Source organism: Streptomyces sp. NPDC041068 (assembly GCF_040647455.1).
In the GTDB taxonomy this organism is placed as follows: Bacteria; Actinomycetota; Actinomycetes; order Streptomycetales; family Streptomycetaceae; genus Streptomyces.
In genome coordinates, this window is record NZ_JBEZCG010000025.1 from 1 (window position 1) to 55,780 (window position 55,780).

A 55,780-nucleotide genomic window follows, 5' to 3' on the forward strand; every position below is an offset into this window, starting at 1 on the left:
CGCATCCACAAGCTCACGGGCGCCAACCCGGCCGATCCCGTGCACCGTTACACGCTCCAGACCGCGGTGATCGGCGCCCGCCTGCTGGACTGGCCGAACCGGCAGTTCTGAGCGCGGGACCACGGGCCGTCACAAAGGCCTGCCGGGCCAGTCGAGCAGCCGCGCCCCGATCACCGCGGTCTGCAAGGTGTAGCGGTGCGCCGGATCGGTGGGGTCCGTGCCGGTCAGGGTGTGGACGCGTTCCAGACGGTACGTCAGGGCGCGCACGCTCAGGGCGAGTCGGCGTGCGGTCTCCGATGCCACGCAGCCGGAGTCGAAGTACGTGGCGAGCGTGTCGATGAGCGGCTGCGCGCCTCCGCGTGCCTGCTCCAGCGGGCTGAGCGTGCCGCGCACGAGGTCGACCAGGGCCTGCCGGTCGCGGGCGAGGACGGGGAAGACCAGCAGGTCGGCGGCGCGCAGCACCGGGTCGTCGAAGCCCATGCGTCGGCCGACGTCGAGGGTGTTGAGGGCCTCTTCGTAGCTGTGGCCGATGCCGACGGCGCCGGTGCGGGGGCGGCCGATGGCGACCTGCCCGCCGTCGGTCGCCGCGTGGGCCTGCTTGGCGAAGTGGACGAGGACGTCGTCCTGGTCGCCCGGGGCGATGCACACCATCCGCCCGTCCTTGGTGGTGAACAGGATGCGCCGGTTCTCGAAGCGGCCGAACAGGGCGGCTTCCACCCGGTAGGGGATCGGGTCGGTCTCGTCGAACTTGGCGGGGCCCTCCGCCACGGCGACGGCGTGGGCGCGGGAGAGTCGCAGCCCGAAGCGCTCCGCGCGCGCCGAGAGGTGGCCCGGGTCGCCGCCCCCGTGCAGGAGGTCGTCGATGAACTCCCGCCGGGCGGCCTCCTCTTGGCGTACGACGAGACGCTGGGCCCGTTCGTAGCCGTCCGCGAAGGCGTCCATGGCCTGCTCGAAGACGGTGAGGACGCTGTCGGGCGCGGCCGCGCGGGGCCAGCAGGACCGGGTGGCGGTGATGTGTTCCCTGACCAGGACGCGCCACCCGTGGCCCTTGGCGGCGGCCTGGGCTCCGAGCGTGCGGCGGGAGAGCAGCTCCTCGCGGCTGAGACGGCGGCCGGTCGCGGAGGCTTCGGCGAGGATCTGCGGGTAGCCGTCGACGAACGTGGCGGGTGCGTCGTGCACGATCACGTACCCCTTTTCTGGGAGGTAGGGCGCGGGCGCTCAGGTTTTCGGGGAGGGAGGCGCAGGCGCTCAGGCGTCCACGGTGACGGTTTCGGTCCGCTCGGTCTCGGTCTCGTCCCGTTCGGTCTCGTTCCGCTCGGTCTCGGTCCGCTCGGCCTCGACGGGGACGGGCGCCGTAACGGAGGGCTTCGGGGCCGCGCGGCGGCGTATGAGGAGCCGGACGAACGGCTCGGCGAAGCGGGCGGTCAGCGGTCCGACGACGACCAGGATCAGGACGTACGCGGTGGCCAGAGGGCCGATGCGGGGTTCGACGCCGACCGCGAGCCCGGCGATGACGATGGAGAACTCGCCGCGGGCGACCAGCGTGCCCCCGGCCCGCCAGCGGCCGCCGCCGTGGATCCCCGCACGGCGTGCGGCGTACCAGCCGGTGGCGACCTTGGTCAGCGCCGTGACGACGGCCAGGAGCAGGGCGGGGACGAGGACGGGCGGGATGGCGGCCGGGTCGGTGGACAGGCCGAAGAAGACGAAGAAGACGGCCGCGAAGAGGTCCTGCAGTGGGGAGAGCAGGGTGGTCGCGCCCTCGGCGGTCTCTCCCGACAGGGCGATGCCGACGAGGAACGCGCCGACGGCGGCGGAGACTTGGAGTTCCTGCGCGATGCCCGCGACGAGCAGGGTGAGGCCGAGCACGACGAGCAGGAGCATCTCGGCGCTGTCGGAGGAGACGGCCCGGCTGATCAGACGCCCGTGCCGCAGCGCCACGAACAGGACGGCGCCGACCGTGCCGAGCGCGATCACCAGCGTGAGGGCGCCGCCCGCCAGGCTCACCCCGGCGAGCAGGGCGGTGAGGATGGGCAGGTAGACGGCCATGGCGAGGTCCTCGATGACCAGGACGCCGAGGACGACGGGCGTTTCGCGGTTGCCGAGGCGGCCGAGGTCGCCGAGGACCTTGGCGATGACGCCGGAGGAGGAGATCCAGGTGACGCCGGCGAGGGCGACCGCGGCGACGGGGCCCCAGCCCAGGAGCAGCGCGGCGGCGGCACCCGGGGCGGCGTTGAGGACGAAGTCGACGGCGCCGGAGGGATATTGGGCCTTGAGGTTGGTGACGAGCTCGGAGGCGCTGTACTCCAGGCCGAGCAGGAGCAGCAGCAGGATGACGCCGATCTCGGCGCCGGTGGCGACGAACTCCTCGCTGGCACGCAGCGGGACGATGCCGCCGTGGCCGAAGGCGAGTCCGGCGAGCAGATAGAGGGGTATGGGCGAGAAGCCCACGCGTCCCGCGATGCGCCCGAGCAGGCCCAGGGCGAGGATGATGGCTCCGAGTTCGATGAGCAGGGCGGTCGTGTCGTGCACGGGCGTCGGTCCTCCGGGTAGGTGACGGCGTCAGTGCCTTCTCGGGCGGCTGCGGCGGGGCGCGCGACGGCATGGCGGCGCGGCGGTACGGCCTGCGACGGCATGGTGGTGCCCCTGCCGGGCGTGAGGGCAGTGGGGAAGTCAGGAGAGGCTGGCGATGCCGCTGATATCAGGCACGCTGTCGCGAGCGGTGTTGTGGATCGCCCCGCTGGAGGGCAGGCTCAGGACGTGGACCATCCGAACCATGTCACCCCCCGTTGCCGTGGCGGCCGGTCAAATGGCCCACCACTCCCCAGAGTTGAGCGCCTTTCTGCTCAGGCGAGCGTAAGCGCTTGGTAAAGAAGTTTACCGCACGGCATAGTTCGCAAAAGGGGTGAAGGGTTGGATAGCGGTCGGTCGGCTCGTACGCGGGTTCGGCGTGACGACTGATCGCAACGACTGATCACAACGGCTGATCACAACGGCTGATCACAAGGGTCGACGCGGCAAGGATCCGCAGGCCACACTTGATCTCCTCGGTGCGGCTCGCCGCGCCCACGGCGTATGCGAAGGACCGCGAGGAGGCTTCCGGTGAGTGAACTGTCCTATGCCCACGGGACCAGTGGCACGCCGCTGCTCGGCGACACCATCGGCCAGAACCTCGACCGCGCCGTGGCGGCCTGGCCCGAGCGGGACGCGCTGGTGGACGTCGCCGCGGGCACCCGCTGGACGTATGCCGAATTCGGCGCTGCCGTGGCCCAGTTGGCGCGCGGCTTCCTCGGGGCGGGCGTCGCCAAGGGGGACCGCGTCGGCATCTGGGCGGTCAACTGCGCCGAGTGGGTGCTCGTGCAGTACGCCACCGCCCGCATCGGCGCGATCATGGTGAACATCAACCCGGCCTACCGCGCGCACGAGTTGGAGTTCGTCCTGAACCAGGCGGGCATCTCCGTGCTGGTCGCCTCGCAGTCCCACAAGAGCAGCGACTACCGCGCCCTCGTGAACGAGGTGCGGCCCCGCTGCCCCGAGCTGCGCGCCGTCCACTACATCGAGGACGGCTCCTGGGACGCGCTCCTGAACGCCGCCGCCTCCGTGACCGACGACGAACTCGCCGCCCGCGAGGCGCAGTTGAGCTGCGACGACCCGGTGAACATCCAGTACACCTCGGGCACCACGGGATTCCCCAAGGGTGCCACGCTCTCCCACCACAACATCCTCAACAACGGCTACTGGGTGGGGCGCACGGTCGGTTACACCGAACAGGACAGGATCTGCCTGCCCGTGCCCTTTTACCACTGCTTCGGCATGGTGATGGGCAACCTCGGAGCCACCTCGCACGGCGCGTGCATCGTCATCCCCGCGCCGTCCTTCGACCCCGCCGCCACGCTGCACGCCGTCGAGCGCGAGCGCTGCACCTCGCTGTACGGCGTACCGACGATGTTCATCGCGGAGCTGGGCCTCGCCGACTTCGCGACGTACGACCTGAGTTCGCTGCGCACCGGCATCATGGCGGGCTCGCCCTGCCCGGTCGAGGTCATGAAGCGGGTCGTCGCCGAGATGAACATGCGGGAGGTCTCCATCTGTTACGGCATGACCGAGACCTCGCCCGTCTCCACGCAGACGCGCCGCGACGACGACCTGGAGCGCCGCACCGGGACGGTCGGCCGGGTCCTGCCGCACGTCGAGGTGAAGATCGTCGACGCGGTGAGCGGCGTGACGCTGCCGCGCGGCGCCTCCGGCGAGCTGCGCACCCGCGGCTACGGCGTGATGCTCGGCTACTGGGACGAGCCCGAGCGCACCTCCGAGGTCATCGACGCCGGGCGCTGGATGCACACGGGCGACCTGGCGGTCATGCGCGAGGACGGGTACGTCCAGATCGTCGGCCGCATCAAGGACATGATCATCAGGGGTGGCGAGAACATCTACCCCCGGGAGATCGAGGAGTTCCTGTACGGCCACCCGAAGATCGCGGACGTCCAGGTGGTGGGCGTCCCCCACGAGCGGTACGGAGAGGTGCCGCTCGCCTGCGTGATCCTGCGGGAGCCCGGCGACGCCCTGACGCTGGAGGAGCTCCAGGCCTACTGCAAGGGGCGGTTGGCCCACTACAAGGTGCCGGCCGCGCTGCGGATCCTGGAGTCCTTTCCGATGACGGTCTCGGGGAAGGTGCGGAAGATCGAGCTCAGGGAGCGGTTCAGCGCGTGACGTCCGCCGTGAGGGGTGTGACGTCCGCCGTGAGGGGTGTGACGCCCGTCATGAGGGGTGTGACGTCCGCCGTGAGAGGGCGGCGCATGCAGAGGCGGGGCCACCGGTCGAGGCCGAGCTCCGCCTCATGCGCGCGGATCTTCTTCAGCTCCGGGGTGAGTTCGTCCTCCGACAGCGGGCGGAAGCCGATGCGGGCGTAGTACGGGGCGTTCCAGGGGACCTCGGCGAACGTGGTCAGGGTGAGCGCGGTCCTGCCATCGGCGCGGGCGAACGCGGCGAGGTGCTCGATCAGGGCGCGGCCGACGCCGCGGCGGGCGGCGCGGGGATGCACGGTGACCTGCTCGATGTGTGCGGCGTCGGCATCCTCGACGGGCTCACCGATGAGGTACGCGATGGGCGCGTCGTCCGCGTCCACGGCGACCCAGGCCCGGCCCGCCCGGCGGAACCGGTCCAGTTCGTCGACCGCGGGCGGCTCGTCGTCCGCGATCGCGGCCATGCCGAGGGGACGGAAGGCCTCGCCCGCGGCGCGCTCGATGTCCTGGAGCGCGGTGAGCTCGGACGCGGCGGCGGGGCGGATGCGGGGCGGGGTCGGCTGCGCGGGGTGCGGGGTCGGGTGCATGGGGCGAGTATGCCCGGGCCGAAATCTGTTGTGCGGGGCCCCGGGGTGCGGTATCCGCGAGGCGTCACGCCCCGGTGGCGACCAGCTCGTCGGCCGCGCCGTTGACCGGCTGGGGCGTGCCTGTGAGGTCCATGGTGAACAGTGGCATGGCCAGCGTGTCCGCGCAGGCGCGGGCCTCGGCTGTGTAGCCGGAGAGGGAGAAGAAGGCGCAGGTGACGGGGGTGTCGCCGGCCTCGTTCATGGCGGTCAGCCACAGGCACTCGATGTCGCGCAGCGTGGTGGGCCGCAGGGCGGGCTCCACCTGGGCGAGCAGGCCGCGCGCGGCGATGCGCGTACCGGAGGGCGGCCGTCCTGCGGCGCTCCTCGTATTCAGATATCCGAGCCACCGCAGATAGAGCGCGGCGACGGTCACGGCGTCGCGGGCGTCCCGGATGGTGACGGGCCGGAAGGCGGGCCGGGGGCGCGGGGCGGTGCGGGGGAGGGGGATGTGGGAGGGGCCTGCGGGTGGGGTGTCGGGCGGGGCGTCGGGACCCTTGTCATGGGGCCCCTCGGGTGCCCCGGCCACCGGTATCCGTAAGACCGCCCCGCACGGGCAGTCCAGCTCCGGGTGGGGCCACTGGCCCTGGTGGCCGCAGGACCAGCAGCGGAGGGTGACCCACTGGTCGGTCCAGGTCTGGTCGGTGACCGGAACCGGGGGTGCGTCCCGGGCCACCGGTGGGGCCACCTGGGCGCCGCAGCAACAGGGGGTGGACGGAGGAGCGTACAGATGCTCGCGTCGGCAGTCCGGGCACCGAATCGGCACAACCCTGTCCGCCACCGTCACCACCGCCTGCCCTGAGCCGTCCCGTCGCGCCTCGCTCACCGGGGTGCCGTCACCCCCTCGCGCCGTCTCCTCCCATCCTCCACCCAAGGTGTGCCCGGCGGCGGCAAGTTGCCGTAAAGGGCCGACGACCGCCCCCACCTCGCCCGGATCCCGGATGTCTCTTGACGGTCTCTGCGGGGCGCCTCTACATTGCTTCCATATAGCAGAACATAATTTCCACAATGCGGAAACTGAAGCTCACCGCGGGGCGCGACGGGAGCCGAAACCGCCAGCCGTACTCGTCGGCCGCAGGGCCGCCGAAGCTGTCGAAGCCGTTGTCGAAGCAGGAGAACCCCATGGCTCGTATGACCGCTGCCCGCGCGGCAGTTGAGATCCTCAAGCGCGAAGGCGTCGTCAACGCGTTCGGAGTTCCGGGCGCCGCGATCAACCCCTTCTACAAGGCGCTCAAGGAGGGCGGTGGCATCGACCACACCCTCGCCCGCCATGTCGAGGGCGCCTCGCACATGGCCGAGGGCTACACCCGGGCCAACCCGGGCAACATCGGTGTCTGCATCGGTACGTCGGGCCCGGCGGGCACCGACATGATCACGGGTCTGTACTCGGCGACCGGTGACTCGATCCCGATCCTGTGCATCACGGGCCAGGCGCCGACGCACCTGCTCCACAAGGAGGACTTCCAGGCCGTCGACATCGCGACGATCGCCAAGCCGGTCACGAAGATGGCGGTCACGGTCCTGGAGGCCGCGCAGGTCCCCGGCATCTTCCAGCAGGCGTTCCACCTGATGCGCTCGGGCCGCCCGGGTCCCGTCCTCATCGACCTGCCGATCGACGTCCAGCAGACCGAGATCGAGTTCGACCCGGAGACGTACGAGCCGCTGCCCGTCTACAAGCCGACCGCGACCCGCGCCCAGATCGAGAAGGCGATCGGCTTCCTGCTCGAGTCCGAGCGGCCGCTGATCATCGCGGGCGGCGGCATCATCAACGCCGACGCGTCCGACCTCCTGGTCGAGTTCGCCGAGATCACCGACACCCCGGTCGTGCCGACCCTGATGGGCTGGGGCACCATCCCCGACGACCACGACCTGAACGCGGGCATGGTCGGCCAGCAGACCGGCCACCGCTACGGCAACGCGACGTTCCTGGAGTCGGACTTCGTCCTCGGCATCGGCAACCGCTGGGCCAACCGTCACACCGGCTACAACCTGGACGTGTACACCAAGGGCCGCAAGTTCGTGCACGTCGACATCGAGCCGACCCAGCTCGGCAAGATCTTCGCGCCCGACTACGGCATCGCGTCGGACGCCAAGGCCGCGCTCGAGCTGTTCGTCGAGGTGGCCAAGGAGCTGAAGGCCGCGGGCAAGCTGCCGGACCGCGCGGAGTGGGTCGCGTCCCACCTCAAGCGCAAGGAGACGCTGCAGCGCCGCACGCACTTCGACAACGTCCCGATGAAGCCGCAGCGCGTGTACGAGGAGATGAACAAGGCCTTCGGCCCCGAGACGCGCTACGTCACCACCATCGGCCTCTCGCAGATCGCGGGCGCGCAGATGCTGCATGTCTACAAGCCGCGGCACTGGATCAACTGCGGCCAGGCGGGCCCGCTCGGCTGGACCATCCCGGCCGCGCTCGGCGTCTCCAAGGCCGACCCGGAGACCCCGGTGGTCGCCCTCTCCGGCGACTACGACTTCCAGTTCATGATCGAGGAGCTGGCGGTCGGCGCGCAGCACCGCATCCCGTACGTCCACGTCCTGGTGAACAACGCCTACCTGGGCCTGATCCGCCAGGCGCAGATCGGCCTGGACATCAACTTCCAGGTCAACCTGGAGTTCGAGAACCAGAACTCCCCGGAGCTGGGCGTCTACGGCGTCGACCACGTCAAGGTCGCCGAGGGCCTCGGCTGCAAGGCGATCCGCGTCACCGAGCCCGACGAGCTCCTGCCCGCCTTCGAACAGGCCAAGAAGCTCGCGGCCGAGCACCGCGTCCCGGTGGTCGTCGAGGCGATCCTGGAGCGCGTCACGAACATCTCGATGAGCCCCACGGCCGACATCAGCGCGGTCAAGGAGTTCGAGGAGATCGCGACGGAGCCGGGCCACGCGCCGACGGCGATCCGTCCGCTGAAGGTCTGACCGAGGCCTGCGGGGCCTGAACACCGCACCGAACAGGGGCGGTCCACCTGAGGGGGGTGGACCGCCCCTTCGGCGTGCGTACGGACGCCGTCGCCCACGCGCTAGAAGATCACCTGCGCCAGTGCGGGCACCGTCGCGCCCATGAGGGCCAGGATCACCGAAGCCACCGTCTGGCCCGTGATCGTGGAACTCGGACTGCTCGCGACCATGGCGAGCAACTCGATGTTGCGGGCGGTCTGTTCGTCGACCGGCACCTGATGCGTCGGTACGTCGTCGGGGAGCAGCGCCGAGATCTTGCGCAGGCTCTCGGACTTGGCCTCGCCGATCGCCATGGACAGATGCAACTGGGGCAGCAGCGAGAACACGGCCGCCATGACGAGGGTCGAGGCGATGACGGACCACTTGACCACCGAGACGCTGGTGTCCTGCGGTCCCGAATAGGCCCAGCTGAGCACCGGGACGAGTCCGGCGGCCGTGCCCAGGGAGACCATCAGCGAGGCCAGACGGTACGCCGACGACATCTTCTCCATGCCGGGCGTCCTGGCGGGCGCGGACCACAGCAGCTTCACGTTCCCCCGGCGGGACACGACGGTGGCCATGCGGCCCCCGTTGAGCAGCCAGTAGCCGCTGGAGCCGTACAGGACGCCGCTCCAGGTGACCGTGGCGTACGACGTGACCGCCACGAAGAGGGAGTCGCCGTCGCCGCCCCTGACGCCGTCGGCGGCGAGCGTATCGGCGGTGAGCAGGCCGCCCGCGAGCAGTACCCCGCCGATCACCATGGCCCGCACCTGCCGCCCCCGGGACGTCTTGGCGTCGATCCAGGAGTGAACGGCCGTTCGCCCGGGGGGAGTCAGTATGGCGTCCAGGTCCTCGGACACGGCGAGGAAGAGGCGGCACACCCACCAGTGCACGGCGACGGCGATGACGTCGAGGCCGACGAAGAACGCGGTCCAGCCGAAGTGCGAGAGGACGTCACGCTTGTGGGTGAGGCCCGTGGCGATCGCCACCGCGGCGAGCAGGGCCGGACCGAGGCAGGCGAGGGCGAAGACGAGGGTTTGACGGCGGACCCAACGGCGGCCCCCGGAAGGGGACATGCGCAGTCCGGCGATCCGCAGTATGACGATGTTCGGGACGTCACGGGTGGGCCAGCGTCGGTACAGGTCGCCTGGGCGGTGGTGGTTCATGGACGACTTCCGTACCCAAGCGAGCCGCCACGCACAAGCGAGCCGCCACGCACAAGAGAGCGGCGAGTACGGAGACCGTTCCGTACTCGCCGCTCTGGCTCAACCGGCCCTGAGGCCTGTGAAGTTGTTGCCGCCCGACGGCGCGCGACTGGCGGAACATGCATACGCGCGGCCGGACGGAGCCTGTGGGACCCCCGTGGCGAGCGGAGGGTTTCGGCTGGGGCCGCGGCGGTCGCGATGGGTCGGGGGTTCTCCTCCCTCAGGTCGAGAGGAGAGCCGTCCGTACCTTTGACCACCGCACTGGCTCGCGGAACCGCCGCGGACCCGTGCCTGTCCGCCTCGGCGGACTGCCCGCGTGCGTCACGTACCACCCCTCATCCGGGTCCGTGACAGCGGTGCGGGCTCAGCACCGGCGGGTCGACCTCCCGTCAATCCACCGGCGCAGCCTGGGAGTTACGACTCGCTCAGTCCTCGCGCAGGGCGCGGACGGCCTCCTCGACGCGCTTGCCGTAGTCGGCGTCGGCGGCGTGGAAGTGGGCGAGGTTCTTCTCGATGACGTCGTCGCGGGAGACCTGGGACAGGCCGCCGGCGATGTTCGCCACCAGACGCGACTTCTCGTCCTCCGACATCAGGCGGTACAGCTCGCCCGCCTGGAAGAAGTCGTCGTCCTTGGTGTGGGCGGGAGCCGCGTGCGTACCCGTGTGGCCGTTGACGGCGAGCGGGGCGGACAGGGCCTTGCCGGTCTCGGCGGGGCCGTCGTACGAGTTGGGCTCGTAGTTCTTGCGGTCCCGGCCGTACGCGTTGGACGCCATCAGGCCGTCGCGGCCGTAGTTGTCGGCCTTCGTCGCCTTGGGGGCGTTCACCGCGAGCTGGGTGTGGTTGACGCCCAGGCGGTAGCGGTGCGCGTCCGCGTAGGCGAACAGGCGGCCCTGGAGCATCTTGTCGGGGGACGGACCGATGCCGGGGACGAAGTTGTTCGGGGAGAAGGCTGCCTGCTCCACCTCCGCGAACACGTTGTCGGGGTTGCGGTCCAGGACCAGGCGGCCCACGCGCTGCAGCGGGTAGTCCTTGTGCGGCCACACCTTGGTGAGGTCGAACGGGTTGAAGCGGTACTCCGCCGCGTCCGCCGCCGGCATGATCTGCACGTGCAGCGTCCAGGACGGGTTGACGCCCCGCTCGATGGCCTGCAGCAGGTCCGTCTGGTGCGAGTTGGGGTCCTTGCCCGCGAGCTCGGCGCCCTGCTCGGCGGAGAGGGAGCGGATGCCCTGGTTCGTCTTGAAGTGGTACTTGACGAAGAAGGCCTCGCCCTGCGCGTTCGTCCACTGGTAGGTGTGCGAGCCGTAGCCGTTCATGTGGCGGTACGAGGCGGGGATGCCGCGGTCACCCATCAGCCAGGTGATCTGGTGCGTCGCCTCGGGGGCGTGCGCCCAGAAGTCCCAGACGTTGTCCGGCTCCTGCTTGCCCGTGAAGGGGTCGCGCTTCTGGGAGTGGATGAAGTCGGGGAACTTCAGCGGGTCCTTGATGAAGAAGACCGGGGTGTTGTTGCCGACGAGGTCGTAGTTGCCCTCTTCGGTGTAGAACTTCAGGGCGAAACCGCGCGGGTCGCGGACCGCGTCCGCGCCGCCGAGGTTGTCCGCCACGGTCGAGAAGCGCAGGAAGACCTCGGTGCGCTTGCCGATCTCGCTGAGGAAGTCGGCGTGGGTGAAGCCGGTGACGTCGTCGGTCACCTCGAAGTAGCCGTACGCGCCGGAACCGCGGGCGTGCACCACGCGCTCCGGGATGCGCTCACGGTTGAAGCGGGCGAGCTTCTCCAGGAGGTGCTGGTCCTGGAGCAGGAGCGGGCCACCGACGCCGGCGGTGGCGGAGTTCTGGTTGTCGGCGACGGGGGCGCCGGACTCGGTCGTAAGCACGCGCTTCGACATCGTGACCTTCCGTGCTGTGACTGCTGAGATGTTCGCTGAGGTGTTCGGAGACTAAGGACCCCTGAACAGCTACGTCAACAGTTTGTTGAAGTTGATGATGCGGTTCCGGGCCGCGGCGACGCCTGGGCGCGACAGGACAGGTGTCAGCGCCGCCACGGCCCGGAAGTCTGGGGTGCGCCCGGCGCGAGGCCGGGCGCGAAGGGCCCCTGGGTGAAGGGTCCTTCAGAGCTGGGCGCCGGAGAGCCGCTCGACGGCACGGAGCAGCGCCGAGTGGTCGAGACCGCCGTCACCCTGGGTGCGCAGCGAGGCGACCAGCTGGGCGACCACGGCGCCGACGGGCAGCGCGGCGCCGACGTTGCGGGCGGCGTCGGTGACGATGCCCATGTCCTTGTGGTGCAGGTCGATCCGGAAGCCGGGCTTGAAGTCCCGGTTCAGGAAGTTGTCCTTCTTGCGGGTCAGCACGGTCGAGCCCGCGAGTCCACCGTTCAGGACGTCGAGCGCGGCCTGCAGGTCCACACCGGACTTCTCCAGGAAGACCACGGCCTCGGCGCACGCCTGGATGTTGACGGCGACGATCAGCTGGTTGGCGGCCTTCACGGTCTGGCCCGAGCCGTGCGGACCGCACAGCACGATGGTCTTGCCCAGAGCGTCGAAGAGCGGCTTGGCCTCGTCGAAGTCGGCCTGCTCGCCGCCGACCATGATGGAGAGCACGGCCTCGATGGCACCGGCCTCGCCACCGGACACCGGGGCGTCCAGGACACGCAGGCCCTTCTCCTTGGCGGCCTTGGCCAGGTCCACCGAGGTCTGCGGGGTGATCGAGGACATGTCGACGATCAGCGCGCCGGACTTGGCGTTCTCCAGGATGCCGTCGGCACCGTACGCGATGGCCTCGACCTGCGGAGAGGCGGGCACCATCGTGACGACGACGTCGGCGTCCTCGACGGCCTCGGCGATGGACTTCGCCGCGGTGCCGCCGGCGGCGGAGAGCCGGTCCAGCTTGTCCTGCTCCAAGGTGAAGCCGGTGACGGAGTAACCCGCCTTGATCAGGTTCTCGGACATGGGGGAGCCCATGATGCCGAGGCCGATCCACGCGATCTTGGGGAGGTTGCTCATGAGGGTGCCTCTCTAACTGCTTTCGTACGACGGTGAGTTGGCGCTCAGCGCGCGGCGCGGGCCTCGGCGGGCAGCCAGCCGAAGGAGGCGGCGGCGTCGGCGGCCTTGTACTCCAGGCCGACCCACCCCTCGTAGCCGGCCTTCTTGAGCTGGTCGAGCAGGGCCTCCAGCGGGAGGGATCCCGTCCCGGGGGCGCCGCGGCCGGGGTTGTCCGCGATCTGCACGTGGCCGGTCTTGGCGGCGTACTGCTCGATGACCGACGGCAGGTCCTCGCCGTTCATGGACAGGTGGTAGAGGTCCATGAGGAACTTGGCGTTGCCGAGCCCCGTGGCCGCGTTCACCTTGTCGACGATCTCGATCGCCTTGGGCGCGCTCACGATCGGGCAGAGCGGCGACTCCGGCTTGTTCAGCGCCTCGATCAGCAGGACCGCGCCGACGCGGTCGGCCTCGCGGGCCGCCAACACCAGGTTCTCCAGGGCGAGTTCGTCCTGGACCGCCGGGTCCACACCCTCGACGCGGTTGCCGTACAGGGCGTTCAGCGCCGTGCAGCCGAGCGACTGCGCGAAGTCCGCCGCCACCGAGAGGTTCGCACGGAACTTCTCGCTCTCCTCGCCGGGGACCGACAGGGCGCCGCGGTCGGGGCCCGGCAGCTGTCCGGCGTAGAAGTTCAGGCCCACGAGCTGGACGCCAGCGTCCTCGATCGCCTTCTTCAGGGCGTCGAGCTCGGACTGCTCGGGGGTGGGGGCGTCGACCCAGGGCCACCACAGCTCGACCGCGGTGAAGCCCGCCTTCGCGGCGGCCGCGGGGCGCTCCAGGAGCGGGAGCTCGGTGAAGAGGATCGACAGGTTCACATCGAAGCGCTGGTCGGAGTATCCCATGGGGCTTCCGCGCTCCTTCCGTATTGCGGAAGTTCATTTCTGTCTGGTGGAAGACTGCCTTCGATCTGCGGAAGCTGTCAAGAGGGGGCTGCCGAAATTTCGACGGGCGGCGTTAGGTTGGCCGCGTGCGATTGAGAGTGGAGTTCACGACCGAACCCTTCGACCTCGACGAGGCCCCCGCGCATGCGCTGGCGGCCCGTGAGGTCATTGAGGGGGCACCGCTGGACGCGGTGGACGTAGGTCCGTTCGGCAATACGGCGGAGGGTGATGTCGACGCGGTGCTGACCGCGGTCGACGCGATGCTGCGCCGGTCCCTGGGTGCGGGGGCCACCCGGGTCTCGCTGCAGGTCAACGTGATCGGCGAACCGGGGGAAGTGCGAAAGCCGGGGGAGGGGGATAAGTGACCGGTTTCGGGGACGACCCGTTCGTCACCGCGGTCAAGCCGCTGGTGGACGCCATGGGCGGCGAGATGGTGCCGCCGGACCAGGCGGGGGTCGACGACGTGGTCCTGGCCTGGGAGGGCGAGGACGTGGTGGCCGTGCGCCTGCCGCAGCTCGCCGACTCGCTGGACCACATCCTGCTCGCCCTGGAGCGCAAGCGGGGGTGTCCGCTCTCGGAGCTGGACCGCAAGGCGAAGCAGGAGGTTGTGCGGATATTGGAGGCGCGGGGTGCGTTCTCCGTGCGGCATGGCGTGGAGACGGTGGCGAGCGCGTTGGGCGTCAGCCGTTTCACCGTTTACAACTACCTGAACAGGGAGAATGCGGCGAAGGGGGACTAGTTCCGCACCCGGAAGTCGACCCCGAATCACTCAGCGCAGCCGAGCCGTCACCCGTATTGCCGGGTGGCGGCTTCTTTGTTCAAGTTATTTCAACAAACTGTTGACGCGGTGTTGTTGAAGGTCTTAGCTGTTCCGCAGCCCGTCCAGCACAAGGCCACGGAGGCTCCCGTGACTTCGAGTACGACACCGGGTCTGACCCGGTTCAACGCCTTGGAGGAGGCCGCGGCCACCACCGCGCTCCACGAGGCCTGTGCCTCTTCGGTCTGGGGGAGCAAGCTGCTCTCCCAGCGCCCCTACGCCACCGCCGAAGCCCTCTTCGCCGCGAGCGACGCCGCCATGGCCGAGCTCACCGCGGAGGACCTCGCCGAAGCGATGGCGGGGCACCCGCCGATCGGCCGCCCGAAGCCGGGGGACCCGACCTCCGCCCGCGAACAGCGCGGCATGGCCGGGGCCTCCGAGGAGCTCAAGGCCGAACTGCTCGAACTGAACCTGGCCTACCAGGAGAAGTTCGGACACGTCTTCCTGATCTGCGCGACCGGCGCCACCGCCGAGTTCATGCTCGGCCAGCTCAAGATCCGGATCGAGAACGGGGCGGAGGAGGAGCGGGAGATCGTCCGTGCCGAACTGGGCAAGATCAACCGCATCCGGCTGACCCGTCTCGTGGAAGAAGGAAACGACGCATGAGCACCGCCCCCGCAGGAAGCACGGCATCGGTGTCCACCCACATCCTGGACACCAGTGTCGGACGCCCCGCCGAGGGCGTCGCCATCTCGCTGTCGGCCCGCAGCGGCGCCGGCGCCGAGTGGAAGGCGCTCGGCGGCAGCGCGACCGACGCGGACGGGCGCTGCAAGGACCTCCCGGCCCTGCCGGAGGGGACCACGCACGTACGTCTCGACTTCGAGACCGAGGCGTACTTCCTGACCAAGCAGAACCAGCAGAACCAGCAGAACAAGCAAGCCGAGGCGCAGCAGGACGCCCCCGCGAATCGGGACAGTGGTCCGGCCGGAGCGTTCTTCCCGGAGGTGGCGATCACGTTCGCCGTCACGCCGGGCGAGCACTACCACGTACCGCTGCTGCTCAACCCGTTCGGCTACTCCGTTTACCGAGGGAGCTAGCAGACATGCCCACCATTCTGGGACAGAACCAGTACGGCAAGGCTGAGAACCGGGTCGTAAAGATCACGCGGGACGGCGACACCCACCACATCAAGGACCTGAACGTCTCGGTCGCCCTCTCCGGCGACCTGGACGACGTCCACTACAACGGCTCGAACGCCAACTGCCTTCCGACGGACACGACGAAGAACACCTGCTTCGCGTTCGCCAAGGAGTACGGCATCGAGTCCGCCGAGCAGTACGGCATCCACCTCGCCCGGCACTTCGTGGACAGCCAGCCCTCGATCCACCGCGCGCGCATCCGCATCGAGGAGTACGCCTGGGAGCGCATCGGCGGCTCCGACAGCAACTCCAAGTTCATCGGTGCCGACGAGGTCAAGCACTCCTTCGTCCGCAAGGGCCAGGAGACGCGGCTCGCCCAGATCACCTACGACGGCGAGAACTTCGAGGTCCTCTCGGGTCTGAAGGACCTGACCGTGATGAACTCCACGAACTCCGAGTTCTGGGGCTACATCAAGGACAAGTACACGACCCTGCAAGAGGACTACGACCGCATCCTCGCCACCTCGCTCTCCACCTGGTGGCGGCACAACTGGACCAACGACGAGCAGCGCATGCCGAGTTGGGAGCGGTCGTACGAGCAGGCCAAGAAGCATATCCTGCACGCCTTCGTGGAGACCTACTCGCTGTCGCTCCAGCAGACGCTGTACCAAATGGGTTCGCGGGTCATCAACAACCGCAGCGAGATCGACGAGATCCGCTTCTCCGCGCCCAACAAGCACCACTTCCGTCAGGACCTCTCCGCCTTCGGCCTCGACAACGAAGCCAAGGACGGAGCCGTCTACTACGCCGCCGACCGCCCCTACGGCCTCATCGAGGCCACCATCCTGCGGGACGGCGTCGAGCCGAAGATCCCGGTCGACATGACCAACCTCTGACGCGGGATGCGCGCCCCCGCCTCGCCGCAGTGGGCGGGGGCGCGCCACACCGGAGGGAACATCCGCAATGGCACAGCCTGCAAAGGGCCCTGCAGAAGGTCCATGTTCCACCCCATCGGACATAGCCGACGGTGAGTCAACTCCCGTCTGTCACCCGGTGGATGAGAAGCTCCACCCCTCGCGGCTCGTCCCCGCCGCACTCCAGCACATCGCCGCCATGTACGCGGGTGTGGTTACCCCTCCGCTCATCATCGGCCAGGCCTGCGGTCTCGACACCGTGGCCCAGACCCGGCTCATCGCCGCCGGACTGCTCATCGCCGGTCTCGCCACCATCCTGCAGACCCTCGGCGTCAAGGGCTTCGTCGGCAACCGTCTGCCGTTCGTGAACGCGGCCTCCTCGGCGGGCATCGCGCCCATCCTCGCCATCGCCGAGACCAACGCCAAGGGCGAGCAACTCCCCGCCATCTACGGCGCGGTGATGGTCGCGGGCGTCTTCTGTCTCGTGATCGGACCCTTCTTCGGCAAGCTGCTCCGCTTCTTCCCGCCGCTGGTCACCGGGGTCGTCATCACGCTCATCGGCGTCACGCTGATGCCCGTGCCCGTGAAGTGGGCGCAGGGCGGCGACGACACCGACCCCACGTTCGGCGACATGAAGTACCTCGCGCTCGCCGCCTTCACGCTCGTCGTGATCCTGCTCTTCCAGCGCTTCGGCCGCGGCTTCCTCAAGCAAGTCGCCCTGCTGGCAGGCATGTTCATCGGAACGCTCGCCGCGATCCCGTTCGGGATGGCCGACTTCACCTCGGTGCAGTCCGCGCCGCTCGCCGCGCTGCCCACCCCGTTCGCCGCGGGCGCGCCCACCTTCCAGCCCGCCGCGATCCTCTCGCTCTGCATCGTGATGCTGGTCCTGATGACCGAGTCGGCGGCCGGCATGCTCGCCCTCGGCGAGATCTGCGACCGCAAGACCGACGGGAAGACCATCACCCGCGGCCTGCGCACCGACGGCATCGCCACCCTGGTGGGCCCCGTCTTCGGCGGCTTCCCGACCTCGGCCTTCGCGCAGAACGTCGGCGTGGTCTCGCTGACCCGCGTACGCAGCCGCTATGTCGTCGCCGTCGCGGGCGGAGCGCTCATCGTGCTCGGCGCCTTCCCGGTGCTCGGCGCGGTCGTCAACGTGGTCCCCATGCCGGTCCTCGGCGGCGCGGGCATCGTCCTCTTCGGCTCCATCGCCGTCAGCGGCATCCGCACCCTCTCCGAGGCGGGCCTGGACGACAGCTCCAACATCATCCTGGTGGCCGTGTCGCTCGGGGCGGGCATCATCCCGCTCGCCGCGCCCACCTTCTACGCGGAGTTTCCCGCGTGGGCACAGACCGTGCTCGGCTCCGGGATCAGCGCCGGCGCGCTCGTCGCGGTCCTGCTCAACCTGTTCTTCCACCATCTCGGCACCCGTAGCAGCGTCGACGCGGCTGCGGCACTCAAATCCTCCTAGGGTCCTGCCGTGCCCAATCGCCACTCACGAAATGAAGGAAGCACCATGGCACCTTCTTCGGCAGACCGCATCGTCATCGAGAACGTCGCCATCGCGACGGTCGACGCCAACGACACCGAGTACGCATCGGGGTACATCGTCGTCGCCGGCAACAAGATCGAGTCCATCGGCGCGGGCAAGGCGCCCGAGGGCCTGGAGGACGTCGTACGCCGCGTCGACGGCACCGGCCACCTCGCCACGCCCGGCCTGGTCAACACGCACCACCACTTCTACCAGTGGATCACCCGTGGCCTGGCCACCGACCACAACCTGTTCAACTGGCTGGTGGCGCTGTACCCGACGTGGGCGCGCATCGACGAGCAGATGACGTACGCGGCGGCGCAGGGCTCCCTCGCGATGATGGCCCGCGGCGGTGTCACCACCGCCATGGACCACCACTACGTCTTCCCGCAGGGCTCCGGCGACCTCTCCGGGTCGATCATCCGCGCCGCCTCCGAGATGGGCGTCCGCTTCACCCTGGCCCGCGGCTCCATGGACCGCAGCGAGAAGGACGGTGGTCTGCCGCCGGACTTCGCGGTGGAGACCCTGGAGGGCGCGCTCGCCGCGACCGAGGAGACCGTCAAGAAGCACCACGACGCGTCCTTCGACGCGATGACGCAGGTCGCCGTCGCGCCCTGCTCGCCGTTCTCCGTGTCGACCGAACTCATGCAGCAGGGCGCCGAGTTGGCCCGTCGCCTGGGTGTACGTCTGCACACCCACGGCAGCGAGACGGTCGAGGAGGAGAAGTTCTGCCACGAGCTCTTCGGCAAGGGCCCGACCGAGTACTTCGAGTCGACCGGCTGGCTCGGTGAGGACGTGTGGATGGCGCACTGCGTCCACATGAACGACTCCGACATCGCGGCGTTCGCCCGCACCGGTACGGGAGTTGCCCACTGCCCGTCCTCCAACGCGCGTCTCGCAGCCGGCATCGCCCGCGTCCCCGACATGCTCAAGGCGGGCGTCCCCGTCGGTCTCGGCGTCGACGGCACCGCGTCGAACGAGTCCGGCGAGCTCCACACCGAGCTGCGCAACGCCCTGCTGATCAACCGCCTCGGCGCGCACCGCGAGGCCGCCCTGAACGCCCGTCAGGCGCTGCGCCTGGGGACGTACGGAGGCGCCCAAGTCCTGGGCCGTGCCACGCAGATCGGCTCCCTCGAGGCCGGCAAGCTCGCCGACCTCGTGCTCTGGAAGATCGACGGCATCGGGCACGCCTCGATCGCCGACCCGGTGACCGCGATCGTCTTCGGCGCAGCGGCCCCGGTCACCCTCTCCCTCGTCAACGGCAAGCCGGTCGTCGAGGGCGGCCGCCTGCTGCACGCCGACGAGGACGCCATCGCCCGCTCCACGCGGGATCAGGCGCAGCGTCTCGCGCGGATCGCCGCCGAGGGCTGAACCCAAGAACTCCGGTCGGGGGGGACGGCCCTCGACCGGACTTGAGCAGCCGAGCGGGCTGCTCAAGTGCCGCCCCGGAACGCGGCCCAAAGCTTCGCGTTCCCGGGGCGGTCAGTACTACCTGGGCGCAGTACCCACAACTTCACATCGAGCAAGCCCTTGCACCACGCACCACCTCCCAGAAGCGAAAAGTGCCGGCCGCGGGCCGGGACTGGAAAACAACCGGAGGAGCCACAGTGGCCACCAAGCCCAGGTTCACCAAGCAAGGCACCACCCCGGAACCCGACTCCGAAGAGGGCTCCATACAGGCCGTACACCCGGTCGACGAGAAACTCCCACCCCTGAAGATGGCCACCACCGGCCTTCAGCACGTGGCCGCCATGTACGCGGGCGTCGTCGCCCCGCCCCTGATCGTCGGCGCGTCCATCGGCCTCTCCGCCAAGGACCTCACGTTCCTGACCGGCGCCTGTCTGTTCACCGCGGGTCTCGCGACGTTCCTGCAGACGCTCGGCATCTGGAAGATCGGCGCCCGGCTGCCCTTCGTCAACGGCGTCACCTTCGCCGGTGTCGCGCCCATGCTCGCGGTCGTCGACTCGACCAAGGACAAGGACGACGCGCTGCCGATCATCTTCGGCGCGGTGATCGTCGCGGGCATCCTCGGCTTCATCGCTGCCCCGTTCTTCTCGAAGATGGTGCGGTTCTTCCCGCCGGTGGTCACCGGCACCGTCATCACCCTCATCGGCATCTCGCTGATGCCGGTCGCCTTCGGCTGGGCCCAGGGGCCCGCCCCCGACGCCGACGACTACGGCTCGACGAAGAACCTCGCCCTGGCCGGCATCACGCTCGTCATCGTGCTGCTGCTTCGCCGGTTCACCACCGGCTTCGTGAAGCAGATCGCGGTCCTGCTCGGTCTGGTCATCGGCACGCTCGTCGCGATCCCGTTCGGCGTCACGGACTTCAGCCCGGTCGGCGACGCGGACGTCGTCGGCTTCCCGACGCCGTTCCACTTCGGCGCCCCGCAGTTCGCGGCCGCCGCGATCGTCTCGCTCTGTGTCGTCATGGTCGTCTCCATGACGGAGTCGACGGCCGACATGCTCGCCCTCGGCGAGATCGTGGACCGTCCGGCCGACGAGAAGACCATCGCCGCGGGCCTGCGCGCCGACACCCTCGGCTCGGCGATCAGCCCGCTCTTCAACGGCTTCATGTGCAGCGCGTTCGCGCAGAACATCGGCCTGGTCGCGATGACGAAGATCCGCAGCCGGTACGTCGTCGCGGCGGGTGGCGGCTTCCTGGTCCTGATGGGCCTGTGCCCGATGGCCGCCTCGCTGATCGCCGTCGTGCCGCGTCCGGTGCTCGGCGGCGCGGGCGTGGTGCTCTTCGGCTCGGTCGCGGCCAGCGGCATCCAGACGCTGGTCAAGGCGAACCTGGAGCGTGACAACAACGTTCTGATCGTGGCCGTTTCGCTGGCCGTCGGCCTGATCCCGATCGCGGCGCCGGAGTTTTACCACGCCTTCCCGGAGACCGCGAAGATCATCCTCGACTCGGGCATCTCGACGGGCTGCGTGGCGGCCGTGCTCCTGAACCTGGTCTTCAACCACATCGGCAAGGGCCGCGACGACGACGACGTCACGGCGCCGATGGAAGGCGGTACGGCCATCGCCGAACAGCGCACGAGCTCCTCACGTGCGGGGTCTTCCGCAGCCGGGGTGCACTGACGTAACGTCGTGGCGCCGCCAACCGTATGGCGGAAGTTACTTTCCAGTCGGTTTACTGTCGGCCTCCTCCCGTGTCTCTTGAACTCCCACCGGACGAGGCCGACTTCCGGCGTCACGCAACGGAAGAAGCGCCACCCATGAGTTCTGAAGTGAAGCCCTCCGGCGACGGAGCGAGCGCCCCCGACGGTGACGGAGCAGGCGCCCCCGACGGTGACGGAGCAGGCGCCCCCGACGGTGACGGAGCGAGCGCCCCCGAGGTCCAGGTCCACCCCGTCGACGAGGTCCTGCCGCCCGGCCGCATGCTCGTCGCGAGCCTCCAGCACGTCGCCTCCATGTACGCGGGCGCGGTCTCCGTCCCGCTCGTCGTGGCGGTCGCGGCGAAGATGTCGCCGGGCGACACCGCCGTACTCATGGGCGGCAGCCTCCTGATGGCGGGCATCGCGACCCTGCTGCAGACCCTCGGGATCGGCAACTTCATCGGCTCACGGCTGCCGTTCGTCAACGGCGTCTCGTTCGCGGGCGTCGGCGTGATGCTGACGATCATCGCGACGCAGGGCGGCGTCGAGGCGGGCATGCCGATCGTCTTCGGCGCGATCATCGTCTCAAGTCTCTTCGGATTCCTGGTCAGTTCGTACTTCTCGCGTCTGGTCCGCTTCTTCCCGCCGGTGGTCACCGGCTCGGTCATCACGCTGATCGGCGTCTCGCTCATCCCCGTCGCGTACGACTGGATCGTCGACGACTCCACGACCGGTACGCCCGAGCCGAAGAGCATCGGCCTCGCGGGCGCCACCGTCCTCGTGATGCTCCTGCTCCAGCGGTTCACCCGCGGCTTCCTGAAGCAGATCAGCATGCTCTTCGCGATGATCTTCGGCACGCTGCTCGCGATACCGATGGGCCTCGCCGACTTCTCGAAGCTCGACGGCGCGGACCCGGTCGGCATCCCGTCCCCGCTGCACTTCGGTGCACCGGAGTTCAACCTTCCGGCCATCATCTCCATGTGCGTCGTGATGCTGGTGATCCTCACCGAGTCGACCGCCGACATGATCGCCCTCGGCAGGATCGTCGAGAAGGACGTCGACGAGAAGACCATCGCCCGCGGACTGCGCGCCGACGCCCTCGGCTCCGCGCTCGGCCCGCTCTTCAACGCCTTCCACGCCAGCGCGTTCGCGCAGAACATCGGCCTGGTCGTCATCTCCAAGGTGCGCAGCCGCTTCGTCGTCGCGCTCAGCGGCGCGATCCTCGTCCTGATCGGGCTCAGCCCGGCCGCGGCGGCGCTGATCTCCGTGGTCCCCATGCCGGTGCTCGCCGCCGTCAGCCTCTTCCTCTTCGGCTCCATCGCGGTCAGCGGCATCCAGACGCTGCTCCAGGCCGACCTGCACCGCGGCGACAACGCGCTGATCGTGGTCGTCACCCTCGGCGCGGGCCTCGCCCCCGCCCTCTCGGACGGCTTCTACGACGCGTTTCCCGACTGGGCGCAGATCGTCCTCGGCTCCGGGATCTCCACCGGCTGCATCCTCGCGGTGGCCCTGAACCTGGTCTTCAAGCACCTGGGCGCCAAGGCGGGTTCGGTCCCGGGGGCGACGACCGCGGAGTCCGAGCCGGCCGCCGTCACCCATTGACGTCCGGGCCCGTGAGCCCCCGCCCTGCGCACTCCGCTCAGGGCGGCGTACCAGGCGATCGACGGCTGAGGCTCTGCCCCTTCGCGCCCGTCACGCGCGCTCTTCACTCCCCTCACGCGAGCACCTGACGTAATTACTCTGTTACGGAGAGTGCTCGACGGGTGGCGGGCGGACCGGATGCCGCCCGGACGACGGGAGGATCCACAGGTGACGTTCATCAGGACGCGGCGGGCGGCGGGGGCGGTGGCTCTGGCCGTCTGTGCCGTACTCGGGAGTTCGGGAGCCGCGAGCGGCGCGCCGCCCGTGCGGGACTCCATCCAGTGCAACCCGCCGTCGGTGACCGAGGACGGGCATCGGTTCACGATCCGCTGCTACCGCGGCCCCGGAAGCAGCTTCTACGCGAGCGTGGTCGTCTGCGGGCCGGGGAGCTGCACCCGGCAGGGCACCAACATCGTTCCCTACGGCGAGTACTCGACGGCATGGTCCCCCGGCTTCTTCGACGTCCGCAACTTCCAGCTGTTCTCCGTGTAGTTCGTGGCCCCCGCAGAAGGAGAGACCGACATGACCCGCAAGAAGACGCTCACCCTGAGTGCCGCGGCGGCCGCGGCCCTGCTGGCGTTCACCAGCGGCACCGCGCACGCCGAGGGCGCCTTCATCGCGAAGGCTTACAACCAGCACATGGTGAACGTCCACTGGGGCGACAGCTGCGACAACGAAGAACTGGCCATCGACATCCCGAACGACGCGCTCCAGGCGACCTTCGAGGGGAACTGGGACGGGCCGCGGGCCCACGTCGACCGCGTCACGTTCATCAACAACACGGACTTCCTGCACGGCTTCACCCGCGGCGAGTTCTCCATCGAGGACAACGGCCAGACCCCGACCTGGCGCGTCGCGGACATGCCGGCGCACTCCACCCAGACCATCGAGCTCAACTACACGTCCGCGGGCACCAAGACGCTGGGGTTCACCTACCCGTACCTCGGGGCCATGGGCGAGATCGGCAGCTGCAACCTCACCTACGTAGGGGTGGAGCAGTGAGTCAGCGCACCGGGAAGCCGAAGGTGTAGCCCTGCTCCTTGAACCAGGGCAGGAGTTGACGCAGGGCCTCGACCGTCTGGGTGCGGTCGCCGCCCGCGTCGTGGAAGAGGATGGTCGGGCCGTTGGACAGCTCCCGCTTGACAGTGGCGACCATCGTCTCCGTGCCGGGGCGCTCGAAGTCCTTGCTGTCCACGTTCCAGCCCAGCGGGCGCATGCCCCGATCCGCGGCGAGCCCCCGGCTGTACGGGGTGAAGGCACCGCCGGGCGCGCGGTAGTACATCGGCCGCACGCCACCGGAAGCCTTGGTGATCATGCGCTCGGCATCGAGTATCTGCTTCGACTGGTAGGCCTGGGTGTCCTTGTCCATGGCGGTGTTGTGCGACACCGAGTGGTCGCACAGCCGGTGCCCGGCAGCGACGACCTTCTTCACGAGGTCCGGGTGGGCCTGCGCCTGCGTCCCCACCATGCAGAACGTGGCCTTCACCTCGTACTGCCGCAGCAGGTCGAGCACTTGAGGGGTCCACTTGGGGTCGGGGCCGTCGTCGATGGTGATGTTGATGCCGCGCTCGCCGGCGTCCGAGGCGTGCGCAATGGTCTTCGAGACCGGCTTGACGGCACTGGTCGGAGCCTTTGCCGCCGGCGCGGCCTCGTCCTCGGTACCGGCCTGCGCTGTCCACACCGAGGCGCCGGTGGCGAGCATCGTCACCCCGAGCGCCGCCCCGAGCATCTTGCCGTACCAACCCCGCCCGCCACTGTGCCGCGCCATGTCCGCCCCATTCCCTCAGTGCCTCACCGATCTCCGGCCGCCCTGCGGCCACCTGGCAGGACGGGGCAATGGGGCCAGAGGATCCCTCTGTTACGGATCACGGACAATTCCGGGAGGATTCGCGGACATCCGGCCCGGCCCAGGTCCGGTCGGGAGTCGGCTCAGGCCGGGTCGACCCGCAGCGCGCGGACCGCGTCCGGGCCCGTGTAGGCCGTGCGGCCCTCGGCGATCCGCTTCTCCAGTTCCGCCACCGACCGCTCGAAGAAGTCGGCGCGTACGCCCGCGTCCCGCGTGGCACCGAGCATGTTGCGGGTCCCGGCGAGCACGACGTCGAGGCCCTGCGCCAGGGCCGGTTCGGCGCCCGACGCGCGGTCCGCGTCCACATCGGCGGCGAACGCGGGCATCACCTGCGCCATGTTCGTCAGCCAGGGCACGAGCAACTCGGTGAAGCCCGTCGCGCTGCCCTCCTTGTGAGAGGTGGCCATGGCGACCGAGTGGAAGAAACCGGCGAACATCATGTCCATCGCGCTCAGCAGCGCCAGGTCGTACAGCGAGGCGATCCCCACGTCCCTGCCCAGATACGTGGCCGCGCCCAGTGCCTCAAGCGTCTCCCGGTGCGCCGCGAAGTGCCGCTCCTCGCCGCTGTAGAGGACGAACGCCTGCGGGGTCGCGACGGTCGAGGGAATCGCCATGATCCCGCCGTCCAGATAGTCGGCCCCGAGCCCGGTGGCCCAGACCTCCGTCTCGCGGGCCTGGTCCGGCGTGCCGTTGGTGAGGTTGACCAGCGTGCGGCCCCGCAGCGCGTCGGCGGCGGGCGACATGAGGGTGCGTACGACGTCGTAGTCGAGCAGGCAGACCACGGTCAACGGGCTTGCGAGGACCGCCTCCTCGACACTCGCGGCCCGCACGGCACCGCGCTCCACCAGGGCATCGTCCTTCCCTGCGCTGCGGTTCCAGACGGTCGTGGGATGCCCGGCGTCGAGAAGGGCGGTGGCCAGCGCGTGGCCCATCTCGCCGAGGCCGATGACGGTGACGGGGGCAGGGGTGCTCACGGATACTCCTGTTCAAGGGGGAGGGAGTCCCCGGTCGGAGCGCCGGGGGAGTGGGGGCCTCTTCAGCCTTGATCAGTGAGCGGTGGGCCACAAGTACGCACTGAAAGGTGCGTACCTCGTCGGCGGTGCGGTCAGTCGTGGTCGTACCAGGAGAACGCCGCGATCCGCCAGCCCTCCGGGGTACGGACGAACTGGAAGGTCTGGGCGCCACGCCCCTCGAAGGGCTCGCCGTTCGCGATCCCCGACTTGCCGTACTCGCCGAACCGCGTCGCGATGTCGCCCACGATCTCGGTCCGTTCGGAGATCTCCCACTCGTGGAACTCGACGACCCTTCCGCTGGAGAGCAGTTCCTCGCGGGGCCCGATGAACTCCTCCACCGTGTACGCCGTGTACTTCGGGCCCGTCACGACGAGAAGGCCGCCCGGCACCATCAGGCGGCGGATACGGCCCACGTCGGCGGCCCTGCCGCCCCGGTTGTCGAGGGAGCCGAGGAACTCGGCGGTCAGCGTGTCGATCTCGGCCTTGGACATGGCGAGACGGTAGCACCGGCACCGCATGCGCACCGGGAGCGGCGGTCGGGCGACGGCGCTGCTTTCCGCACACCGCCGCGCTGCTTTCCGCACACCGCCGCGGAGTTGACGGACCCGCCTGCGTTCTCGTCGTCCGTGCCGAGCAGGGCCGTGCGCGTGCCCGGCACGCACTCGACCGCCTCGATCTTGTGGCCCTTGAACTTCCGCAGGACGTCGGGGGACTTGGCGACCGAGAGACGCACCTTGCCCGAGCGCGTCACCGACAGCGTGCCCGCGTCCACGACCGCCGAGTCGAAGGGGCCGTCATCGCCCGCGTCCGATGCCGCGCCGATCAGCAGGCGGCCCGAGTCCGTGACCGATATGTCGGAGGCGTGCCGGACGGCCCCGGTCGGGTAGGGCGTGCGGAAGCGGGCGGTCCGTACCGGGCCGAAGTCGGCCTCGCCGTACTTGTTGAAGGAGAACGGCGCCGCGCGCAGCGTCGCAGGGCGGTCCTTGCCCGCGCCCCGGTCCGCCCAGACGGCGGCCATCCTGCCGTGCCGCGAGGTCAGCGCGAGGCTCTCGTAGTCGTCGCCGTCCGCGATGGCGGGCAGCGGCGAGGTGTCGAGGACCTCGGCCTCGGAGCCCGTCACCTTGAGGCGGTAGACGAGGCCGCGGCCGGCGAGCGCCACGTACTCGTCGGTGGTTCCGGGCACCGCCTCGATAGCCTCCAGGTCGATCGGCTCGGCGCCGCCGGACCAGGCGAGCGGCTCGACGACCGCGGAACGGCCCGGCCGGTAGGTGAGGTCGGCGACGCGGTTCTGTCCCGGCTTCTTGTTGTCGCGTACGACGAGGGCGTGGGTGGCGCCGCCCGCGCGGCCGGTGAGGGCGAGACCGCTGATGCCGGTGGTCATGCCCGCACCCGCCTGCTGCCAGCCGTCGTCCGCGGCGGGGACCATCGCGTCGCCTGCCGCGGGGGCCGTGGCAGCCCCCGCGGTGACGAGCGTGGTGGTGACAGCGGTCAGCAGGGTCATACGGAGGAACATCGGTCTCTCACCTCGGTGCAGGTTGACGCGCGTAGACGGGGAGTTGGCCGGGACCGTATCCACTTCAACCTGTGAGTGGCAAGAGGTTGCGCGGGTGTGCGGGACGCCGAGAGCGCCCCGCACACCCGCGCGGAGGTACGGCTACCCGATGTGGTACGGGTCGCCGTACACCTTCCAGTCCAGCGGTGTGTCCAGGTTGAGGTTCCGCTTCTTCAGGAAGACCCGCTGCGCGGTGTCGACCCGGCTGGTGTCCTCGTGGGCCTCCTCCTGCTTCATCGCCCAGACGCGCGCGTCGAGGAAGGCGTTCAGGTACGTCACCTCGTCGCCGCCCTGCGCCGGCGGCTTGGCCGAACGCAGCGCGCGCTTACGGATGTTGCGGAAGCTGGTCGCGTCGCTCCCGTCGCCGTGCATGACGATCGCGTCGTAGTAGCAGAACTGGCCGAGGACGCCGATGCCGTCCGCCTTGCCCTGCTTGACCGCCGGGTTGAAGTAGACGCGGTCGCGCTCGTCGTTCTGCGCCTTCTGGAACTCCCGGTCCTCGGCCGCCCGCTCCCAGTCGGGCTTGAACGTCGGGTCGAGGCCGTCGTGCGAGTCGGTGCCGTCGACCTCGCGCAGCGCGGGGAGGTACTTGGCGAGGATGTTGTTCGGCTTGCGCTGGGTGTACAGCTCGACCAGGTCGAGCATGTCGCCGGTGCCGGAACAGAAGCCGATGATGCCCGCGGTGTAGCCGCGGCCGTCGCCGATGTCCTCGCAGTATCGATACTGCTCCTTCCACTCCAGCGAGGAGTTCTCCGCGCTGCAGACGATCTGCATCGCGATCTCCTTCTTCGCGGGGTCGTCGAGTCCACCGGCCGTGACCCCGGGCGAGGCCTGGGTCGCGGTTGCTGTCTGCGTGGCGATCAGGGGGCCCGCCACGGCCGCCGCGCCGATGAAGGCGAGGAGGGTGCGGCGGGAGGTGTCAGTGGTGCGCGGGCGTATGTGGGGGGTCTCCACGAGGGCCTCCAGAAGGGGGAGTTCATGGTTCCGCGTACTGTTAGGAAGGTTTCCTACCAGAGATTGAGCGTGACGTATACCCGTCAAGACGCGGTGATTCGGAGGCGGTGGGGGCAGCCGGGGGGAGGGGGGAACCGTGAGGCGGTGAATGGCCGGACATCGCTCTGGCCCGGGGCCTCATTGGTCCATACGATCCGCATCGCTCACGCAATCCGCTCCAGGCACCCGCACTGTGCTCCACGCACCACAGGCACTTCTCCAACCCCCCTCCTCAGCAATGGAACGGAGAATCATGGCTGGTGCACTGCTGCTGAGCGGCGCCGTCGCGGCGCTGTTCGGATCGACCATCCCCGCTCAGAACACCACCGGGATCCTCGAACCACCCCCGGACAAGATCGTGATCGAGGTCGCCACGGTGAACGGCTCGGGCTGCCCCCTCGGCACCGCGGCCGTCGCCGTCTCCGAGGACAACACGGCCTTCACGGTCACCTACAGCGACTACCTCGCCAAGGCGGGCGGCGGCGCGGACCCCACCGCGTTCCGCAGGAACTGTCAGCTCAACCTCGTCGTGCACGTCCCGCAGGGCTTCACCTACGCCATCGCCAGCGCGGACTACCGCGGCTACGCCTCGCTCCAACCCGGCGCCAAGGGAACGGAGAAGGCCTCGTACTACTTCCAGGGCTCGCCCCAGACGGCGGCCATCAGCCACGAGTTCAAGGGGGCGTACAACGACAACTGGCAGGCCACCGATACGACGGACTGGGCTCAGCTGGTGTGGGCGCCGTGCGGTGTGAAGCGGAACTTCAACATCAACACGGAGCTGCGGGTGGATGCGGGGACGTCGGACCCCGCGAAGTCCAGCTTCATGACGATGGACTCCACGGACGGTGACATCAGCACGGTGTATCACATCGCGTGGAAGGAGTGTCCGCGGCGGTGAGTTGTGGGGCTGCGCCCCCCTGGCCTGTGGTTTGTTGGGTCGGGGGGCGCAGCTTTGTGTCGGGGTGCGGGTTGGATGGGGCTTGTCGCGCAGTTCCCCGCGCCCCTTACGGGGCGGTCAGTCGCTCATGTATCGACGTGGCGATTCGGTACGTGTCGCCCTTCGGGCGCGTCGCAAGGCGCCCCGGGTCGCGGATCCAGGCGTCCTCCAGCGCGAACCAGTCGATCTTCGCGGGGGCTCGGCCTTCCGCGAGCGCGGCCCGGAGCTCCTTGAAATACCGGTTCCACCGCAACCGGTAGAGCCCTCCGACCAGCCCCGCCCACTCACGGTTCGCGTAGTCACGGAGACCCGCATCCGCGCCGGAGCGCGTGCCCCACACCGTCAGCAGTGACAGTTGGTCGTACGCGAGCCGGTCCCGTTCCGCCTCGTCCGCGCCCCAGGCCCGCGCGTCCGCGACCCAACGGCCCAGCAGATGACGGGAGTCGGTGGCCACCAGGCGGTCGAGCAGGTCCATCAGGTCCAGCCACTCGCGGGCGAGCCGGTCGAAACGGTCGGCGCCCTTGGCGTCGTACGCCTCCTTGATGCGCGGCAGCAGGACGCGGCTGCGGTTGGAGAGGGCCTGGCGGGCGACGTCGAGCAGGTCGCGGCGGTACGCGGAGGAGGTCCGCAAGTCGCGTCGTACGGAGAGGAGTTCGCCGAGGGCGGGCTCGAATTCGGCGGGGTCGTACCGCGTCTTCTTCGGGGACCAGGCCGCCGCCGACTTCGCCGCGAGGTCGGGCCGCGCGCCGAACAGGCCGTCGGCGCCCTCGGCCCACTCGTCGGCGCGGGTCGTGCCGTAGGCGGTGCGGCGCAGGATGTCCCAGGCGGCTTCGGCGTGCGGATCGGCGGCGCCGTACCGGGACGTCGACCACTCACTGAACCAGGATGGAAGGTCCAAGTCGCCTGTGCGCCACGCCAGTTCGGAGAAGAGCTCGAAGGCGCCCGGGTTGTTGTCGGCGGCTTCGGGAATCAGGGAGATCCCGCTGAGCGTGCTGCCTTCCTTGGTGCGCCACTTCTCGTACAGGGATGCCCAGTCGGGGGTGTTGGCGCCGAGCGCGGTGTGGCCGCCGAAGTTCCAGATCGAGCCGAAGGTGTAGGGCGTCGAGCCCCAGTCGGACTCGCGGTCGGTGATGCTCGGGAAGCGGTCGGAGAGGCCGTCGACGACGAGCATCCGCCGCTTGTCCACGGCGTCGGTGATGGCTTTCGGCGGATTGTGCTGCCAGCCGAGGATCACCCAGGTGGCGTCCGGGTGCGCGGTCCGCAGGGCCTTCTCGACGCCCTTTGCGGCGTCGCCCACCGGCACGTCGCCGGGCTTTCCGCCCTCGTGCAGGAGGTCCATCTTGTACATCGTCGACGGGCCGTACAGCTCGTCCTGCGCGCGGTAGAACGCGGCGGCCACGCGCGCGAAATGCCCGGTGCGCGGATCCAGCCAGTCCGGACGCGCGAAGCCGACCCAGTCGCCCTGCGGGACGGTCCTCGCGCCCGGGTTCTTCTTCTCGAACTCGGGCGGGACGGTGCCGAAATAGCCGGGCAGGACCGGTGTCATGCCGAGTTCGCGCAGCCGGTCGCAGATGCGGCGGCCGAGGCGGGCGCGGGCGTCGAGCAGCTGCCGGGAGACGGGGTGCGGGAAGGCCGACATGTTCTGCAGGAGCCACCACGGCTGGTGGGCGGGGGCGGGTATCCAGGCCCTCAGCTCCTCGTCGCCGTACCCGAACTCCTGGAAGGCGCGGTGGTAGACGGCGTCCGCGCCCGCGTGGACGAGGACTTCGTTGTAGCCGTGGAGTGCGAGTACGTCGATCTCGCGCTCCCAGTAGTCCCAGTCGGCGTAGGCCCCGGTGTAGCCGTCGTTCGTGTCGTTGAGGACGAAGCGGTGCGGGGTGTTGGCCTCGCCGGTCAAGGGTGCGGTGGGGGCCGGGAGCCGGGCCGGGAGGTGGTCGGTGCGGCTGCCGGCCCAGGTGATGTTGGCGTGCGTGACCTTCTTCAAGTAGTGACGTAGGGCGGTGAGTTGGGTGGCGGGGTTCGTGGCGGTGATGGTGATGCGGCCGCGGTGGCCCGTGACCCGGAAGGAGTCTTCGGCGCCGGGGCCCTTCGGGGTGGTTCTGAAGGTGATCTGGTCCCCGTGGCGGGGGAGGAGGCGGCGGGTCGCCTCGGCGGCGGCGGTGCGGTTGGCGGTGGCGGTGCGCTGGGCCGTGGGGGTGCCGGTTGCGGGGGTGCCGGAACAGGCCACGGCGGCGATGCCTGCCGTGGTGGCGGCGGCGGTGAGGAAGGTTCTGCGGGGGAGGGGCATGGTGACTCCGTCGGGCGGGGATTGGTGGCTGCCGGGTGTGTCTTGCCCTGGGGGTGGTCTGTCTGTAACCAAGCGCGGGTCTCATGTGGCTGGTCGCGCAGTTCCCCGCGCCCCTTAACGGGGCGCTTCAGTCATCGGAGCGATAGGGTCAGCGTGGGACAACTGAACGCCAGCAGGCGGCAGTTGTGCCGTAACGCAACTCATTGACATCCGATGTATTCCTCCCTACGTTCCCGAGCGACCCCCCAATCCAGGGAACCCCGGGAGCCGCCCCATGCGCCACAGAGCCACTGGAATCGCCCTGCTCCTCGCCGCGACCCTCGCGGGCACCGCCATGCCGTCCGCCATCGCCGCCCCCGACGAAGCCCCGAAGCCCCCGCAGCGGCCGGAGGCGGGCCCCGGCACCGATCACGCCGCCGACGACCCCTTCACCGCCGACCGGACCAACTGGTTCCGCCAGGACCGCTTCGGGATGTTCATCCACTTCGGCGCGTACTCGAACCTGGAGGGCGAGTACAAGCGGCCCGACGGCACCGTCTGCCGCGACGCCGAGTGGATCAAGCGGCAGTGCGACATCCCCATGGACGCGTACGAGAAGCAGGCCCAGTCCTTCAACCCCGCGGACTTCGACGCGAAGGCGGTCGTCAAGGCGGCCAAGGACGCCGGGATGCGCTACATCGTCATCACGTCCAAGCACCACGAGGGCTACGCGATGTGGCCGACGAAGGTCAACGACTGGAACCTGCGCGACCACTCGTCCTTCGACAAGAACCGCGACATCCTCGCCGAGTTGAAGAAGGCCTCCGACGACGCGGGCATCAAGCTCGGCTTCTACTACTCGATCTGGGACTGGCACGACAAGGACTTCCCGGACCCTGCCACCTTCCCCAAGTACGAGAAGCGCATGTACGCCCAGCTCAAGGAGCTGGTCGACAACTACGACCCCGCGCTCCTCTGGTTCGACGGCGAGTGGGACACCGACAACCCCCACAACCCCTGGACGTCGAAGGACGGCGAGCGCCTTGAGTCCTACCTCCGCGGCCTGAACCCCGACCTCGTCATCAACAACCGCGTCGGCAAGCGCCGCGTCGTCGACGGCGACTACGGAACGCCCGAGCAGGAGATCCCCGGCGCCCCCGTCGACGGCCAGCTCTGGGAGTCGTGCATGACCCTCAACGGCCACTGGGGGTACGCCCGTTACGACGAGAACTGGAAGTCGGCCCAGACACTTACCCGCAACCTCCTCTCCACCACGTCGCGCAGCGGCAACTACCTCCTGAACGTCGGCCCCGACGCCCGCGGCCGCGTCCCGCAGCCCTCCGTCGACCGCCTCAAGCAGATGGGCGACTGGCTGCGTACGGCGGGTCAGGGCGAGGCGGTCTTCGGCGCACGCTACGGCGGCCTCGTCGAGGAGCCGGCCTGGGGCCACGTCAGCCGCAAGGGCGACAAGCTGTACGCGGCGGTCACGCAGTGGCCCGCGGCGGGCGGCTCCCTGCACCTCAAGGCCCGCACGGACTTCGAGGTCACGTCGGCCCGCGTCCTCGGCAGCGACCAGAAGGTGACCGTCACCAAGGCGGGCGACGGCTACGACATCAAGCCGTCCGGCGCCGCCACGAACGACACGGCGACCGTCGTCGAGCTGAGGGTCGACCCCGGCCCCACGGCACGCCCCGGCAACGGCAGGGGCCTCAAGCAGGAGATCTTCGACAACGCGAGGCTCGAAGGCGCCCCGAAGGTCACCCGCACCGACCCCACCCTCAACCACGCCTGGAAGTTCGCGGGATCCCCGGCCGCCTCGATCCCCGCGGACCACTTCGGCGTCCGCTGGACCGGCTCCATCGAGCCGCGCCGCTCGGAGACGTACACGCTGACGACCGTCTCCGACGACATGGCCCGTGTCTGGATCGACGGCAAGCTGGTGATCGACTCCTGGACCCCGCACGAGCCGAGGATCGACAAGGCACAGGTCGCGCTCACCGCGGGCAAGCGGCACTCGATCAAGGTGGAGTACGCGGAGCAGACGGGCGAGGCCCATCTGAAGCTGCTGTGGTCGAGCCCGGGGCAGGAGCAGCAGATCGTGCCGAGGAGCCAGCTGTACGCACGCTGACCAGAGGCTCCCTGGTGGAGTCTTTGTAGTAGATCGGGCCCCAAGTCCCCCGCGACAGGGGACTTGGGGCCACCGGCGCGAGGACCATTGGCGGGCACTTTCCCGTCCTCCCGGTTGGCAGTGTTGATCGACGTCCGGCCAGGAGTACGACAGTGAGTCCGACAGAGAGAGTGACTGCCCCGTGAGCGCGCCCGAAGCCCCCGAAACACCGGCACCGCCCGCGCCGGAGGCCGTGGCACGGCACCGTGCGCTGTTCCGCGCGATCCACCGCCGCAAGAACCCGCGCCTGCGCCGCTCGGACATCACGGTCACGGAGGAGGCCCAGGTCAAGCGGGCGGTGAAGGCGACCGCCCTGGGCAACGCCATGGAGTGGTACGACTTCGGTGTCTACGCCTACCTCGCCGTGATCATCGGCAAGGAGTTCTTCCCCTCCAGCAACGACACCGCGCAGACCCTCTCCTCGCTCGCCACCTTCGCCGCCGCCTTCCTGGTCCGCCCCATCGGCGGCATGTTCTTCGGCCCGCTCGGCGACAAGGTCGGCCGCAAGAAGATCCTCGCGCTCACCATGATCATGATGTCGACGGCGACCCTCGCCATCGGCCTCATCCCGAGCTACGCCAGCATCGGTTTCTGGGCGCCGGTCCTCCTCGTCCTCTGCCGCATGGTGCAGGGCTTCTCGACGGGCGGCGAGTACGGCGGCGCGGCGACCTTCATCGCCGAGTACGCCCCCGACAAGCGCCGCGGCTTCTGGGGCTCCTTCCTGGAGTTCGGCACCCTGATCGGCTACACGGTCGCCGCGGTCCTGGTCACCACCCTGACGGTCTGGCTCAGCGACGACGCGATGCAGTCCTGGGGCTGGCGCATCCCCTTCCTGGTGGCGGCGCCGCTCGGCCTCATCGGCCTCTACCTCCGCATGAAGCTGGACGAGTCCCCGGCCTTCCAGAAGATGGAGGAGGCGGGCGGCGGCCCGGCCGCCGAGCGCGACAAGAAGTCCTTCAGGGAGTCCTTCTTCGGCCAGTGGCGCGCGATGCTGCTCTGCATCGCCCTGGTGGCGGCCTTCAACATCACCGACTACATGCTGCTTTCGTACATGCCGACGTACCTCACCCAGCTGGGCTTCGGCGAGACCGGAGGCCTGATGTCGATCGTGATCGTCATGCTGATCCTGATGGCGCTCATCAACTCGGTCGGCCGCCTCTCCGACCGCATCGGCCGCAAGCCGGTCCTGATGGCGGGCTCGGTCGCCTTCTTCGTCCTGGCCCTGCCCGCGTTCCTCCTGATCAAGCAGGGCGGCACGGTGGCGGTCTTCACGGGCCTGCTGATCCTGGGCCTCGCCCTGGTCTGCTACTTGGGCGTGATGTCGTCTTCGCTGCCTGCCCTGTTCCCCACGGACGTCCGCTACGGCTCGCTCTCCATCGGCTTCAACATCTCCGTCTCGCTCTTCGGCGGTACGACGCCGCTGGTCGTCGCGGCGCTGATCGGCGCCACCGGCAACGACCTGATGCCGGCCTTCTACACGATGCTCGCGGGCCTCGTCGGCATCATCGCCGTGGCCGCGATGAAGGAGACGGCGCGGCAGCCGCTGGAGGGTTCGCCGCCGTCCGTCGCGACGGACGAGGAGGCGACGGAACTGGTGGAGTCGCAGTACCAGCAGTGACGGTGCGTGGTCAGCAGCGCTCGGCCGATACGTCCTCGGCCCGCACGGACAGCGCCTCCTTGCTGCGGGGGTCCCAGAACCACAGGCGGTCACCGGACGCCCCGAAGGTGAGGAGCGGCCGGTCGCCGGAGGGGAGGGGCCCGTTGAAGACGGGGATCTTCGCTTTTAACGGACGTACGCACATCAGGCGGCCCTCGGCGCCGAAGTAGGCGGCGGGGGCGCGGCCGTCCCGCGCGGCGCCCTTGGCATCCGCGGCGGCCGCCCCGGCATTGCGCACCCCCAGCCACACGGGTGTGATGAGCAACGCCAACACCCCGACGAACAGCAGCCCTTGGGCGACGACGGCCGGCTGGTCGCGACCGCCCAGCCAGTGCATGTAGCGGAAGACCCCCACACTGCCCGCGAGCAGCAGGAACAGCGCCCCCGCTGTGGCGAGCGGCAACAGCGTCGCGGCGTAGAGCGAGGACACGGGAATCGCCACGCTGTCCGCCGGAATCCCGAAGCCGTCCCGCAGATACACCGCGTGCTGCAACTGCCCCAGCCAGGGCAGCACCAGGGCGAGCACCGGCACCAGCGCGGGCACCGTCCAGTGCGCGGTGCGGCTGAGCCAGGTGCCGCGCACGGCCCACCACACACCGGCGACGGCGAACCCGGTCAGCACGAGGGGGATCAGCCACACCGCCTCCGCCACCGGTTCCTGCTCCGAGTACCGGAACACGGAGAAGGGCGACACCCAGAGCACGAGAACGACGAACGCGCCCACCGCCAGGCGCTCGTGCGTCGGCCGACCGACGGGCTGCACGTCCTCGCCGAGCGTCCAGGACAGCGACAGGACCGCGACGACCAGGGTGGCCCAGGGCCAGTACCCCGGCAGCAGGCTGCTCGCGCCCCCGACGAGCGCGAGGGGAGCGTAATAACGTCCGAGGTCCCACAGGAACTGATGCCGGTTGAACCCCTGGCTCGGCCGACCGACCACGTGCACCGCGAGGTCGCCCGCGTCGTGCGGGGCGTCGAGCAACATTCCTTCGCTGTCCGTGAGTTGTCGCCCGACCTCGGATGCTCGTGGTGCCCCGGGCCTGGTCAGCACGCGGTGCTCGACATAGGTGTGCGGCCGGTACCACGTCGGGTTCCGCCGCTTCACCTCGTACGTCGTGGTCGTCTCCGCGGAGTGGTCGTGCCCGACGTACACGGCGTCGAGCACCCACATGCCGATCCGGCGGTCCTTCGCCCGGTCCTCGACGGTACGGACGACGGCCCGCACGACGCCGTGCCGATTCCCCCGGAGATGCGCCTCGACCACCATGCCCTTGCGCCCCGCGTCCAGCGCGCGGCGCCGCGCCTCCGGGGCGTCCCACTCCCTTGCGGGCCAGTCGAGTTCGCCTAAGAGCTGCTCGGCGAGGCGTATCTCCTCGGGGTCGTCGATGACGGCGACGAGTATGCGGACTCTATGCACGGGCGGCGTACGTCACGAACACCGTCCAGGCGTGGGGTGCCAGGGCGAGTTGGGGGCCTTGGGGGTTCTTGGAGTCGCGGATGTGGATGCTGGTGGGGCAGGGGGCGATTTCCAGGCAGTCGCCGTCGCCGCCGCTGCTGTAGCTGGACTTGCGCCAGGCGAGGGCGATTTCGAGGCAATCGTCGCCGGAGCTGCCGCTGTAACTGCTCTTGAACCAGGCCAGTTCGGGGGTGCTCATCGCGCTCCTCGCATCCGCTCCAACAGGCTCACGGAGTCTTCCATGGAGAGAGCCTGCGTGCGCATCCTGGCATACCGCATCTGGAGCGTGCTGACGACTTTAGGGTCGGCGATGAGCTGGCCGCTCTCCTGCCCCTCGGAGTAGGCGAACCACTTGTGTTCAGACGTTTCCAGCAAGCGCATGGGCCCGTCCATCCCGGCATGACTGGCCCGCACCACCGGCATGATTTGAACCTCAATGTTCCGGCGCTCGGCGAGCCCGAGAACTTGGTCGATGAGTTCCATGGTGACTTCATGCCCGCCCATGCCGCGCAGGAACAGATGTTCCTCAAGGATGAAGCTGTAGGCGGTGTTGGGCCTCTCCACGAGCAGAAGTTGACGCTCGCCCCGCGCCTCCAACTGCGCCTCGATCTGCTCGTCTCCCAGCGGCGGTAGCCGATTGGCGAACAGGTTCCGTGCGTACGCTTCGGTCTGTAGCAGCCCCGGAACCAACCGGCATTCGTAGGTGTAGAGGGCCACCGCCTCCTGTTCGAGCACGGCCCAGCGTTGAAACCACTTCGCCAACCCCCTCTGCCGCGAAAGCTGATTCACCGCCAGCCGCAACGTCCCGAACGCGTCAAGCGCCGCCTCGCACTGGTCGACGAACCGCGTCGGCGGAAAACGTCTGCCCTGCTCGATGGAGGCGAGGAAGTGGGCCGAGTAACCGATCTCCGGGGCCAGGGACTCCTGTGTGTACCCGGCGCGTTTGCGGAAGCTCTTCAGGACGGCCCCGAAGGCCTTGAGCCCATCGGTCGGTTCGGGCTCATTACTGCCCTGCGTACTTGACGACATCACGGGTATCCCCTGACGCTCGCTTATCGTTCCCCGCCAACTCGCCCATGGTCACGTTGGGTTACCCGTACTGTCCACCAATCGCACTCGTACAATTACGCAGCGTACGAGTTCCGAGGCTGGTGAGCCCCGCCGCGTACGGCCACCGTTGCCGCATGCCGACCCAAGCCCAACCCGCCACCCCCCTGCGGGAAATCACCGAACGACTCAGCGCGACACCCCGAGGCGCCCGCCTCGCGAGGAGGCTGGCCAGGTATCACCTGGACGGCTGGGGCATCGCGTACGACTCCGAACTCTCCGGCGCGGCGGAGGCGATCGTCGCCGAACTCGCCATCAACGCCGTCACCCACGGCCGCGTCCCGGGCAGGGACTTCGAGCTGAGCCTCACGCTGCACGCGGACACGCTCCGTATCGAGGTGACGGATACCCGAGGCGAACGCACGCCACCAGAGACGCCCGAACCCCCGGCTCCCGACGGGGAGTCGGGACGGGGGCTCGTGATCGTGGCGGCGCTGGCCGCGGAGTGGGGAGTGGACGGGCGAACCGTCGGCAAGACGGTATGGGCTCACCTTGCCTTGGTGGAGGAGGCGGGCCGCAGGACGGCCGCCGCGAGCACCAGCCCCGCCGCCGCGACACCCGTGGCGACCCAGAAGGCGAGCCGGTAGCCGTCGGCGGTGGCGGCCACCGTGGACGCACCGTCACCCGCGAGGGACTCCGTGCGGCTCGCGGCCAGCGTGGTCAGGACGGCGAGCCCGAGTGAACCGCCCACCACCTGCGTGGTGTTGAAGAGACCGGAGGCCAGGCCCGCGTCCTCCTCCGAGGCGCCGCTCATCGCGAGTCCCGTCACGGCGGGCATCGCGGCGGCGAAACCGGCGCCGAGGAGGAGCATGGCGGACAGGACGTCGAGGGCGTACGAGCCGTCGGCGGGGAGCCGCCCGAGGAGGGCGAGGCCGAGGGTGATGAGGGCGAGGCCGGCGAGGAGCGTGCGGTAGGCGCCGAAGCGGCCGATGGCCTTGGCGGAGAGCCCGAGCATCAGCAGACCGATGACGACGGGCGCGGGAAGGAAGGCGAGACCGGTCATCAACTCGCCGAAGCCCAGCACTCGCTGGAGGTAGAGGGCGCCGATGTACTGGAAGCCGTACATCCCGGCGATCATCAGGATCTGCACGGCGTTGGCGCCGGTCAGGACGCGGGAGCGGAAGAGCCGCAGGCGCAGCAGGGGCCGGGCGGCGCGGGCCTGGCGGAGGGCGAAGGCGACGTACAGGAGAAGAGAGCCGACGGCGAGGGCGATGGTGGTGGAAGCACCGTGCTCGGCGGCGGTGACGATGGTGTAGACGGTGAGCATGAGGGCGCCGGTGATCAGGGCGGCGCCGAGATAGTCGGCGCCGCCGCCGAGCCCGGTCCCGCGGTCGTCGTCGAGGACGCGCACGGCGGCGACGAGGGCGATGACCCCGATCGGCAGGTTGATGAGGAAGATCCAGTGCCAGTTGAGGGCTTCGGTGAGGGCGCCGCCGAGGAAGGTGCCGAGCGCGCCACCGGCGGCTCCGACGGCGCTGAACACCGCGATGGCCTTGGCCTGTTCGCGGGGCTCGGGGAAGAGGGAGACGAGCATGCCGAGGACGACGGCGGAGGTCATGGCGCCGCCGACCCCCTGGAGGGCGCGGGCGGCGACGAGCACGCCCTGATCGGTGGCGATCCCGCACAGGACGGAGGCGAGGGTGAAGAGGGCGAGCCCCGCCACGAACATCCGCTTGCGCCCGACGAGATCACCGAGCCGCCCGACGAGGAGCAGGAGCCCGCCGAAGGCGATGAGATAGGCGTTGACGACCCAGGCGAGCCCGGCGGCCGTGAACCCCAGATCGCTCTGGATGGACGGCATCGCGACGGTGACGATGTTGCCGTCGATGATGGTCATCAGGGCGCCGGAGGAGAGCACGGCGAGGGAGGCCCAGGGCGATGCGGGGCGACGGGCGGGCGGGGCCGAGGTGGTGACCTCGGCGAGTACCTGGGACATGGTGACGGCCTCCGTTGACCGGTTCCGCACCTCTGAGCTGCAAAGGTGCACGACTTGTAACGGGGCTCATCCTGGGTGACCATGAGGGCGCCGAGAAGGAGGTACTTCAATGTCCCAGGGGAACACCGGTGTTACCTCGCAGGTCGTGAACGCGGAAGCGTGCCCGGTCCGCGAAGTTATTGACAGGGTCGTGGGCAAATGGAGCGTCCCGATCATCATCGCGGCGACGCACGGACCGATCCGCTTCACCGAACTGGAGCGCGCAATCGAGGGCATCAGCCGCCGCATGCTGACGCTGACGTTGCGCAACTTGGAGCGTGACGGCTTGCTGAAGCGCACCGTGCACCCCACGGTCCCGCCGAAGGTGGAGTACGAACTGACGCCGGTGGCGAAGGAATTGCACGGCACACTCCTGCAACTCACGGGCTGGGCGGAACGCCACCGCGTGACGATCGCGGAGTCGCGGGCGGCGTACGACGCGAGGAGCGGACTGGTGGAGGCCTAGCTCTTCACCTTTCCATGATCAAACGGGGAGCTTCCGCTTACCCGGGACGACTACTGTCTTCCGTTGGCTTGTGCACATTGCAACGCGACGTATCGGGGGACGGGCGACCGTGGGAGACCTGGGCAAGGACTCTGAGTCGATAGCGAAGGCGGCGCCGCTGCTGCGCAGGGCGCCGCACCACATCGCCAAGCCGTTGCACGACTTCAAGGCGGCCTCGCACGACCTGTCGGCGCTCGGTGCGCTCGGCGCGCTGATGAGTGCGACCGACGACGTGCGCGAAGGTATGGAGACGCTCGCCGAGGTCGCGGCCGACCTCGTGGACGAGTGGCACGGCGAGGCGAAGCTGATGACCGACCTCTCCGAGGCGTTCGACGTCCTCGACGTCCTGCTCGAAGCCGCCGCACGCGGCAAGAAGCAGGGCTGAGCGCCGTGGTCGACCTCAATCCGCTGCACTACATCAACAGATCTCCGCCCGCATCGACCCGGACGGCGTCCGGCACGCCTTCCGCTACGACACCGAGCGCGGACGGCAAGGTTCGTATCTGGGTCGACACCTGGGGAGAATCATTCTTCGCCTGCGACGAATTGCGCTGGCTCGCCTACGTCGCGGGGGCCGATGACGTGAGCGGCCCGCATCTTGCCAAGGTCGAAAGGTGGCACACTGCGGTCCGCGAGGACGACCGCTCCTGACAGCGGACCCAGACGGCGAGGGGTAGCTCGACTTCGAGTGGACGGCCTGTGCCCTCCTGAGGGACGCCCGACGGAATCGGGCCCGGCGATGCCGGGCCCGTCGGCCGCGTCGGGCTATGCCTTGCGGCCGACCGCCCCGTACGCGTCCACCGGCGTCGGGTCGTCGCTCTCCGCGCGCCACCGCGTGACCTGCTCGACGCCCGGCTCCACCAGTTCCAGGCCCTCGAAGAAGCCGCTGATCTCCTCGACGCTGCGTACGTAGTAGGGGATCGCGCCGCTCTTGTTGTACTCGTTCGACGCCGCGATCATGCCTTCGCTGGTCGACGTGGAGTCGCTGATCACCAGGTAACTGCCGGACGGCAGACCGGCCATGAGCCGGGCGACCAGGTCCTTCGCCTGCTGGTAGTCGGCCACGTGGCCCAGGGTGTTCAGGATCATCAGGGCCACCGGCCGCGAGAGGTCCAGCGTCTTGGCGGCCTCGGCGAGGATCGACTCAGGCTCGTAGAGGTCGGCGTCGATGTACGCCGTCTCGCCCTCGGCCGTGCTGGTCAGCAGGGCGCGGGCGTGGGCGAGGACCAGCGGGTCGTTGTCGACGTAGACGATGCGGGAGTCCACGGCCGCGCGCTGGGCGACCTCGTGGGTGTTGTCCGCCGTCGGCAGGCCCGTGCCGATGTCCAGGAACTGCCGCACGCCCTGCTCGGTGACCAGGTGACGCACCGCGCGGCCCAGGAAGTGGCGGCTGGTGCGCGCCACGTCGACCAGGCCGGGGAAGATCTCCTTGATGTGGTCCCCGAGCTCGCGGTCCTTCTCGTAGTTGTCCTTGCCGCCCACGAAGTAGTTCCAGAAGCGCGCGGAGTGCGGCGTGCTGGTGTCGATGCGCGCCCGTATCGCCGCGGCCTCGGCAGCCTCCTCGGCGTCGATGGGGCCGAGATGGGCTTCGATCGGGGCTTCGGGCTGCGGGTCGAGATCTGACATGAGGGCCTCCTGGAACGTACTGAGCACGCGTGTGCGGCGCGGGTCGTTCGATGAGCAATGCGGGTCGTTCGGCGGGCAACGTAGGTAGTTCGATGATCAATCAGGTCGGGCATCAATCTAGACGGTCCCTTGCGGACGTCAGTTGACTGCCCCGTCTCACGGTCAGTTGCCTGCCCCGCCCCAGGCCCCGATATCCAACTCGCGGGCCCGCAGCCCGGCTTGGAATCGGGAGGTCGCGCCGAGCGCCGCCATCAGATCGGCGACGCGCCTGCGGTACGTACGCAGCGACATCCCCAGCTCGCGCGCGGTGACCTCGTCGGTGTGCCCGGCGCCGAGGGCCCGCAGGACGCGGCGGGCCTCCTCGTCGAGCGGGGGCGGGCGCTTCCTGCGGTACTCGTCGAGGTCGGTGGCGGTCTCCCAGGCCGCGTGCACCAGCGTCCTGACGCCCTCGACCGCGATGGGGGACCGGATCACGGTGAAGGTCCGCACGCCGCGGACGGGCGCTCCGGCGAGGATCGCGACGCGGCGGTCGATGACGATCGCCTCGTGCGCGAGCGGCGCCGCCGAGATGCGCACCTGCGCCCCCGACTCGGCGATCCTGACGAGCCGCCGCTCGGCCGCCTCGTCCGCGAGCGCCCGCGGCGTGTACAGCTTGCGCATGGTCAGACCGCCGGGGACCAGCGGCGGCCGCCTGCCTCCGGCGAACGCGGCGTTCACGCCCGGCGAGAACGTCGCGAGGTCCGCCGCGGCGCACAGGAACTCCTCACTGGCACCGGTGAACAGACCGCCCGCCCGGCGCACGAGCTCCCGCTCACCGCGCAGCGAAACGATCTGTTCGCTGGGTTCTCCGGGGCTGTTCCTGCCTGGGCTCGTCATGATCCGGACAGTCTGCGCCGGGGCCCCGGCGGGGTCAATGGCAGCAAGTGGCCACGTCCTCGCGCCCGACGGACGGTCGGCAGAGGATCTCGCCCATGGCAACCACGGATGACATCACGAGCGGCGGCATCGCCGACGCCCCGGCCGCTGCCGCGGGCGACTTCCGCGTCGGCGGCGAACTCCCGGTCCACCGCATGGGCTTCGGCGCGATGCGGCTGCCGGGTGCGAGCTGGGAGGGGCCGGCCCACGACCCCGCGCGGAGCATCGAGGTCCTGCGCCGCGCGGTCGAGCTCGGCGTGAACCACATCGACACCGCCGCGTTCTACTTCTTCGAGGACATCGCCGCCAACGACCTCATCCGCAAGGCCCTGCACCCCTACGCCGACGACCTGCTGATCGCCACCAAGGTCGGCCCCGGCCGCCACCCGGACGGCAGCTGGATGGACGCGGCGGACCCGGCGGCGCTGCGCGAGGCCGTGCACCGCAACCTCCGCGAGCTCGGCCGCGACCACCTCGACCTGGTGTACCTGCGCTTCATGCCGGACGACGGCCCGCTGCCCGAGCGCTTCGGCACGCTGGCGGCACTCCGCGAGGAGGGCCTGATCCGCCACCTGGGCCTGAGCAACACCACGGCCGAACAGCTCGCGCGGGCCCAGGAGATCGCCCCGGTCGCCGCCGTGCAGAACAGGTTCAGCCCGCTGCGGCAGGAGGACCCCGCGATGCTCGACCTGTGCGCCGCGCAGGACATCGCGTACGTCCCCTTCTTCCCGTTCGGCGGCGCCGGAGCCCCCGACCTCACGGCACTGAGGCGGGTGGCCGACCGCCACGGAGCCACGCCCGCGCAGATCACACTGGCGTGGCTCCTGCACGCCTCACCGACGATGCTGGCGATCCCGGGCACGTCGTCCCGGGCTCACCTGGAGGAGAACGTGGAGGCGGCGGCGCTGCGGCTCGACGCGGGCGACCTCGCCGAGCTCACCGCACTGAGTCAGTAGACCTCTTCCACCCACTCCGGGTGGTCGATGAACGGGTTCCTGTTGTGCTGGTACTTGTCGAATATGACCTGGTTGCGGTTCTTCTCGAAGGTGTCCGGCGGGTCCTCGTCGCTCCACTGCTTCAGGACCGAGAGGCGGCCGATGGCGGGGGCGCTGCCGTTGTCGACCTGGTCGTTGGGCTCCAGGTCGGGGAAGCCCTCCTCGCCGTCGTACCGCACGGCCATGTAGAGGATCATGCGGGCCACGTCGCCCTTGACCTCGTCGCGGGGCTCGAAGGAGTCGCCGTCGGTGAGGTTGCCGGGGGCTCCCTCGACCGCGCCGCCGCCGTTGTCGAAGTCCTTGTTGCCACGGATGCTGTTGACCGTGACGTCCTCGGGGCGCAGGTGGTGGATGTCGGTGCCGGGGCCCGTCGCGGTGCCGAAGTCGCCGTGCGACTTGGCCCAGACGTGCTCGCGGTTCCAGTCGCCCTGGTCGCCGCCGCTGCTGCTCTTGGCGCGCGAGGTGCCGGAGTACAGCAGGATCACGTTCGAGCTGTTCGCCGGGTCCTCGTCGGTTGTCTTGAGGGCGTCCCAGACCTGGTCGTACGACAACTTGGTCTGGTCGCTGATGATCGTGTGCAGCGCGGACTTCAGCTCGGGGCCTGTCTTGCCGAGCGCGTCCTTGTAGTACGTGTCGTCATAGGTGCCGACGGCCGCGGGGGCCGGGGCGGGTGTGGGGGAGGTGGTGGCCGTGGCGGTGGCCGGCACGGTGATGCCGGCGAGGACCGCGGCGGCGGTCAGGGCCAGGGGTTTCCAGCGGCGTACGCGCGGGACGGGCATGTGGGGTGTGTCCTTTCCCGGAGGCTTCACGCGCCGCGCGCCCGCCAAGGAGCGTGCGGTCTACGCGGGTTGAGCAATCAACCACCGGGAGAGTGGCACGGATGTACGGATGGCCGTGTGAACGTCGTGGGTCGGTTGGGTAACGATGTCATGTACACGGCCGGGTGGGGGGTGTGTGCTGGTCGGGCGGGCGGACTACAGGCCGAGTACGGCGGGGGTGGTCGCCAGTGCGCGGAAGTAGTCGCGCGGATCCGCCACCATGCGCCGCTCCTTGAGGTCGAGCAGGCCTCCCAGGGACGTGATCGTCGCGGCCACCGTGCCGTCCGCTCTCGTGACCGTCTGCTCGATGGTGAAGGTCTTGCGCTCGCCCCACACGAACGCGCAGCTCACCGTCGTCTCGTCGCCCGCGCGCAGTTCGCGGAGGTAACGGATGGTGTTCTCCAGGACCACCGGGCCGACGCCCTTGTCCAGGAGGTCGGTCTGCGCGATGCCGGCCGCGCGGAGCAGGGACCAGCGGGCGTGCTCGGCGTACTGCAGGTAGACGGCCTGGTTGAGGTGGCCTTGCGAATCCGTCTCGTACCCACGGACCTGGACGTTCACGGAGAAGGGCTCTGTCATGGTGTTCCTCTCGGTTGGTGCTTGGTGCTTGGTGCTTGGTGCTTGGTGCTTGGTGCTTGGTGTTCGGGGTTCGGGGTTCGGGGTTCGGTTCAGGTTCGTCTCGGTGACGCCAGCAAATAGCGGGCGCCGCCCCGTGGTTCGCCGTGTTCACTGACCTGCCAGCCCGCCCGCTCCAGCGCGGCCGCGCAGGCGCGCAGGCCGTCCGGGGAGGGCTCGCGCACGGCGACGGCCTCCGGCTGCGGGGTGCCGGTCACTTCGTAGCCAGGGTGGTCGGGGTGGGCGGGAGGGCGGCCCGCCGCCTCCAGGGCCAGGGCGGCAGCCTGCACCAAGTGCGTGCGCTCCCAGGCGCAGGGGCGGTCCCGGGCGCCGTCCGTGTTCGTCATGCGGCGCAGCTCGACCAGGCCCTCCCACGCGCTGCGGACCTCCCGCGCGCGGGCGGGGCCCTCGCTCGCGGCGGACTTCTCCGTGCCGGTGCGCGCGGCGAAGACGCCGGGTGCCCCGTCGGACCGCCCCGCGTCCGGAGTGGGTTCCGGCTGAGGGGAAGGGGCGGCGCGGTCCTCTCGTACGGTGCCCTCATCCCGAACGGCGCCTTCATCCCGTACGCGATGACCGGCCGGTGTCAGGAAGTACGCGTGCGGAGGGCGCGGGTGCCGGAAGGCGAGGCGGGCCCGCACCAGGCCCGTGAGCTGGGTCTCGGTGCCGGTCAGGCGCCCGGTCTCCGGGTCCGCGGCCTCGATGATCCGTCGCTGGGCGGCAGTGGGAGGCTTCACCGCGCACGCACCCCTATCCCGGTCGGTCCCCTCAGCCGGGTCCGGACGGACTCAGCTGCTGGTTCCGATGGTGCCCTGCGCCACTGACATCAGGAGTTCGAGCACGCGCCGGTCGTCCTCCGCGCCCTCCCGTTCCTCGGGGCTGCCGGGGTAGGTGTCCAGGAGCACGTCCGTGGCGCCCAGTTCGGCCAGCGTCTCCAGGTCGCCGCGGATCTGGTCGACGCTGCCGTGTCCGAGGGGGCGCTCCTCCGTGTCCTGCTGCTGTCCGACGCGGATCTGCAGCCGCGGCACGAGGTCGGGCACGGGGCGGCCCGCGGTCTCCGCCTCGGCGGCGATGCGGGGGAGCGCCTCGCGCAGCAGGGGCCTGCTCGGCATGAACGGGTGCCAGCCCTCGCCGAGGCGGGCCGCGCGGCGCTGTGCGGCGGGGGAGTTGCCGCCGACCCAGACCGGCAGGGTGCCGCTCGCGGGGGCCGGTGCGGTGCGGACACCTTCGTACGAGACGTACGTGCCCTGGAAGGAGGCCGGGTCCTCGCGCCATGCGGCGCGGATCGCGGTGAGGTACTCGTCGGTGATCGCCCCGCGCTCGCGGAAGGGAACGCCGAGCACGTCGTACTCGGCGGCGGACCAGCCGACGCCCGCGCCGAGGATGAACCCGTCGGGGTTCAACTGGTCGATGTTGGCTGCGATGCGCGCGGTCTGCAGAGGATGCCGGTAGGGGATGACGGTGATCGTGGTGCCGAGCCGCAGCCCCGGCACCCGCCCCGCGAGGTGGGCGGCGAGCACGAACTGGTCGTAAAACGGCGCCGGATAGACCTCGTGGACATCAGGGGTCACCGCGATGTGATCGGAGATCATCGCGAACTCGAAGCCGAGGTCACGCGCGTCGGTGGCCTGCCGCACGAGGGAGTCGGGGGTGGTGCCGGAACCGAAGTTGAGGAGATTGACGCCGTATCGCATGCGGCCAGTCTTGATGATCAAGGGGGTGGCTGTCGAACGGGGGTTCCCGTCACGTCGGTTGGCGTCCCGCCCGTTCTCAGGAAGGAGGGGACTGCGGCCGCAGGTTCCAGCTCGCCACAACAGGACGCCCATGTTCCGTGCTCAGGCGGCTCACTGTTCCCATGGCCAGGAGGAACAGGGATCCGCCCGATGTCGGCAGGCCCAGGCGGCGGGCCGTCAGCACGCGGAGGAAGTGGCTGTGGGCGAAGAGGACCACGCTGCCCTCGTTGTCCGCGAGCGCCGCGTCCACCTTGGACAGCATCCGGTCCGCCCGCTCGCCCACCTGGTCCGGCGTCTCCCCGGGGTGCTCCGGAGGGCCGGGGGCCACGCCGTCCGTGAAGAGGTACCAGCCGGGGTGGGTGCGGTGGATCTCGACGGTCGTGACGCCCTCGTACGCGCCGTAGTCCCACTCGCTCAGATCCGAATCGACCCGCGCGTGCCCGAACCCGGCGAGCTCCGCCGTCTCCCGCGCCCGCCGCCGAGGGCTGGTGAACGCCGCGCCGATCCGGAACCCGCCGACGAGCGGCGCGAGCGAGCGCGCCTGCTCCCTGCCGTGATCCGTGAGGGGGACGTCCGTCCAGCTGGTGTGCCGCCCGTTCAGGGCCCACTCGGTCTCGCCGTGCCGGACGAGGAGCAGATCGCCCATGGTCGCGCCCTTCCTGATGCCGTTCGGGGGCGGCGGGCGAAATCGCCCGCCGCCCCGAGACTGCCACGCCACGAGGCGCGTGCGGCTACATGCCCTGCGGCACGCGCGCCGGACGGCCCGAGCCACGCGTCAGGGCGTATCCGCCGACGCCCGCGAGCGCCGCGAGGACGCCGCCGGCCCCGGTCCACAGCCAGCGCGAGGACCACCAGCCGGACGCCCAGCCGTCCTCCGGCTCGGTGACGGCGCCGGGCCGCTGCTTGTCCGAGCCGATGCCCGGCACCAGCGGCTCCGCGAGCGCACCGTCCACCGCCTGCGCGCCGCCCGCGTCGGTCGCGGTGACCTTCGCCTCGGCCCGCACCGGAAGGCCGAGGTCGTCCTTCTTGAGGTCGGTGACCGTGAGCCGCAGGTAGTACGTGCCCGGCAGCGGGTCGTTCGCCCACTGCTCCGACCAGCCCCGCACCGTCCGCAGCGAGCAGGACAGCGAGACCGAGGAGACGTCCTGCGCGGCCGTCTTCGTCGGCGTCCCCAGGCGGCAGGCCTGGCGGCGCCGCAGCCCGTCGTACACGTCGACCTGCCAGGTGGACGCCGCGTGCCGGGCCGCCGACTCCGGCAGCTTCACCGTGGCGTGCACGGTGGCCCGCTGGCCGGCGTCCACGGGGAACGCCCAGTACAGGTAGTCACCCGTGGACGCCTCCGCCGTGGCCTGCTGGTCGATGCGGATCGGTGTGGCGGTACGGAAGGACGTGCCCGCCTCGGTCGCCTCGGCGCGCTTGTCGTCGTCGGAGGAAGCGGAGGCGTCGGCGGCGGCCACGCCGGAAGCGGCGCCGCAGAAGGCCAGCAGAGCGGCACCGGCCAGCACGGCCGCCCGGCCCATCAGACGTGTCGTACGCATCAGTTGGTCCTCCAGACCGCGAAGCGCCAGCGCGACAGCCAGCCCCAGACCAGACCGGCGAGGAAGCCGACGAGGACGAGCAGACCAAGGAGCCACCAGCCGTGGCCGAGCCCGAAGGAGGCGACGTCGGACGCCTGGTCGGCGGAGTCCACCAGGTCCACGGTCAGCTCGACCGGCAGACCGGGCGTCGTCTTCACCGAGGCGGGCGCGGAGAAGGAGTTGCTGACGCGCAGACAGACCGTCTCCGCGGTGTCCTCTTCCTCGTCGTCGTCCGCCTCCGGCGTCGGATAGCGCAGGCCCGTCGAGATCACGTCGGTGCGCCCGTCGCCGGACTCCTGACCGCGTACGATCTCCCGGCCGTTCGGCGTCTCGGCGCGCAGCAGCACGCCGTAGTCCTGGTTCACGGCCCGGTCCGCGGACACGCTCACCGAGGCGCGCAGCTCCTTGCCCGCGGGGACGTCCACGCGGTACCAGCGGTGCTCGCCGAACTTCTCGCGGTCGGTGTAGAGGCCGGACTCCAGCTTCGGCGCGGCGCTGCACTGCGCCGCGCCCTTCGCCTCGACCGGGGTGACGACCGGATCGGCCGCGCGGTCCACCAACTGCTTGACGCGGCCGGACAGTTCGTCCGTGTGCCGGATCGAGGTGTACGTGCCGCCGGTGGCCTCCGCGATGCAGCTCAGCTGGTCGCGGGTCTTGGCGTCGGGCACCAGGCCGAGGGTGTCGATGGTGAGGTGGATGCCCTTGGCGGAGATGTCGCGGGCGACCACGCACGGGTCGAGCGGCTGGCAGGTGTCCTCGCCGTCCGAGATCAGCACGATGCGGCGGCTGCGCTCGGCGGTGTCGTCGGTGAGGTCGTCCGCGGCCTTGAGCAGCGTCGGGCCGATCGGGGTCCAGCCGGTCGGCGCGAGGGTCGCCACGGCGGTCTTCGCGTCGGTGCGCCCCGCCTGGTCGAGCTTCTCCACGGGGTAGAGCAGCTCGGTGTCCTTGCAGCCCGTCTTGCGGTCGTCGCCGCGGTAGTTGGCGCCGAGAGTCCGTATGCCGAGCGCGACCTCGTCCGGGGTCGCGTCCAGGACCTCGTTGAAGGCCTGCTTCGCCGCGGCCATCCGGGACTTGCCGTCGATGTCGCGGGCCCGCATGGAGCCGCTGACGTCGAGGACCAGCTCGACCTTGGGGGAGGGCTGTGCCGGTTCGTCGTCGTCATCGGCGGCCGCGGCGGGGCCTGCCGTGACGAGCCCGGCGGTCAGGGCGGCGAGCAGGGCGATGACCCAGGCCGCCGGCCGTTGTCTTGTGATCATCGCCGGATCCTATTGATCTTGGCGTACATCCCCAAAACGAGGTCAGAACGGTACGCACGGGCCGCGCCCCTTCGGGGCGCGGGGCCGCAACATCTGGGCTCCGCCGCGCGGGCGCGACCAGCCACGAACGGCCCGCAGACCTCTGAGGTCCTCCCGGACCTGTCCTCAGCGTTTCAGCTCCCGGCCCCCGAACGCCCCCGTCCCGTCGGCCCTCTTCCACCACGCCTCCAACGACGCCTGGTCCATGGCCCCCCACTCCGGTGTCGCCTGAACGAGCGCACCGCCGAGCCGCCGCCCCAGGTCCACCATCGAGCGACCCGAGATCGTGCGGTCGGTGTCGTACGTGTCCAGGGCCTCCGCCCAGGTGTCCGCCGTGGCGAGCGCGGACTCCAGGACCGTGGCGTCCTGCAGCGCCTTGACCGCGCCCGCGCCGGTGTGCGGTCGCGCCACCGCCGCCGCGTCGCCGACGAGCAGGACGCGGTCGGCGGTGCAGCGGGGCGTGGTGAAGTCGTACATGGGCTGGAGGAGGAGCTCGGCAGGCGCCGTCTCGTGGAGCAGCGCGCCCCAGTAGGGCGGGAGGAGATCGTCTGCGACGTACGCGAGATGGGTGGAGAGCGCCTCCGTGAGCCCACCGGGCGGCAGGCTCGTGGGCCCGGTGAGCCGCAGGTCGAGGCCGAGCCCGAGGTCGAGGTCGGCGGGCGGCGCGGTGTAGAGGACCCAGTTGACGCGGTGGCCGCCCGCGCCGTCGGGGATGCGGTAGATGATGACGTGGCCGCCGGGGAAGACGGCGTACACGCAGTCCTCCTCCGCCCACAGCTCCGGATCGCTCAACCGGGCCTCGGGGAACGCGCCGCGCCAGGCGAGATACCCGGCGTAGGCCGGCCGGACGTCGCCGAACGCGGCCGCCCGCGCCACCGACCGGTAGCCGTCCGCGCCGATGACGAGGTCGAAGTGCTCGCTGCCGCCCGCGGTGTCGACCCGTACGCCGTCCGGGCCCGGCCGCAGCGCCTCCACGGGGGTGCCGGACCGGAAGGCGGTGGCCTTGGGGATACGGCTTCTCAACTCCCGCCACAGGGGACCCCAGTTGTACGTACGGAAGGGGAACGGCATCGCGCCGATCTCCCGTCCGACGGGAGTGGCCGCGGAGTCGTCCCGCACATACCACCGTCGGCGCACTATCTGCACCCACGGCATGCCCGCGTCCATGTACCCGGCCGACTCCAGCTCCGCGTAACGGGAGTTGTGCACGGCGAGCCCCACGCCGCGGTCCGCCAGATCGCCCGCGGCGCGCTCGTAGACGGTGATCTCGTCCGCACCCCCGCGGTGCGCGGCCAGCGCCGCGGCGCACCCGGCGATGCTGCCGCCGACGACGGCGACCTTGCCTCCACGCATCATCGGGCCATCCTGGCAGCGAGAGTGACTGTCTGTCAGCGCAGTGACACTCCGCGTCCGGCGAAGAAGGGCTCGAACTCGTCGGCGGTCAGCGCCGCGGTCCTGGTCGCCGCGTCGATGCCCGAGGGGTTGTGGAAGTGCAGGCGCCCGTCGGGCGTGCGCGCGGTGAGCAGGACCAGGTGGCCGCCGCGGCCGGGGGAGGGGCGGTGCGGGCGGCGGATCTCGTAGTGCACGGAGGCGATGACCTGCCGTCCCTCGTCGAGGAGCGCGCCGATCTCGTCCACGGAGAGGTGGCGGTGGACGGTGGCGTCGACGCCGTGCTCCTCTCGGGCGTACTCGGCGAAGGGGGCGTAAATCATTCCCCGGATCACGCCGCCCTCCTCCGTGTACGCGCCGTACTTCAGCGCGCCGTCGCGCAGTTGGAACAGGGTGGGCGAGGACGCGCCGAGCGCCATGCGGAAGCAGGTCAGGCCGCACAGGTGCCCGCACCAGCGCGCGTAGTCGTCGAGGGTCACCGCGCCCGAGGTGCGCCAGGCCGGGTCTGCCGCGCGGTCGAAGTCCTCGTACACGATGGGCCCGACGAGCTCGGGCGAGGCGAACTGTGTGTGGACGGGCCGCCCGCAGTCGGCGCAGGGCGGCACAGTGCTTCCGTGATGCATGGTCACTGACGGTACCCGCTCAGAAAGCGGCCGATGCGGCTGATCGCCGCGTCCAGGTCGTCGGCGTGGGGAAGGGTGAGGATGCGGAAGTGGTCGGGGCGGGCCCAGTTGAAACCCGTGCCCTGGACGACCTGGATCTTCTCCTGGAGGAGGAGGTCGAGCACGAACTTCTCGTCGTCGTGGATCGGGTGGACCTTCGGGTCGAGCCGCGGGAACGCGTACAGCGCGCCCTTCGGCTTCACGCAGCTGACCCCGGGGATCTCGTTGAGCTTCTCCCAGGCCTTGTCGCGCTGTTCGTGCAACCGCCCGCCGGGCGCGGTCAGTTCACGGATGGACTGGCGGCCGCCGAGCGCGGCCTGAATGGCGTACTGCGCGGGGGCGTTGGGGCACAGGCGCATGGAGGCGAGCATCGTCAGACCCTCCAGGTAGTTCTTGGCGTGCTGCTGCGGACCGGTGACGACCATCCATCCGGACCGGAAACCGGCCACCCGATACGTCTTGGAAAGACCGCAGAAGGTGAGGACGACCAGATCGGGCGCGAGGGCGGCGACGCTGTGGTGCACGGCGTCGTCGTACAGGATCTGGTCGTAGATCTCGTCGGCGAAGACCATCAGGCCGTGCCGCCGGGCGAGGTCGAGGATGCCCTCCAGGATCTCCTTCGGATAGACCGCGCCCGTGGGGTTGTTGGGGTTGATGATCACGACGGCCTTGGTCCGGTCCGTGATCTTCGAGGCCATGTCGTCGAGGTCGGGGTACCAGTCCGCCGACTCGTCGCACACGTAGTGGACGGCCTTGCCTCCGGAGAGGGTCGTCACGGCGGTCCACAGCGGGAAGTCGGGCGCCGGGATGAGGACTTCGTCGCCGTCCTCCAGGAGGGCCTGCACCGCCATGGTGACCAGCTCGGACACGCCGTTGCCGAGGAAGACGTCGTCCACGGAGACGTCGTCCAGGCCGAGCGCCTGATAGCGCTGGGCGACCGCGCGCCGGGCGGAGAGGATGCCGCGCGAGTCCGTGTAGCCGTGCGCGGTGGGGAGCATCCGGATCATGTCCTGGACGATCTCCTCGGGCGCCTCGAAGCCGAAGAGCGCGGGGTTGCCGGTGTTGAGGCGCAGGACGCTGTGGCCCGCCTCCTCCAGGGCGTTGGCGTGCTCGATGACGGGGCCCCGGATCTCGTAACAGACCTCGCTGAGCTTGCTCGACTGCCGGAACTCCATGCGGTGCGCCTCCCGTGACGTGTGTTACTTGGTTTTACCAAGCCGCCGCTTGGAAAGTCCAACAACTTGCCTAGACTATGTCGCATGCCACCTCAGCCGCCCCGGCAAAGCGCCCGGTCCCGCCGAAGCTACGACCAGTACTGCGCCGCCGCCCGAGGCCTCGACGCCGTGGGTGACCGCTGGACCCTCCTGATCGTCCGGGAGCTGCTCGCGGGGCCCCGCCGCTACACCGATCTGCACGCGGACCTGCCGGGCGTCAGCACGGACGTCCTGGCCTCGCGCTTGAAGGACATGGAGCAGCAAGGCCTGTCCACGCGCCGCCGCCTGCCCCCGCCCTCGGCCGCGTACGTCTATGAACTCACCGACAGGGGGCGGGAGTTGCTGCCCGTCCTGAAGGCCCTCGCCGCCTGGGGCGCCCCCGCCCTCGACGAGCGCAGGCCCACGGACGCGGTGCGCGCGCACTGGTTCGCGCTACCGCTGCTGCGCTCCCTCTCGGGGGCCGGGGCCGAAGGTCTCGTCCACGTCCGGCTGGCCGAGGGGGAGTTCCACGTACGCGTAGGGGGAGAGGGGGAGTCCTACGGCGAGGGTCCGGCCCCCGATGTCCCCGAGGTGCGCCTGACGCTGGACGCGGAGACGTGCGTGGCGGTGAGCAGGGGGGAACTGACCGTGGGCGAAGGCGTGCGAACGGGCCGGATCGACCTCGCGGGCGAGGGAGTCCTGGCGAAGGCGCTGCTGGCGACCTGAGGGGACGGGGGCGCTGCCCGCGATCCGAGGGGGCGCGGGGCGCTGCTCGCGTCCCGCGGAGGTACTGCTCGTGCCCCGCGAAGGCGCCGCTCGTGCCCCGCGAAGGCGCCGCTCGTGTGCGCGTGAGTGTTTCGTCCGCGATGTGAGAACGGCTGCCCGCGATCCGAGAAGTTCCTGGGCGGAGGCTGTTGCGACCCGGTTGACAACTGCTGCTTGCTGATCGACAGTTGGTGATTGTGGATCTGGACCTGGCGCTGGTGCGATCGTTCGCGATCACCGCGGAAGAGCTGCACTTCCGGCGCGCGGCCGAGCGGCTCTTCATCACGCAGCAGGCGCTGTCCCAGCGGATCCGACGTCTCGAACTGCTGCTGGGGGTCTCGCTCTTCGCCCGGGACAACCGCAGCGTCGCGCTCACGGAGGAAGGTCAGCGGTTCCTGGCACCGGCCCGCCGGGTCATGGAGGCCGCCGACGCGGCCGTACAGGCCGTGCAGCCCCGCGAGCGCCGCCCATTGCGGGTCGACGTGGTCGACGGGCGGCTCGCCCCGCTCCAACTGGTCCGCAAACTCCTCGAAGAGGACCCCGAACTGCCGCTGAACCTGAGCATGCGGCAGTCGCTCGTCGCCGCCCTGCCCGCGCTGGCCAGGGACGAGATCGACACGGCGTTCGGCCGGGTCCACGACGTGCAGGGCTGGTCCGCCGAGTTCGCGCACCGCCTCGTGCGCCTGGAGCCGCTGCGGGCACTGGTGCCGCGCACCCATCCGCTGGCCGACCGTGACGAGGTGCGGATCGACGATCTGCGCGGCGGCGGCATCTGGCAGCCGCGCTACGGCGTCGCGTCGGAGTGGGAGCTCTACGTACGCCGCCTGGCCGACTCCTTCGACCTCTCGCTCACCCTGTCCGGGGCGGCGCTGAGCGACGAGCACTTCGTCGAACTCCTGGGAAGCCACGAGGGCATGGCGTGCCTGGCGGGGGCCGACGTCTCGTACGGCTACTCCCCGGAGATCAGGAGCCTCCCCCTCGTCGATCCCACGCCCGTCTATCCGTGGTCGATGGTGTGGCGCAAACAGGCGGGCCATCCGCTCGTCGACCGCCTGGTCGGTCTGGCGAAGCGATCGGCCGGAGATTGGCTGACCCACGCGCCCGAGGACATCTGGCTGCCGGCGCCCGACAGGGCCCTGCTGCTCGGTACGACGGTCGGTGCGGACGCCCTCCGAGGCTGAACAGGCCATCATCACTTGGTCCTTCGCCGGTCGCCTGGCGTGAACTTGATCGTTTGTGCGCGGTGCGGTTCGGGTAAGCGGCCGCGCCGATGGCCCGGTACGGGGCCCTCGGGGCCCGTTGCACCCCCTTTCCAAAACATCTCCTGATCACTGTGTCAAGTCGCACCTGCGCCGTCCGGATTTCGGCGCCGCTGTTTGCGACCCTTTGGGACGCAGGTATTGCCGAGGTAATGTGCTGGTCGGTAAATGCGAACTCGCAGAAGAACTACCGGACATGGGGGAAACGTGCTCCACCGGATCAAGGGAAAGAGGTCGATGACCGCAGGCGCGGTCGGCGTTCTCTTTCTCGCGCAGCTCGTAAGTAGTTCCTCTTCGGCTGCGGCGGGGGAATCCGAGGTAACCCCGCCGCCCATCTCCCAGGATCGGGTCGAAAAGCATCTGACGCAGTTCGAGCGCATTGCGGACGCGCACGGCGGTGACCGGGCATCCGGCACGCAAGGTTATGCGGAATCGGTCGATTACACCGAAAAGCTGCTCAAGGGCGCGGGCTACGCGACTCAGCGACAGAAATTCCCTTTCCTCTACACCAGGACGCTCGAGGAAAAGCTGGTGCTGCAGGACGGCAGCACTCCCGGCGTCGTGGTCAGCGGCTACTCGCCCTCGACTCCTCAAGGCGGCCTGACGGCACGGCCGGTGACGCCGGGCGGGGACGCCGAGCGGCGCCAGGGCTGCCGTCCCGGCGCGTACGACGGAGTGCCGGCCACCGGGCGTATCGCGCTCGTCGACGCGGGCGGCTGCTCCATGGACGACAAGCAGCGCGTGGCGGCCGGCGCCGGCGCAGCCGCGGTCCTCGTGGCCAACACGGGCCCCGGCGAGATGCACACCTGGCTCGCCGACCCCGCCGCGGCCCGCATACCCATCGGCGGCGTCACACAGGAGACCGGCCGCCTCCTCGCCGCCGAGGCACAGGCCGGACGCACCGTCCAGGTCACCCTGCGCTCGCTCACCGAGCGCCGCACCACCGAGAACCTGATCGCCGTGAGCCCCGGTGGCAA

At 70.0% G+C, this 55,780-nt stretch carries 54 protein-coding genes and 1 pseudogene (1 of these 55 cut by a window edge); 25 read left to right on the plus strand and 30 right to left on the minus strand.

Going from position 1 to position 55,780, the window contains the following annotated elements:
* Positions 1 to 111: pseudogene (locus tag AB0B50_RS39675) on the plus strand (PucR family transcriptional regulator); the annotation flags it as partial.
* An 18-nt stretch (positions 112 to 129) separates the two neighbouring features.
* Here the strand turns inward: AB0B50_RS39675 and AB0B50_RS39680 are convergent.
* Together AB0B50_RS39680 and AB0B50_RS39685 are read right to left on the minus strand one after the other, a co-directional pair.
* Positions 130 to 1,185, minus strand: coding sequence for a helix-turn-helix domain-containing protein (locus AB0B50_RS39680; RefSeq protein ID WP_362341263.1), 1,056 nt, complete (start codon positions 1,183 to 1,185; stop codon positions 130 to 132).
* Positions 1,186 to 1,248: 63 nt separating this feature from the next.
* A complete protein-coding gene (locus AB0B50_RS39685; protein WP_362341266.1) occupies positions 1,249 to 2,529 on the minus strand; it encodes a cation:proton antiporter in 1,281 nt (426 codons plus the stop codon).
* 570 nt (positions 2,530 to 3,099) lie between these two features.
* Between AB0B50_RS39685 and AB0B50_RS39690 the strand changes: the two genes are divergently transcribed.
* Complete coding sequence (locus tag AB0B50_RS39690; protein ID WP_362341269.1) at positions 3,100 to 4,707, plus strand: AMP-binding protein; 1,608 nt, start codon at positions 3,100 to 3,102, stop codon at positions 4,705 to 4,707.
* Here AB0B50_RS39690 and AB0B50_RS39695 read toward each other — a convergent pair.
* The gene (locus tag AB0B50_RS39695; protein ID WP_362341272.1) at positions 4,697 to 5,326 is read right to left on the minus strand and encodes a GNAT family N-acetyltransferase; all 630 of its coding nucleotides are present in this window, start codon (positions 5,324 to 5,326) and stop codon (positions 4,697 to 4,699) included. The genes AB0B50_RS39690 and AB0B50_RS39695 overlap by 11 nt on opposite strands.
* 64 nt (positions 5,327 to 5,390) lie before the next feature.
* Positions 5,391 to 6,038: a hypothetical protein gene (locus tag AB0B50_RS39700; RefSeq protein WP_362341274.1), complete on the minus strand. Its 648-nt coding sequence runs from the start codon at positions 6,036 to 6,038 to the stop codon at positions 5,391 to 5,393.
* Between the two features lie 446 nt (positions 6,039 to 6,484).
* Here AB0B50_RS39700 and gcl point away from each other — a divergent pair, with 446 nt between their 5' ends.
* Positions 6,485 to 8,272, plus strand: a complete 1,788-nt coding sequence (gcl, locus tag AB0B50_RS39705) for a glyoxylate carboligase (RefSeq protein WP_362341578.1) — start codon at positions 6,485 to 6,487, stop codon at positions 8,270 to 8,272.
* A gap of 101 nt (positions 8,273 to 8,373) precedes the next feature.
* Here the strand turns inward: gcl and AB0B50_RS39710 are convergent, their stop codons facing one another.
* From AB0B50_RS39710 to AB0B50_RS39725, 4 genes are all read right to left on the minus strand, one after another.
* Positions 8,374 to 9,456, minus strand: coding sequence for a hypothetical protein (locus tag AB0B50_RS39710; RefSeq protein WP_362341277.1), 1,083 nt, complete (start codon positions 9,454 to 9,456; stop codon positions 8,374 to 8,376).
* Between the two features lie 464 nt (positions 9,457 to 9,920).
* A complete protein-coding gene (locus AB0B50_RS39715; protein ID WP_362341280.1) occupies positions 9,921 to 11,378 on the minus strand; it encodes a catalase in 1,458 nt (485 codons plus the stop codon).
* 222 nt (positions 11,379 to 11,600) lie between these two features.
* The gene (locus AB0B50_RS39720) at positions 11,601 to 12,491 is read right to left on the minus strand and encodes a 2-hydroxy-3-oxopropionate reductase (RefSeq protein ID WP_362341282.1); all 891 of its coding nucleotides are present in this window, start codon (positions 12,489 to 12,491) and stop codon (positions 11,601 to 11,603) included.
* Positions 12,492 to 12,535: 44 nt separating this feature from the next.
* Positions 12,536 to 13,369, minus strand: a complete 834-nt coding sequence (locus tag AB0B50_RS39725) for a TIM barrel protein (protein ID WP_362341285.1) — start codon at positions 13,367 to 13,369, stop codon at positions 12,536 to 12,538.
* A gap of 125 nt (positions 13,370 to 13,494) precedes the next feature.
* Here AB0B50_RS39725 and AB0B50_RS39730 point away from each other — a divergent pair, with 125 nt between their 5' ends.
* From AB0B50_RS39730 to AB0B50_RS39780, 11 genes are all read left to right on the plus strand, one after another.
* Positions 13,495 to 13,773 carry a hypothetical protein gene (locus tag AB0B50_RS39730; protein WP_362341288.1) on the plus strand — a complete coding sequence of 93 codons (279 nt, stop codon included), beginning with the start codon at positions 13,495 to 13,497 and terminating at the stop codon, positions 13,771 to 13,773.
* Positions 13,770 to 14,147 carry a helix-turn-helix domain-containing protein gene (locus AB0B50_RS39735; protein WP_362341291.1) on the plus strand — a complete coding sequence of 126 codons (378 nt, stop codon included), beginning with the start codon at positions 13,770 to 13,772 and terminating at the stop codon, positions 14,145 to 14,147. The genes AB0B50_RS39730 and AB0B50_RS39735 overlap by 4 nt, the downstream gene beginning before the upstream one ends.
* Before the next feature lie 168 nt (positions 14,148 to 14,315).
* A complete protein-coding gene (gene uraD, locus AB0B50_RS39740; protein ID WP_362341294.1) occupies positions 14,316 to 14,831 on the plus strand; it encodes a 2-oxo-4-hydroxy-4-carboxy-5-ureidoimidazoline decarboxylase in 516 nt (171 codons plus the stop codon).
* Positions 14,828 to 15,262 (plus strand): hydroxyisourate hydrolase, encoded by a 435-nt coding sequence (uraH, locus tag AB0B50_RS39745; RefSeq protein ID WP_362341297.1) that lies wholly within the window; start codon positions 14,828 to 14,830, stop codon positions 15,260 to 15,262. Before uraD ends, uraH begins: the two co-directional genes overlap by 4 nt.
* 5 nt (positions 15,263 to 15,267) lie before the next feature.
* Positions 15,268 to 16,200, plus strand: coding sequence for a factor-independent urate hydroxylase (pucL, locus tag AB0B50_RS39750; protein WP_362341300.1), 933 nt, complete (start codon positions 15,268 to 15,270; stop codon positions 16,198 to 16,200).
* Between the two features lie 67 nt (positions 16,201 to 16,267).
* A complete protein-coding gene (locus tag AB0B50_RS39755) occupies positions 16,268 to 17,686 on the plus strand; it encodes a nucleobase:cation symporter-2 family protein (protein WP_362341303.1) in 1,419 nt (472 codons plus the stop codon).
* A gap of 45 nt (positions 17,687 to 17,731) precedes the next feature.
* Positions 17,732 to 19,117, plus strand: a complete 1,386-nt coding sequence (locus tag AB0B50_RS39760) for an 8-oxoguanine deaminase (protein WP_362341305.1) — start codon at positions 17,732 to 17,734, stop codon at positions 19,115 to 19,117.
* Between the two features lie 347 nt (positions 19,118 to 19,464).
* Positions 19,465 to 20,832 carry a nucleobase:cation symporter-2 family protein gene (locus AB0B50_RS39765; protein ID WP_362341581.1) on the plus strand — a complete coding sequence of 456 codons (1,368 nt, stop codon included), beginning with the start codon at positions 19,465 to 19,467 and terminating at the stop codon, positions 20,830 to 20,832.
* Positions 20,833 to 20,969: 137 nt separating this feature from the next.
* On the plus strand, positions 20,970 to 22,451 hold the full coding sequence (locus AB0B50_RS39770) for a nucleobase:cation symporter-2 family protein (RefSeq protein WP_362341308.1): 1,482 nt from the start codon (positions 20,970 to 20,972) through the stop codon (positions 22,449 to 22,451).
* A 207-nt stretch (positions 22,452 to 22,658) separates the two neighbouring features.
* A complete protein-coding gene (locus AB0B50_RS39775; RefSeq protein ID WP_362341311.1) occupies positions 22,659 to 22,982 on the plus strand; it encodes a hypothetical protein in 324 nt (107 codons plus the stop codon).
* 30 nt (positions 22,983 to 23,012) lie between these two features.
* Complete coding sequence (locus AB0B50_RS39780) at positions 23,013 to 23,492, plus strand: hypothetical protein (RefSeq protein ID WP_362341314.1); 480 nt, start codon at positions 23,013 to 23,015, stop codon at positions 23,490 to 23,492.
* Between the two features lies 1 nt (position 23,493).
* Here the strand turns inward: AB0B50_RS39780 and AB0B50_RS39785 are convergent, their stop codons facing one another.
* The 5 genes from AB0B50_RS39785 to AB0B50_RS39805 form a co-directional block, all read right to left on the minus strand.
* The gene (locus tag AB0B50_RS39785; protein WP_362341317.1) at positions 23,494 to 24,258 is read right to left on the minus strand and encodes a polysaccharide deacetylase family protein; all 765 of its coding nucleotides are present in this window, start codon (positions 24,256 to 24,258) and stop codon (positions 23,494 to 23,496) included.
* Positions 24,259 to 24,419: 161 nt separating this feature from the next.
* The gene (locus AB0B50_RS39790; RefSeq protein WP_362341320.1) at positions 24,420 to 25,310 is read right to left on the minus strand and encodes an NAD(P)-binding domain-containing protein; all 891 of its coding nucleotides are present in this window, start codon (positions 25,308 to 25,310) and stop codon (positions 24,420 to 24,422) included.
* Between the two features lie 131 nt (positions 25,311 to 25,441).
* Positions 25,442 to 25,840, minus strand: coding sequence for a DUF4440 domain-containing protein (locus AB0B50_RS39795; RefSeq protein WP_362341323.1), 399 nt, complete (start codon positions 25,838 to 25,840; stop codon positions 25,442 to 25,444).
* Positions 25,813 to 26,850, minus strand: coding sequence for a hypothetical protein (locus tag AB0B50_RS39800; protein WP_362341326.1), 1,038 nt, complete (start codon positions 26,848 to 26,850; stop codon positions 25,813 to 25,815). Before AB0B50_RS39800 ends, AB0B50_RS39795 begins: the two co-directional genes overlap by 28 nt.
* Positions 26,851 to 27,003: 153 nt before the next feature.
* Complete coding sequence (locus AB0B50_RS39805) at positions 27,004 to 27,855, minus strand: chitosanase (protein ID WP_362341329.1); 852 nt, start codon at positions 27,853 to 27,855, stop codon at positions 27,004 to 27,006.
* 292 nt (positions 27,856 to 28,147) lie between these two features.
* Between AB0B50_RS39805 and AB0B50_RS39810 the strand changes: the two genes are divergently transcribed.
* On the plus strand, positions 28,148 to 28,795 hold the full coding sequence (locus tag AB0B50_RS39810) for a DUF4360 domain-containing protein (protein WP_362341332.1): 648 nt from the start codon (positions 28,148 to 28,150) through the stop codon (positions 28,793 to 28,795).
* 106 nt (positions 28,796 to 28,901) lie between these two features.
* Here AB0B50_RS39810 and AB0B50_RS39815 read toward each other — a convergent pair whose 3' ends face one another.
* The gene (locus AB0B50_RS39815) at positions 28,902 to 31,121 is read right to left on the minus strand and encodes an alpha-N-acetylglucosaminidase (protein WP_362341335.1); all 2,220 of its coding nucleotides are present in this window, start codon (positions 31,119 to 31,121) and stop codon (positions 28,902 to 28,904) included.
* Positions 31,122 to 31,395: 274 nt separating this feature from the next.
* Between AB0B50_RS39815 and AB0B50_RS39820 the strand changes: the two genes are divergently transcribed.
* Positions 31,396 to 33,228 carry an alpha-L-fucosidase gene (locus tag AB0B50_RS39820; protein ID WP_362341338.1) on the plus strand — a complete coding sequence of 611 codons (1,833 nt, stop codon included), beginning with the start codon at positions 31,396 to 31,398 and terminating at the stop codon, positions 33,226 to 33,228.
* 181 nt (positions 33,229 to 33,409) lie between these two features.
* Complete coding sequence (gene proP, locus AB0B50_RS39825; RefSeq protein WP_362341341.1) at positions 33,410 to 34,885, plus strand: glycine betaine/L-proline transporter ProP; 1,476 nt, start codon at positions 33,410 to 33,412, stop codon at positions 34,883 to 34,885.
* 10 nt (positions 34,886 to 34,895) lie between these two features.
* On the opposite strand, the gene AB0B50_RS39830 is transcribed toward proP, so the two are convergent.
* From AB0B50_RS39830 to AB0B50_RS39840, 3 genes are read right to left on the minus strand one after another with little or no spacing between them, the layout of a single operon-like run.
* Positions 34,896 to 36,338 (minus strand): hypothetical protein, encoded by a 1,443-nt coding sequence (locus AB0B50_RS39830; protein WP_362341344.1) that lies wholly within the window; start codon positions 36,336 to 36,338, stop codon positions 34,896 to 34,898.
* Complete coding sequence (locus AB0B50_RS39835; RefSeq protein ID WP_362341346.1) at positions 36,331 to 36,576, minus strand: DUF397 domain-containing protein; 246 nt, start codon at positions 36,574 to 36,576, stop codon at positions 36,331 to 36,333. The genes AB0B50_RS39830 and AB0B50_RS39835 overlap by 8 nt, the downstream gene beginning before the upstream one ends.
* Positions 36,573 to 37,406, minus strand: coding sequence for a helix-turn-helix transcriptional regulator (locus AB0B50_RS39840; RefSeq protein WP_362341349.1), 834 nt, complete (start codon positions 37,404 to 37,406; stop codon positions 36,573 to 36,575). Before AB0B50_RS39840 ends, AB0B50_RS39835 begins: the two co-directional genes overlap by 4 nt.
* 155 nt (positions 37,407 to 37,561) lie before the next feature.
* Between AB0B50_RS39840 and AB0B50_RS39845 the strand changes: the two genes are divergently transcribed.
* Positions 37,562 to 38,071, plus strand: coding sequence for an ATP-binding protein (locus AB0B50_RS39845; RefSeq protein ID WP_362341351.1), 510 nt, complete (start codon positions 37,562 to 37,564; stop codon positions 38,069 to 38,071).
* On the opposite strand, the gene AB0B50_RS39850 is transcribed toward AB0B50_RS39845, so the two are convergent.
* Positions 37,972 to 39,420, minus strand: coding sequence for an MFS transporter (locus AB0B50_RS39850; RefSeq protein ID WP_362341353.1), 1,449 nt, complete (start codon positions 39,418 to 39,420; stop codon positions 37,972 to 37,974). The genes AB0B50_RS39845 and AB0B50_RS39850 overlap by 100 nt on opposite strands.
* Positions 39,421 to 39,529: 109 nt before the next feature.
* Here AB0B50_RS39850 and AB0B50_RS39855 point away from each other — a divergent pair, with 109 nt between their 5' ends.
* The 3 genes from AB0B50_RS39855 to AB0B50_RS39865 all read left to right on the plus strand — a co-directional run bounded on the left by AB0B50_RS39855 (position 39,530) and on the right by AB0B50_RS39865 (position 40,615).
* The gene (locus AB0B50_RS39855; protein WP_362341356.1) at positions 39,530 to 39,925 is read left to right on the plus strand and encodes a helix-turn-helix domain-containing protein; all 396 of its coding nucleotides are present in this window, start codon (positions 39,530 to 39,532) and stop codon (positions 39,923 to 39,925) included.
* Positions 39,926 to 40,034: 109 nt separating this feature from the next.
* Positions 40,035 to 40,349: a hypothetical protein gene (locus AB0B50_RS39860; protein ID WP_362341359.1), complete on the plus strand. Its 315-nt coding sequence runs from the start codon at positions 40,035 to 40,037 to the stop codon at positions 40,347 to 40,349.
* Positions 40,350 to 40,354: 5 nt separating this feature from the next.
* Entirely contained in the window at positions 40,355 to 40,615 is a 261-nt protein-coding gene (locus AB0B50_RS39865; protein ID WP_362341361.1) for a hypothetical protein, read from the plus strand.
* Positions 40,616 to 40,729: 114 nt separating this feature from the next.
* Here AB0B50_RS39865 and AB0B50_RS39870 read toward each other — a convergent pair whose 3' ends face one another.
* Together AB0B50_RS39870 and AB0B50_RS39875 are read right to left on the minus strand one after the other, a co-directional pair.
* Positions 40,730 to 41,590, minus strand: coding sequence for an SAM-dependent methyltransferase (locus AB0B50_RS39870; RefSeq protein WP_362341364.1), 861 nt, complete (start codon positions 41,588 to 41,590; stop codon positions 40,730 to 40,732).
* Between the two features lie 162 nt (positions 41,591 to 41,752).
* Complete coding sequence (locus tag AB0B50_RS39875; protein ID WP_362341367.1) at positions 41,753 to 42,466, minus strand: DNA-binding response regulator; 714 nt, start codon at positions 42,464 to 42,466, stop codon at positions 41,753 to 41,755.
* A gap of 95 nt (positions 42,467 to 42,561) precedes the next feature.
* Here AB0B50_RS39875 and AB0B50_RS39880 point away from each other — a divergent pair, with 95 nt between their 5' ends.
* The gene (locus AB0B50_RS39880) at positions 42,562 to 43,461 is read left to right on the plus strand and encodes an aldo/keto reductase (protein WP_362341370.1); all 900 of its coding nucleotides are present in this window, start codon (positions 42,562 to 42,564) and stop codon (positions 43,459 to 43,461) included.
* Here AB0B50_RS39880 and AB0B50_RS39885 read toward each other — a convergent pair.
* From AB0B50_RS39885 to AB0B50_RS39930, 10 genes are all read right to left on the minus strand, one after another.
* Positions 43,455 to 44,279 carry an endonuclease gene (locus AB0B50_RS39885; protein WP_362341372.1) on the minus strand — a complete coding sequence of 275 codons (825 nt, stop codon included), beginning with the start codon at positions 44,277 to 44,279 and terminating at the stop codon, positions 43,455 to 43,457. The two genes, AB0B50_RS39880 and AB0B50_RS39885, sit on opposite strands and share 7 nt — an antisense overlap.
* Before the next feature lie 195 nt (positions 44,280 to 44,474).
* Positions 44,475 to 44,897 carry an acyl-CoA thioesterase gene (locus tag AB0B50_RS39890; RefSeq protein ID WP_362341375.1) on the minus strand — a complete coding sequence of 141 codons (423 nt, stop codon included), beginning with the start codon at positions 44,895 to 44,897 and terminating at the stop codon, positions 44,475 to 44,477.
* A gap of 89 nt (positions 44,898 to 44,986) precedes the next feature.
* Complete coding sequence (locus AB0B50_RS39895; protein WP_362341377.1) at positions 44,987 to 45,667, minus strand: hypothetical protein; 681 nt, start codon at positions 45,665 to 45,667, stop codon at positions 44,987 to 44,989.
* Positions 45,668 to 45,718: 51 nt separating this feature from the next.
* Positions 45,719 to 46,624, minus strand: a complete 906-nt coding sequence (locus tag AB0B50_RS39900) for a TIGR03619 family F420-dependent LLM class oxidoreductase (RefSeq protein WP_362341379.1) — start codon at positions 46,622 to 46,624, stop codon at positions 45,719 to 45,721.
* Positions 46,625 to 46,700: 76 nt separating this feature from the next.
* A complete protein-coding gene (locus AB0B50_RS39905; RefSeq protein ID WP_362341382.1) occupies positions 46,701 to 47,309 on the minus strand; it encodes a histidine phosphatase family protein in 609 nt (202 codons plus the stop codon).
* A gap of 85 nt (positions 47,310 to 47,394) precedes the next feature.
* Positions 47,395 to 48,201, minus strand: coding sequence for a hypothetical protein (locus AB0B50_RS39910; protein ID WP_362341384.1), 807 nt, complete (start codon positions 48,199 to 48,201; stop codon positions 47,395 to 47,397).
* The gene (locus AB0B50_RS39915) at positions 48,201 to 49,496 is read right to left on the minus strand and encodes a VWA domain-containing protein (RefSeq protein ID WP_362341387.1); all 1,296 of its coding nucleotides are present in this window, start codon (positions 49,494 to 49,496) and stop codon (positions 48,201 to 48,203) included. Before AB0B50_RS39915 ends, AB0B50_RS39910 begins: the two co-directional genes overlap by 1 nt.
* 165 nt (positions 49,497 to 49,661) lie before the next feature.
* Positions 49,662 to 50,891, minus strand: a complete 1,230-nt coding sequence (locus tag AB0B50_RS39920) for an FAD-dependent monooxygenase (protein ID WP_362341390.1) — start codon at positions 50,889 to 50,891, stop codon at positions 49,662 to 49,664.
* Positions 50,892 to 50,923: 32 nt separating this feature from the next.
* Complete coding sequence (locus AB0B50_RS39925; protein WP_362341393.1) at positions 50,924 to 51,547, minus strand: peptidase; 624 nt, start codon at positions 51,545 to 51,547, stop codon at positions 50,924 to 50,926.
* 2 nt (positions 51,548 to 51,549) lie between these two features.
* The gene (locus AB0B50_RS39930) at positions 51,550 to 52,761 is read right to left on the minus strand and encodes a pyridoxal phosphate-dependent aminotransferase (RefSeq protein WP_362341396.1); all 1,212 of its coding nucleotides are present in this window, start codon (positions 52,759 to 52,761) and stop codon (positions 51,550 to 51,552) included.
* Positions 52,762 to 52,845: 84 nt separating this feature from the next.
* On the opposite strand from AB0B50_RS39930, the gene AB0B50_RS39935 reads away from it, so the two are divergent.
* From AB0B50_RS39935 to AB0B50_RS39945, 3 genes are all read left to right on the plus strand, one after another.
* Positions 52,846 to 53,505, plus strand: coding sequence for a helix-turn-helix domain-containing protein (locus tag AB0B50_RS39935; RefSeq protein ID WP_362341398.1), 660 nt, complete (start codon positions 52,846 to 52,848; stop codon positions 53,503 to 53,505).
* A gap of 236 nt (positions 53,506 to 53,741) precedes the next feature.
* Complete coding sequence (locus AB0B50_RS39940; RefSeq protein ID WP_362341401.1) at positions 53,742 to 54,725, plus strand: LysR family transcriptional regulator; 984 nt, start codon at positions 53,742 to 53,744, stop codon at positions 54,723 to 54,725.
* 609 nt (positions 54,726 to 55,334) lie between these two features.
* A protein-coding gene (locus AB0B50_RS39945; RefSeq protein ID WP_362341403.1) for a M28 family peptidase crosses the window boundary here: on the plus strand, positions 55,335 to 55,780 show its 5' portion. The gene runs 688 nt beyond the window's last position; the window shows 446 of its 1,134 coding nt (coding positions 1-446); its start codon is at positions 55,335 to 55,337; the stop codon falls past the right edge of the window.

Excerpts from the sequence above, each read along its gene's own strand:
- AB0B50_RS39695 (WP_362341272.1), bottom strand. The coding sequence starts at position 5,326 with ATGCACCCGACCCCGCACCCCGCGCAGCCGACCCCGCCCCGCATCCGC.
- gcl (WP_362341578.1), top strand. The coding sequence starts at position 6,485 with ATGGCTCGTATGACCGCTGCCCGCGCGGCAGTTGAGATCCTCAAGCGC.
- AB0B50_RS39710 (WP_362341277.1), bottom strand. The coding sequence starts at position 9,456 with ATGAACCACCACCGCCCAGGCGACCTGTACCGACGCTGGCCCACCCGT.
- AB0B50_RS39715 (WP_362341280.1), bottom strand. The coding sequence starts at position 11,378 with ATGTCGAAGCGCGTGCTTACGACCGAGTCCGGCGCCCCCGTCGCCGAC.
- AB0B50_RS39720 (WP_362341282.1), bottom strand. The coding sequence starts at position 12,491 with ATGAGCAACCTCCCCAAGATCGCGTGGATCGGCCTCGGCATCATGGGC.
- AB0B50_RS39725 (WP_362341285.1), bottom strand. The coding sequence starts at position 13,369 with ATGGGATACTCCGACCAGCGCTTCGATGTGAACCTGTCGATCCTCTTC.
- uraH (WP_362341297.1), top strand. The coding sequence starts at position 14,828 with ATGAGCACCGCCCCCGCAGGAAGCACGGCATCGGTGTCCACCCACATC.
- pucL (WP_362341300.1), top strand. The coding sequence starts at position 15,268 with ATGCCCACCATTCTGGGACAGAACCAGTACGGCAAGGCTGAGAACCGG.
- AB0B50_RS39755 (WP_362341303.1), top strand. The coding sequence starts at position 16,268 with ATGGCACAGCCTGCAAAGGGCCCTGCAGAAGGTCCATGTTCCACCCCA.
- AB0B50_RS39760 (WP_362341305.1), top strand. The coding sequence starts at position 17,732 with ATGGCACCTTCTTCGGCAGACCGCATCGTCATCGAGAACGTCGCCATC.
- AB0B50_RS39765 (WP_362341581.1), top strand. The coding sequence starts at position 19,465 with ATGGCCACCACCGGCCTTCAGCACGTGGCCGCCATGTACGCGGGCGTC.
- AB0B50_RS39770 (WP_362341308.1), top strand. The coding sequence starts at position 20,970 with ATGAGTTCTGAAGTGAAGCCCTCCGGCGACGGAGCGAGCGCCCCCGAC.
- AB0B50_RS39780 (WP_362341314.1), top strand. The coding sequence starts at position 23,013 with ATGACCCGCAAGAAGACGCTCACCCTGAGTGCCGCGGCGGCCGCGGCC.
- AB0B50_RS39785 (WP_362341317.1), bottom strand. The coding sequence starts at position 24,258 with ATGGCGCGGCACAGTGGCGGGCGGGGTTGGTACGGCAAGATGCTCGGG.
- AB0B50_RS39795 (WP_362341323.1), bottom strand. The coding sequence starts at position 25,840 with ATGTCCAAGGCCGAGATCGACACGCTGACCGCCGAGTTCCTCGGCTCC.
- AB0B50_RS39800 (WP_362341326.1), bottom strand. The coding sequence starts at position 26,850 with ATGACCCTGCTGACCGCTGTCACCACCACGCTCGTCACCGCGGGGGCT.
- AB0B50_RS39810 (WP_362341332.1), top strand. The coding sequence starts at position 28,148 with ATGGCTGGTGCACTGCTGCTGAGCGGCGCCGTCGCGGCGCTGTTCGGA.
- AB0B50_RS39815 (WP_362341335.1), bottom strand. The coding sequence starts at position 31,121 with ATGCCCCTCCCCCGCAGAACCTTCCTCACCGCCGCCGCCACCACGGCA.
- AB0B50_RS39820 (WP_362341338.1), top strand. The coding sequence starts at position 31,396 with ATGCGCCACAGAGCCACTGGAATCGCCCTGCTCCTCGCCGCGACCCTC.
- AB0B50_RS39835 (WP_362341346.1), bottom strand. The coding sequence starts at position 36,576 with ATGAGCACCCCCGAACTGGCCTGGTTCAAGAGCAGTTACAGCGGCAGC.
- AB0B50_RS39840 (WP_362341349.1), bottom strand. The coding sequence starts at position 37,406 with ATGTCGTCAAGTACGCAGGGCAGTAATGAGCCCGAACCGACCGATGGG.
- AB0B50_RS39845 (WP_362341351.1), top strand. The coding sequence starts at position 37,562 with ATGCCGACCCAAGCCCAACCCGCCACCCCCCTGCGGGAAATCACCGAA.
- AB0B50_RS39850 (WP_362341353.1), bottom strand. The coding sequence starts at position 39,420 with ATGTCCCAGGTACTCGCCGAGGTCACCACCTCGGCCCCGCCCGCCCGT.
- AB0B50_RS39855 (WP_362341356.1), top strand. The coding sequence starts at position 39,530 with ATGTCCCAGGGGAACACCGGTGTTACCTCGCAGGTCGTGAACGCGGAA.
- AB0B50_RS39870 (WP_362341364.1), bottom strand. The coding sequence starts at position 41,590 with ATGTCAGATCTCGACCCGCAGCCCGAAGCCCCGATCGAAGCCCATCTC.
- AB0B50_RS39875 (WP_362341367.1), bottom strand. The coding sequence starts at position 42,466 with ATGACGAGCCCAGGCAGGAACAGCCCCGGAGAACCCAGCGAACAGATC.
- AB0B50_RS39880 (WP_362341370.1), top strand. The coding sequence starts at position 42,562 with ATGGCAACCACGGATGACATCACGAGCGGCGGCATCGCCGACGCCCCG.
- AB0B50_RS39885 (WP_362341372.1), bottom strand. The coding sequence starts at position 44,279 with ATGCCCGTCCCGCGCGTACGCCGCTGGAAACCCCTGGCCCTGACCGCC.
- AB0B50_RS39890 (WP_362341375.1), bottom strand. The coding sequence starts at position 44,897 with ATGACAGAGCCCTTCTCCGTGAACGTCCAGGTCCGTGGGTACGAGACG.
- AB0B50_RS39900 (WP_362341379.1), bottom strand. The coding sequence starts at position 46,624 with ATGCGATACGGCGTCAATCTCCTCAACTTCGGTTCCGGCACCACCCCC.
- AB0B50_RS39905 (WP_362341382.1), bottom strand. The coding sequence starts at position 47,309 with ATGGGCGATCTGCTCCTCGTCCGGCACGGCGAGACCGAGTGGGCCCTG.
- AB0B50_RS39910 (WP_362341384.1), bottom strand. The coding sequence starts at position 48,201 with ATGCGTACGACACGTCTGATGGGCCGGGCGGCCGTGCTGGCCGGTGCC.
- AB0B50_RS39915 (WP_362341387.1), bottom strand. The coding sequence starts at position 49,496 with ATGATCACAAGACAACGGCCGGCGGCCTGGGTCATCGCCCTGCTCGCC.
- AB0B50_RS39920 (WP_362341390.1), bottom strand. The coding sequence starts at position 50,891 with ATGATGCGTGGAGGCAAGGTCGCCGTCGTCGGCGGCAGCATCGCCGGG.
- AB0B50_RS39925 (WP_362341393.1), bottom strand. The coding sequence starts at position 51,547 with ATGCATCACGGAAGCACTGTGCCGCCCTGCGCCGACTGCGGGCGGCCC.
- AB0B50_RS39930 (WP_362341396.1), bottom strand. The coding sequence starts at position 52,761 with ATGGAGTTCCGGCAGTCGAGCAAGCTCAGCGAGGTCTGTTACGAGATC.
- AB0B50_RS39935 (WP_362341398.1), top strand. The coding sequence starts at position 52,846 with ATGCCACCTCAGCCGCCCCGGCAAAGCGCCCGGTCCCGCCGAAGCTAC.